Raw genomic sequence first — 57,671 nt, 5'->3', positions numbered from 1 at the left:
GCGGCGGAGTGAACACTGAGATCCTGGGGAAACGAGTGCCGTTCCTGATCCGGCACACGGCAGGCAGTGGGGAGCCCCATGGCCGCGACCGAGGAGACTGGTGCGGAGCCGGCGTCCACGGGCGTCGACCCCACGGGCGACCCGCTGCTGCGTACCCGGTTCGCCCTGCCGAAGCGGCCCGCCGGCTTCCTGCGCCGGACCCGCCTGGCCGCACACCTCGACCAGGCGCTCATGACGCCCCTGACGATGGTCAACGGGCCGGCCGGCGCGGGCAAGACCCTCTTGGTCGCCGACTGGGCCGCAGGCCTGCGGGAACCGGTCGTCTGGCTCACGGCCGACCCCGCCGACCAGGCACCCGGGATCTTCTGGGCCTATCTGCTGGAGGCACTGCGCGCCGCCGGCGTACCGGTGGCAGGCGAGGTCGGCTGCCCGGCGCAGGCGGGCCGGGTGGACCGGCGGACACTGACCTGCCTCGCCGCCGACCTGGAGAGCCGGGACCACACCACCGTCGTCGTGCTCGACGAGTTCGACCGGGTGACCTCACCCGAGATCGCGGAGCAGTTGCAGTTCGTCCTGCGCCACGCGGGGCAGGGCTTGCGTCTGGTCCTCGTCACCCGCACCGAACCCCTGCTGCCGCTGCACCGGTACCGGGCCTCGGGCGAGATGACGGAGATCCGGGACGCGGAGCTGGCGTTCACCGTCGAGGAGGCCGCGGAGCTCCTGTCGCGGCACGGTCTGCACCTGAACCACAGCGCCGTCCGGGCCCTGGTGGACCGCACCCAGGGATGGGCCGCCGGCCTCAGGCTGTGCGCCCTGGCCGCCCGGCAGGTGGCGGACCCCCACCTGTACGTCAAGCAGTTCGAGGCCGACCACAGTGCGGTGGCCGACTTCCTGCTGGCCGAGGTGCTCGACCGGCAGCCACCCGGCACACAGGACCTGCTGCTGCGCATCAGCGTCCTGGACCGCTGCTGCCCCGACCTGGTGAACGCGCTGACGCTGCGCACCGACGCGGAGCCGATCCTGGCGTCGCTGCACCGGCAGAACGCCTTCGTCCAGTACCTCGGCCACTCGTGGTACGGCCTGCACCCGCTGTTCGCGGAGATCCTCCGCGCCCACCTGCGGGAGCGCTTCCCCGGTCTGGAGCCGGAACTGCGCGCCCGGGCCGCGCGGTGGCTGCGGCGGTCCGGGTCCCTGCACGAGGCGCTGGTCCAGGGTGCCGCGGCGGACGACTGGGAGTTCACCGCCAACGCCGTGGTCGACGACCTCGCGATCGGACAGCTGTTCACCGGTCTGCACGCCGAGGACCTCTCCGCCCTGTTCGCGCGGATGAGCCCCGAGACAACGGGTCCGGCGCCCGACCTCGTCCGCGCCGCCCGCGAACTGGCCCGCCACGATCTCGATCACGGCCTGCCCCACCTGCACCGGGCCCAGGACGACCTGGCCCGGAACGGCGGCGACCGGGCCCCGGTCCGGCTCGGCCGCGCCCTGCTGGAAGCCCTGGCGGCGCGGATGACCGGCTCGCCGGACAGAGCGGAGCGAGCCGCCGAGGAGGCGCGGGCCCTCCGGCCGGACGTCCCCCCACACCTCCTGGACGACCACCCCGAAGTCACCGCCCTCCTGCTCACCCACCTCGGCTCCGCCCGCCTGTGGGCCGGACGCTTCGACGACGCCCGCGACGCCCTGTCGGCGGTCGCCGGACACCCCGGCGGAGCGGCGATGGCGCTGCCCAGGTGGGAGGCCCTCGGCCACCTCGCGCTGATCGACTACCTGAACGGCCGGCCCGGCCCGGCGGAGCACAAGGCCCTGGCGGCGGCCGGCCAGGCGGAGCGTTACAGCCTGCCCCGGCAGGCCGGGTCCGGCATCGCCCCGCTGGTTCTGGCCGCCGTCCTCATCGACCGCGACGAACTCGACGACGCCCAGGCGCTCCTCGACGCGGCGGCCGGCTCCCGCACGCTCGCCGACGACCCGGTGGTGGAGGCAGGCCGGACCCTCACCCGGGGGCGGCTGCTCCTGGCCCGAGGGGACGCCCGGGCCGCGCTGGCGGCGGCGGACGCCTCCGTTCCGGCAGCGGTGAGCTCACCCTGGGCGGAGGACCACGCCGCTCTGCTCGCGTCCGCCGCCCACCTGGCCCGAGGACATCCCGAATCGGCCCGAGCCGTCGTGGAGCGCGTCGCACACCGCCGGACGGCCTGTGCGGTCGAGGCGGCGCGTGCCCGGCTCGCGGCGGGCCATGTCGAAGGGGCGCTCGACATGATCGACAGCCTGCCGGAGGACGACCGGCCCGGACCGGCGGTGACCGTGCGCGCCACGCTGGTCCGCGCCCAGGCCGCCCACGAGACCGGCGACTGGGTCACCGCGCGCCGCCTCGTCGCCCGGGCCCTCCTGGACGGCCGGCGCGGGCACCTGCGCCGGCCCTTCCTGGAAGCCGGCCCCTGGCTCCGTCCCCTGCTGAGCACCGGCCGCCTCCGGGAACTGGCCGGCGGCTGGCTCCTCGCCCGCCCCGACGGCCACCACGACCCCCGGCCCACCACGCCGGACCGGCACCCGCCACTCGCCGTCGAGGAACTCAGCGCACGCGAGGGTGACGTGCTGCGGCTCCTGGCCGAGATGAGGTCGACGGAGGAGATCGCCGCCGACCTGCACGTGTCCGTGAACACGGTGAAGACCCACCTCAAGAGCATCTACCGCAAGCTCGCGGTCAGCCGTCGCGGCGACGCGGTGCGCCGCGCCCGCGAACGGCGGCTGCTGTGAGGTTCACCTGTACCGGGTGACGCAGCACGCCGCGCCAGGGCGGACCATCGCCAGGCAAGGGTGTGCAACGCCCGCTCCAGGCCGTCCGCGGGAGAGCAGTTCATGCGCTACGAGATCCGTGTCGACGGACACATGTCGGAGACGCTGGCCAAGGTCTTCCCGGAGCTGGAGCACGTGCTGATGTCCGGTCAGACGGTCCTGTACGGCCCCGTGGTCGACGAGGCCCACCTGTACGGGCTGCTGACCCGCTTCCAGGCGCTGGGACTCAGGGTCGTGGAGATGCGTCAGCTGCCGGAGTGAGCCGGGGTCAGAGGGTTGCCGTGGGGATCGTCGTCCCGGCCGAGCAGCGGCCGCGTACGGATCACCCGCCGCGGGTGAGGCAGCCCCGTCCTCTCCGCGGGCACGCTGGGTACGGCACGGGACGGCTGCCGGACGTGCGGCCGGGACGGAGGAGTGACATGAGTGCGCAGACCTACCTGGCGTACGACTTTCCGCTGTTGAGCGCCTTCTGGGCGATGCTGTGGTTCTTCCTCTGGATCATGTGGTTCGTGCTGCTCTTCCGGGTCGTCTTCGACATCTTCCGCGACGACTCCCTGAGCGGCGGGGCCAAGACCGGCTGGCTGGTGTTCTGCATCGTCCTGCCCTTCCTCGGCGTGTTCGTCTACGTCACCGCCCGCGGCAAGAACATGGGGCGCAGGGAAGCGGCCCAGGCCCGGGCGCAGCAGGAGGCGTTCGACAGCTACGTCCGAGAGACCGCCAAGAGCGGCGAGAACCGGGGGAGCAGCGTCGACGAGCTCGCCAGGCTGTCCGAGATCCGCGCTCGCGGCGACATCTCGGATGAGGAGTTCCGCAGGGCGAAGGAGTTGGTGCTCAGCGGCTCCGGCACGTCCGGACCCTAGAACCCCCACCCCTCCGACATCTCCACCTCCGGCCGTGGAACGCGCCGGACGCAGCAGAAACGAGGCAGCAGGATGACCACCACACACCCTACGGGCGCACGCACGGCGAAGCGCGAATGGGCCGTCGGCCTGATGGTCTTCGGGGCCGTGATGCTCATGATCGCCGGGATCCTGGACGTCCTGCGCGGCATCGCGGCGATCGCGGAGGACGACGTCTTCCTCACGACCCGCAACTACGTCTTCGAATTCGACCTCACCAGCTGGGGCTGGATCCACCTGGTCCTGGGCGTGGCCGCCGTGATCGTCAGCATGGGGCTGTTCCAGGGGGCGACATGGGCGCGCGTGGCCGGCGTGGGCATCGCCGCACTCGTCATCATCGCCAACTTCCTCTCCCTGCCGTACTACCCGGTGTGGTCGGTGGTGATGATCGCGATTTCCGGGTTCATCATCTGGGCCCTGTGCACCGTGCGGAAGGACGACGCCTGGGTGCCGTTCGAACAGCCGCCGAGCAATCCATGAGGCGCGCGGCTGCGCTCCGGGCGGGTTTCCCAACCCGCCCGGAGACACCAGTCGCGTCCTGCGCGGCGCCCCGTCAGCGTCCCCGCGCACCCGCCCCCCGGTCCGCCGGGCGGTGCCGCGCCGGCGCGAGGTGCGGCCAGTCGGCGATGTCGCGTCGCATCTGGCGGTCGTGTGTCGCCAGGACCACGGCCGCGTCCGTGCTGTGCAGCGCCTCGGTGAGCTCGTCGACCAGCGCGATGGACAGGTGGTTCGTGGGCTCGTCCAGCAGCAGTACGTGGGGGCGGGCGGCCAGTGCCAAGGCCAGGTCGAGGCGCCGCTGCTGACCCGTCGACAGCTCGGCGACCGGCTTGCCGGCGTCGCGCGAGGTGAGCAGACCCAGCGAGCCGAGCCCCACCACCTCGCCTTCCTGCAGTACGCCGGCCGCGACCAGGCGCGCGGTGTGCGTCTCGTAGAGGTCACGCGCCCGCCGGTGCGTCGCCCGCGGCGACTCCTGCCCGAGCAGGCGCAGCCGCACCCCGCGGGCCCGGTGCACCCGGCCCGTGTCCGGGGCGAGCCGACCGGCCAGGACGGACAGGAGGGTGGACTTGCCCGCCCCGTTCGGGCCGGTGACGGCCAGCCTGTCGCCGGACGTCACCGACAGGTTCGTCGCCTGGGGCAGCCGCCCTTCGACCGTCACCTCCTCCGTACGCAGCAGGACGACGCCCGGCCGGGCGGGCAGGCCGGGCATCGAGAAGCGCCGGGGCGGCACCGGCGCGGTGACCTTGTGCCGGTGCAGGTCCTCCTGGCGCCGGTGGACGGAGCGCACCAGGGCACCGGCGCGGGTGGCGCGCTGGTGCTTGCCGGTGCCCTTGTCCGGGCGCCAGCCGGTGCTCAGCCGGTTCTGCGCCTCCGACAGGGCATGCTGGAGACGGACGTGCTCGGTCTGCTGCTGCTGGTACTCCTCCTCCCAGCGCGTCAGTTCGGCCTCGCGGCCCTCCCGGTAGCCGGCGTAACCACCGCCGTACACGCCCGGTAGGCCGTCGCGCGTGGGGTCGAGGTCGAGGATCGCGGTGGCCACGTCCGCGAGCAGCGCCCGGTCGTGGCTGACCACCACGACACCGCCGGCGTGGGCGCGCAGCCTGGCGGTGAGGTACTCCAGCCCGGCCAGGTCCAGGTGGTTGGTCGGCTCGTCCAGGAGCAGGAAGTCGTACTCGGCGCCCAGCAGGCAGGCCAGCCGGATCCGGTAGCGCTGGCCGACCGACAGCGTGGCCAGGGGACGGGCACGGTCGCTGACCGCGCCCAGCCCGTCCAGGGCCACGTCCACCCGGCGGTCGGCGTCCCAGGCGTCCAGCGCCTGCGCCGCCTCCAGGGCGTCGGCATAGGCCTGTTCGGCACCGGGCCGTTGCGCCGCGAGGGCTTTTGCCGCGGCGTCCAGATCCCGCAGGGCGGCCCGGGCGCCGGCCAGGAACTCGTCGATGAAGTCGCCGACCGTGCGCTCGTCCCCGGCCGGCATCTCCTGCTCGGCCAGGGCGAGCGTGCCCACGCGGTGCACGGTCCCCTCGTCCGGGGGCAGCAGGCCGGCCAGGACGTGCAAAAGGGTCGACTTGCCGCGTCCGTTCTCGCCGACGACGCCCCAGCGCGCACCGGGGGAGACCTTCATCTCGACGTCGTGCAGCACGGTGCGGCCACCGCGGTCGACGCGGACGCCGGCGCAGGTCAGCTGGGCCCGGTCGCGGGCAGGCAGGGTAAGGGTGGTCACGTTCTCTTCCTCGTTGAGGAGGCACACCTCACCCCCGGTTCGGGCGGGGATGCGAGCGGGCCTTCGGATCCGACGGACGGCCGGCCCGGAACAGGGCGGGCCGTGGGCGACGTCGCGGCTCCCTGCGCCTCGGCCTGTGTGCGTCAGGGCATGCGAGGGGCGGAGCCAGTGGCCCGGATCAGAGGTAGAGAACGTAACTCATACACACATGCTAACAGTTGACGCCGCGTGCGCTCAGGAGCGGGCGCGGACCAGCAAGAGCGCGACGTCGTCGTCGGGCTGCGGGCTCAGCGCGCCGAGGAGGCTGTCGCTGGTCCGTTGCAGGCTGGGCCCCGCGTCCTCCAGGAGGCGGGTCAGCGTGGTGAGGCCGGTGTCGATCGGCTCCGCGCGGTTCTCGACCAGCCCGTCGGTGTAGAGGGCGAGCAGGGAGCCCGGCGCGAACTCCAGGTTCACGGTGCCGAAGTCCACGCCGCCCACCCCCAGCGGCACGCCGCCGGGCACGTCGACGAGTTTCGCGCCGCCGTCCGCACCGGCGAGCACGGGCGGCAGATGACCGGCGCTGGACAGCGAGCAGATGCCGGCCCGCAGGTCGCACACCGCGTACACGCACGTGGCGATGGCGTCGCCGAGCGAGCCGGCGATGTCGTCGAGGTGCCGCAGCAGTTCGGCGGGCGGCAGGTCCAGCCGGGCCAGGGCCCGCGTCGCCGTGCTCAGCTGCCCCATGATCGCCGCGGCCTGGACGCCCTTGCCCATGACGTCGCCCACCACGAGCCCGGTGCGTCCCGGGCCCAGCGGCAGCACGTCGTACCAGTCGCCGCCGACCTCGCTGAGCGCCGGGCGGTAGCGGGCGGCGATGTCGAGCCCCTCCTGCTCGGCGGGCGTGGCCGGGAGCAGACTGCGCTGGAGTGTCAGGGCGGTGCCCCGCTCCCGGCCGTAGAGGCGGGCGTTGTCGATGCAGATCGCGGCGCGCGCGGCGAGTTCCGAGGCGAGCACCTGGTCCCGGTCGTCGAAGGGGCGTTCGTCGACCGTGCGGTACAGGGTGAGGGTGCCGAGCACCTTGCCCCGGGCCACCAGCGGCACCGCCAGGTAGGAGTGCGCGCCGGCCTCGTGCAGGGTCCGGGCGGCCCGCGCGTCCCGGGCGATGCGCCGCATCATCTTCGGGTCCACGCGCTCGACCAGGACCGGGCGGGCCTTGCGGACGCACTGCGTGATGATCCGTGACGAGGCGTAGGTGGCCAGCTCGCCGACCGGGTCGGCGGCGTGGATGGCGTCGGTCGGGTAGCCCGCCGCGACGGCCAGCGCCCGGAACTCCGCGGGCGCGCCGCCCGACACCGGCACGATGGTGCCGCGGGCCACGACGGACTCCAGGACGTCCACGGCGGCCAGGTCCGCGAGGTGCGACACGACCACGTCGGCCAGCTCCCGGGCGGTCTGCTGAAGGTCCAGCGTGGTGCCGATCCGAACCCCGGCTTCGGCGATCACCGACAGGTGCTGGCGTGCCTGCGCGACCTCGGCCGCGGCCTGCTGCCGTTCGGTCACGTCCAGCACGGCCATCGCGAGCCCGAGGACCCGGCCGTCGGTGTCCTCGATGCGGTGGTACGACTCGGAGTAGGCGCGGTCCTGTTCGTCCGCCGCCGTACGGCCGATGGTCTGCTGGTCGAGCAGGGGCCTGCCGGTCTTGAGGACGTGCCGCATCCGGGCCTCGATGGCCTCGACGTCCAGGCCCGGCAGCACCTCGCCGAGCCGCCGGCCCAGCAAGGCCTCCTCGGGCACCCCGTTGATCCGCTCCAGCGCGGGGTTGACACCTACCCAGCGCAGGTCGTTGTCGAAGACGGCGATGCCGAGCGGGGTCTGGTTGACGAGGCTGTGCGAGAGGGCGAGGTCCCGCTCCACCTTCCTTACGGTCGTCGCGTCCGTGGCGAGTCCCAGCAGGTGGGGCCTGCCCTCGCTGTCGAGGAGCCGCATCGTGCGGAATTCCACGGCGCGTTCCGTGCCGTCGCGGTGGCGCAGCGGGAAGACGCCGGCCCAGCGGTCCCCAGCTCTGACCTGGGCGAACAGCTCCCTGCCCCGGGCGCGGTTCTCGGGCGCGATCAGGAGCGTGTCGGCGCGCTGCCGCAGGGCCTCGTCGGCCGTGTAGCCGAGCAGTTGCTCGATCTCGGGGCTCCACAGGGCGATGTGCCCGCCGCCGTCCAGGACCACGGCCGCGACCTTCAGCAGGTCCAGCAGCCCGCCGGGCGCGGCCGTGCCGGGGTCCCGGTCCGAGGTCGCATACCCGTTCATGCGAGCCGCTCCTTCCGGCGCGGCAAAAGGTACCGCCAAGATCCGTCATGCGGGCTGTCCGATGAGGTCACAGTACGGTCGAAGGAGCGGCACTGTCGCGCCGAAAAGACAAAAAACCGAGGTCGCGCACGCTTAGGAAGAGAGGGAGCCGTCTTGAGTGACTGGACGTTGCGAGAGAGCCTGGCCACCACGTCGGGGACCGTCCGCTGGGACCGGTTCGGAGATCCCGGCGGCGAGCCGGTCGTGCTGCTGCACGGGACGCCCTTCTCCTCGTACGTGTGGCACGAGATCGCTCCGGCACTGGCCGGTGCCGGACACCACGTGCACGTGTGGGACATGGCGGGCTACGGCACCTCCGACATGCACCCGGACCAGGACGTCTCGCTGGGGGCCCAGGGCCGGATCCTCACCGAGCTGCTCGCGCACTGGGGGCTTCGGGAGCCGTCCGTCGTCGCGCACGACTTCGGAGGGTGCGTGGCACTGCGCGCCCATCTGCTGCACGGGGCCCGCTACCGGCGGCTCGCGCTGGTCGACCCGGTGGCCCTGGAACCCTGGGGCTCGCCCTTCTTCCGCCTGGTCGGGCAGCACAGCCACGTCTTCGAGCAGTTGCCGGCGGCGCTGCACGAGGCGCTGGTACGCGAGTACGTCACGTCCGCGAGCCACCTCGGCCTGCGGCCCGCCACGCTGGACGCCCTGGTCGGGCCGTGGACGGGGGAGCGGGGACAGGCCGCCTTCTACCGCCAGATCGCGCAGGCCGACCAGCGCTACACGGACGACATCCAGCCGCTGTATCCCACCCTCGATCTGCCGGTGACGGTCTGCTGGGGCACCGAGGACACCTGGATCCCCTTCGCCAAGGGACAGGAGCTGGCCGCCCTGATCCCGGGCGCGCGGCTGGTGCCCGTCCCGGAGGCCGGCCATCTCGTCCCGCTGGACGCGCCCGCCCGGCTGACGAGCGAGGTGCTGACCTTCCTCCGGGCCTGAGGGCGTCAAAGCGCCGGGGGACCTCGGAGAACCACCAGGACCGCACAAAGTCCGACGGGGTCATTGCTTCGGTTGTGTTCGAGTCCTAGGGTGTGCCTGCTCAGCAGTTGCTCCGTCACCGTCAGTTGCACGAGTCCCAACAGGAACGCCCATCAGGGGAGTTGGCGACGCATCTGACGTGCCCTCAGTCCGTGCAGCACCCTGTCGAACCGAGGAAGGCCACGGTCATGCCGCACCCGCTCTCGTCCCCCGCCGACCGGCCCGTCGTCAGCCGCCGCCGTCTGCTCGAAGGCGGCGCCGCCGTGCTCGGCGCGCTCGCCCTGTCCGCGTCGCCCGCCGCCGCGCACGCGGCGGGCCGGCGCCCGGCGGCGGACGCCCCTCCGGAGTGGAACGACGGCCTGGCCGTGTACCGCGTGGGCACCGAGCCGCCGCACACCACGCTCATGCCGTACGCGGACCTCGGGCAGGCACTCGACGGCGACCGCACCCGCTCGCCGTACCGGCTGAGCCTCGACGGCAAGTGGAAGTTCGCCTACGCCGACCGCCCCGACGACCGGGACGCCGACTTCTACCGCACCGACGTCGACGACTCCGGCTGGGACACCATCCCCGTGCCCTCGGCCTGGCAGATGCACGGCTACGACTTCCCGATCTACGTCAACATCACCTACCCCTGGTGGGGCCCCAACGGCGGCGGCGAGGAGGCCCAGCCGCCGGCCGCCCCGACCCGCTACAACCCCGTCGGCCAGTACCGCCGGACGTTCACCGTCCCTCGGAACTGGTCGGGCCGGCGCACCTTCCTGCACTTCGAGGGCGTCAAGTCCGCCCACTACGTGTGGATCAACGGCGAACTGGTCGGCTACCACGAGGACTCCTACACCTCGGCCGAGTACGACATCACCCGCCACCTCAAGCCGGGCACCAACCAGATCGCCGTCGAGGTGTACCGCTACTCCGACGCGGAGTGGCTGGAGGACCAGGACATGATCCGCCTGAGCGGCATCTTCCGCTCGGTCCACCTGTACTCCACGCCCTCGGTGCACCTGCGGGACTTCAAGCTGGACACCCCGCTCGGCGACGACTACACCTCCGCCGAACTCAAGGTCACCGCGCACGTCCGTGACTACGGCGGCGAGGGCGCGGGCCGCTACACGGTCGAGACCCAGCTGTACGACGCGCGCGGCCACGCCGTCTGGCCGCGGCCCCTGAACCAGCCGGTCGACGTCCCCGACGGCGACGAGGCCACCGCCGAGGCGTCCAGACCCGTCCCCTCACCGAAGCTCTGGTCCGCCGAGCACCCGAACCTCTACACCGCCGTGCTGCGCCTGCGCGACCCGGCCGGCAAGGTGGTCGAGACCCTCTCGCACCGGGTCGGCTTCCGCGAGTTCGCGCTCAAGGACGGCCTGATGCGCATCAACGGCAAGCCGGTGTCCTTCCGCGGGACCAACCGGCACGAGATGCACCCCGTCACCGGCTCGGCGCTCACCCGCGCGCAGATGATCGAGGACATCGAGATCATCAAGCGGCTCAACATCAACAGCGTCCGCACCTCGCACTACCCCAACAACCCGCTGTGGCTGGAACTCGCCGACGAGTACGGGCTGTACCTCGTGGGCGAGACCAACCTCGAAACCCACGGCATCCGCGACAGGTACCCCGGCAGCGGTCACCCCGAGTGGACCGAGGCGTGCGTGGTCCGCGCCCAGAACATGGTCCACCGCGACAAGAACCACGCCTCGGTGGTCATCTGGTCCCTCGGCAACGAGGCCGGCGGAGGCACCACCTTCAACGCCATGCACGACTGGATCCGCTCCTACGACCCCACCCGCGTCATCCAGTACGAGGGCGACGACCGCCCCGGGATCAGCGACATCCGCTCCGAGATGTACGACAGCCCGCAGCGGGTCGAGCAGCGCGCCAAGGACACCAACGACACCCGCCCGTACGTGATGATCGAGTACTCCCACGGGATGGGGAACTCCAACGGCAACTTCAAGAAGTACTGGGACATCGTCCGCCGCTACGACGTCCTCCAGGGCGGCTGGATCTGGGACTTCGTCGACCAGGCCCTGAGCTGGCCGACCCCCACCCGCAAGCTGCTGACCGAGTCCGGGCCGGGCGCGCTGCGCGGCGAGATCATGGCGCCCTCCGGCACCTTCGACCGCACCAAGGGCGTCTGTGGCGGCACCGTCTTCCCCCGCGACTCACGCCTGGACCTCACCGGCTCCCTCACGCTGGAGGCCTGGGTCACCCCGGACGTGCCCTACGGCCACCAGCCCATCCTCGCCAAGGGCGACACCCAGTACGCGCTCAAGCAGACCGACAAGAACCTTGAGTTCTTCATTCACGGCGGCGGCCAGTGGGTCACCGCGAGCTGGGCGCTGCCCGACGGCTGGACGGGCAAGGAGCACCACATCGCCGGCGTCTTCGACGCCGACGCGGGGACGCTCACCCTGTACGTCGACGGCCAGGTGCGCGGCACCCGCACCACCACCCGGCGCCCCAGCGGCAACACGGCGTCCCTGGCGCTCGCCACGGACGTCGACAACCCGACCCGGGAGTTCAGCGGAACCATCCGGCGGGCCCGCGTGTACGCCCGCGCGCTCAGCGCCACCGAACTTGCCTCCGACAGCCGCGGCCCGGACGACGAGGGCGTGCGCTTCTGGTTCGACGCCGCCACCGTCGGCTTCGCCGAGCAGCGCCCGCGCGACAAGACGTTCTACGCCTACGGCGGCGACTGGGGCGACAACCCCAACGACGGCGCCTTCGCCGGGGACGGCATCGTCCTGCCCGACCGCGGCCTCACCGGCAAGTCCGCCGAGGTCAAGCAGATCTACCAGGCGATCAACGCCGCCCCGGCCACCGGCGGCCCCGGCGCCGTCACCCTCACCAACGAGTACCTCTTCACCAACCTCCGCGAGTTCGACGGACGTTGGTCCCTCGTCGCCGACGGCAAGGTCGTCCAGCGCGGCAGGCTGACCCGCGACCAGCTGAACGTCGCGCCGCTGACCAGCAAGGACATCAAGGTGCCGGTGCGCCTGCCGGCGAAGCCCGAACCGGGCACGGAGTACTTCCTCCAGCTCTCGTTCACCACCCAGGAGCCCACCAAGTGGGCGACGGCGGGCTTCGAGGTGGCCAAGCAGCAGCTCGCCCTCGACACGGACAGCCCGGCCGTGACGCCCCTGCCGCTGCGCAGCGTCCCCGCCCTGCGGTACACCGACCGGGACGAGGACGTCACTGTCAAGGGCAAGGGCTTCTCGGTCACCGTCGACAAGAGCACCGGCACCATCACCTCGTACGAAGCGGGCGGCACCCGGCTCATCACCTCCGGCCCCGTCCCGAACTTCTGGCGGGCGCCCACCGACAACGACCGGGGCAACGGCCACCACACCCGCAACCAGACGTGGCGCGACGCGGGAGCCAAGCGGAAGGTGGCGGACGTACGGGTCCGGCCGCTGGACGACCGGGCCGTCGAGGTCACGGTCACCGGCACGCTGCCCACCAGCGCGGAGTCCACGTACAGCACGACGTACACGGTCTTCGGCAACGGCGAGATCAAGGTCGACAACACCCTGCACCCGGGAGCGGCGAACCTGCCGTACATCCCCGAGGTCGGCACCCTGCTGTTCCTGCCCCGCCGCCTGGACCGGCTGCACTACTACGGCCGGGGCCCGGAGGAGAACATGTGGGACCGCAACAACGCCACCGACGTCGGCCTGTACTCCGGCACCGTCTCCGGACAGTGGACCTCCTACCTGCGTCCCCAGGAGAACGGCAACAAGACCGATGTCCGCTGGGCCGCGCTGACGGACGCCGGCGGACGCGGACTGCTCGTCTCCGGTGAGCCGCTGCTGGAGGTCAACGCCTCGCGCTTCACCCCCGAGGACCTGTCGGTCGGCGCCCGCCACGACTACCAGCTCGACCCCAGGGACGCGGTGGTCCTGCGGGTCAACCACCGTCAGATGGGCGTGGGCGGCGACAACAGCTGGGGCGCCCACACCCACGACGAGTTCAAGCTCTTCGCCAACCGCGACTACGCGTACACCTATCGGCTGCGTCCGCTGACGCGCGTGAGCGAGGCGATGGCGGCCTCGCGACGGCCGACGGCCACCGCGTAGGGCCGCCCGTGGGACAGCGGCGCCGTCTCACTCGGCGGCGTCGCTGATGCCCAGGCGCAGATGCTCCACGTGGTAGACGGCCTGGTCGAGCAGCTCGGCGACGTGGTGGTCGTGCAGTGCGTAGACGACCGAACGGCCCCGCCGCTCGCCGACGACCAGGCCCAGATTGCGCAGCAGCCGCAGCTGGTGCGAGCAGGCCGACTGCTCCATGCCCACCTCGGCGGCCAACTCGGTGGCCGGCAGCGGGCCTTCCCGCAGCCGCGCCAGGATCAGCAGCCGGGAGGGTGTGGACAGGGCCTGGAGCGTGGTGGCGACCTTCGCGACGTTGTCCGCGTCCAGGCGTACGCGCTCGGTGGCGTCCTGCGCGGGGATGACGGCTCCATGACCCATGACGTCATCGTACCGGTCGCACACGAACACATGAATGAATCTTCATCTATCCCGGCCGCAGCTGTCTCCGCCGGGCGCCGCCCGGGCACGTCGATGTCGGATTCTCGCCAGCCCCGTCCCGCCCGGTGCCCGATGCTGGACGCATGCAGATGGGGATGCACACCGACACCGAGCGCTGCCTGCGCGCCGTCCAGTCCAAGGACGCACGGTTCGACGGATGGTTCTTCACGGCCGTCCTGACGACCGGCATCTACTGCCGTCCCAGTTGCCCGGTCGTGCCGCCCAAGCCCGAGAACATGGTCTTCCACCCGAGCGCGGCGGCCTGCCAGCAGGCCGGGTTCCGGGCCTGCAAGCGCTGCCGGCCCGACACCAGCCCCGGCTCCCCGGAATGGAACCAGCGCGCCGACCTCGTGGCCCGCGCCATGCGGCTGATCGCCGACGGCGTCGTGGACCGCGAGGGCGTGCCCGGCCTCGCCGCCCGCCTCGGCTACAGCACCCGGCAGGTCGAGCGCCAGCTCCTCGCGGAACTGGGCGCCGGCCCCCTCGCGCTGGCCCGCGCCCAGCGCTCCCAGACGGCCCGGCTGCTCATCGAGACGACGACCCTGCCCATGGCCCGGATCGCCTTCGCCGCCGGCTTCGCCTCGATCCGCACCTTCAACGACACCGTCCGCGAGGTCTTCGCCCTCTCCCCGAGCGAGCTGCGCGCCCGCGCCCCGAGACGGCAGGGCGCCGGCACACCCGGAGCCCTGTCCCTGCGGCTGCCATTCCGGACCCCGCTCAACCCCGACAACCTCTTCGGCCACCTCGCCGCCACGGCCGTACCCGGCGTGGAGGAGTGGCGCGACGGTTCCTACCGGCGCACGCTGCGGCTGCCGTACGGCCACGGCATCGTGGCCCTCACCCCGAACCCCGACCACATCGCCTGCCGCCTCACCCTCAGCGACCTGCGCGATCTGACCGTCGCCATCAGCCGGTGCCGCCGTCTGCTCGACCTGGACGCGGACCCGGTGGCGATCGACGAGCAGCTGCGCACGGACCCGGTCCTGGCGCCGCTGGTCGACAAGGCGCCCGGCCGACGCGTCCCGCGCACGGTGGACGAGGCGGAGTTCGCCGTCCGGGCCGTGCTCGGCCAGCAGGTCTCCACCGCCGCCGCCCGCACCCACGCGGCCCGCCTGGTCACCGCCCACGGCGAACCGGTCGACGACCCCGAGGGCGGTCTCACCCACCTCTTCCCCGCCCCCGAGGCCCTCGCGGCGCTGGACCCGGAGACCCTGGCGATGCCCCGCACCCGCCGCACGACGTTCACGACCCTTGTCCGTCGGCTCGCCGACGGCGACCTCCACCTGGGGGCGGAGAGCGACTGGCCGCAGGCCCGCGCCCAGCTCCTCGACCTGCCCGGCTTCGGCCCCTGGACGGCCGACGTCATCGCCATGCGCGCCCTCGGCGACCCCGACGCCTTCCTCCCCACCGACCTCGGCATCCGCCGCGCCGCCCAGGAACTCGGCCTGCCCTCCACGCCCGCCAAGCTCACCGCCCGCGCGGCGGCCTGGCGCCCCTGGCGGGCCTACGCCGTCCAGTACCTCTGGGCGACCGACAGCCACCCGATCAACTTCCTTCCTGTCTAGGGACGTTCCATGAAGCAGCACACCGTGACCGACAGCCCCTACGGGCCCCTCACCCTCGTCGCCGACGACGGTGTCCTGTGCGGCCTCTACATGACCGGCCAGCGCCACCGCCCGCCGGAGGAGACCTTCGGCACCCGCGACGACACCCTGTTCGCGGAGACGGAGGAACAACTGAAGGCCTACTTCGCGGGAGAGCTCAAGCAGTTCACCGTCGAACTCCGTCTGACCGGCACCCCGTTCCAGCGCAGCGTCTGGGACCAGCTGCGCCGCATCCCGTACGGTGAGACGCGCACCTACGGCCGGCTCGCCGACGCCCTCGGCACCCCCACGGCATCCCGCGCGGTCGGCCTAGCCAACGGCCGCAACCCGATCGGCATCATCGTCCCCTGCCACCGCGTCATCGGCGCGAACGGCGGCCTCACCGGCTACGGCGGCGGCCTGGAACGCAAACAGCGCCTGCTGGACTTCGAGCGGGGAGCGGCACTCTTCTGACCCTCGCGCACCCCCGACCGGGCCGCGGCGCGCTCACGCGCCTGGAAAACCTGCGGGCCGCCCGTCGGCCGTGAGACCGCGCAGCAGCTCCGGCAGCGCCGTGCCGATGGGTTCGCGGACGATCTCGTCCGCACGGTCGTCGTACGGTGTCGGCTCGGCGTTGACGATGATCAGGCGGGCGCCGTGGTCGGCGGCGACACCGGCGAGGCCGGCGGCGGGCTGGACCTGGAGGCTCGTGCCGACGGCGACGAACACCTGGCTGGCCTTGCTGATGGCGACCGCCTCGCCGAGGACGACGGGGTCGAGCCGCTCGCCGAACATCACCGTCGCCGGCTTCAGGACGCCGCCGCACGCCAGGCACGGCGGGTCGTCCTCACCGGCCTCGACCCGTGCGAGCGCGTCCTCCATCGGGCCGCGGGTGTGGCAGCCGGTACAGACGAAGCTGCGTGCCGTGCCGTGCAGTTCGAGGACCTTGCGGTCGGGCATCCCGGCGAGCTGGTGCAGCCCGTCCACGTTCTGCGTGATCACCCGGACGGGTACCCCGGACCGCTCCAGTTCGGCCACCGCCCGGTGCGCGGCGTTGGGTTCCGCCTGAAGCGTCCGGTTCCTGCGCCGCATCTGCCAGGAGCGGCGGCGGATCTCCGGGTCGCCCATGTAGTACTCGTACGTGACGAGCTTCTCGGCCTCCGGATCCCGCCGCCAGAGCCCGTTCGGCCCGCGGTAGTCCGGGATCCCGGAGTCCGTGCTGATACCGGCACCGGTGAGCAGCGCGACGAGGGGCTTGGCCATGTCACCGAGCGTAGGCCGGGCCGTACGGCGACGGCGAGCGGTTATCGAACGGGACGCCGACGGGTGAACGGCCGGACCGGTCAGTACACCCGGTGCCCGTTCTCCAGCTCCGCCGTGCCCGAGCCGTCCGCCAGCACGTCCAGTCCGGCCAGGACACGGCGGCCGAGGGCGCCCGGCAGATACTCGGTCAGCTCCTCGCGCGGGACCAGCCGCCAGGACAGCAGTTCCTCCTCCTGGAGGCGGATCGCCTTGAACTCGTCCTCGCCGAGCACCCCGCCGTCGTACAGATAGGCCACCAGCGGCGGACGCCCCGGGCCGTGCACCCAGTCCACCGCCAGCAGCCGGCCGAGCTCACGGTCCAGCCCGATCTCCTCCGCCGTCTCGCGCCGCGCGCCCTGCCGCGGCGTCTCGCCGTCGTCGGACTCGATCGTGCCGCCGGGCAGCGCCCAGCCCTCCCGGTAGTTGGGCTCGACGAGCAGCACCCGGCCCTCGCCGTCCCGGAACAGCGCGGCGGCGCCGGCCAGGACGCGGGGCAGGGACGCGATGTAGGCGGCGAAGTCAGAAGAAGAGGTGGTCATTCGGGCAGGGTAACCACCCGGGGAGGGCTCAGCCGCAGGGGAAGACGTAGCTGGACTTGTAGTTGATGTAGAGGCTGCCGGAGGACGAGCCCATCTTGGCCGTCACCGGGGCGCAGGCGAAGCTGGAGACGTACACCGGGCCCGCGTACTCGCTGAAGGTGCCCGAGTCGGGGTCGCAGGCCGTGCCGTCCACCTTGCAGATCTGCACGGACATGTACTGCGCCCGGCCGACGTTGTTGTCGAGGATGGCGCAGCCCTTGCCGCCGTTCTCGTAGGCGAAGAGGGTCGCCTTGCGCAGGTCGGGGTCGACGCCCAGGGGCAGCGGGATCGCCTTGCGCAGGGTGTAGCCGCTGCCGCACACGGTGGCGGAGGCCGAGGCCGCGGACTGCTCGGCGGCGACGGCCCCGGGCGCGGTGAGCACGGCGGCGGTCAGGACGGTCGCGGTGGCGGTGGCACGAAGAGCGGTTCTGAGACGAGGCATGACAAGCAGGCGCTTTCTGTCAGGCGCGAGGACGCGAACCGGGTGACTGGAAATGATCGAACTAGCCAACGGCCAGATCACTTTACGGTCGCTTTTGATCGACATAGGTGGATCACGGACACGTGGCCGGAAATCGTCGCCTGGAAGCGCTTTCAAGCGGAACGCCCGGCTGTCGTCAGCGGCAGCGGCGGTTACTGAGCTCACAGAGGGCCCATGGCGGGAAACGGAAGAACAGGTCGGGCACCCCGCTCAGCCGGGAAATGGCCGGTTCGATCCGGTCAGGCCTGCTGCTCCGCCAGCCGCAGCGTCCGCTCCGCGAGCTCGCTGATGCGTACCCCGTCGAAGCCGAACACCGCGCTGCGGACCGTGTCCTCCAGCGGGACCGTCCACTGCTCCGGAATGGCCGCAGCCCCGCCGAACACCCCGGCCACCGACCCCGCCGTCGCGCCGTTGGAGTCCGTGTCCAGGCCGCCGCGGACGGTCAGGGTGATGGTGCGGGTGAAGTCGCCGTCGCCGTAGAGCAGGCCGGCGGCGAGGACGGCGGCGTTCGGGACGGTGTGGATCCAGCCCATCCCGGCCGTCTCGTCGGTGAGCGTGGTGAGTGTGTCCTCCCAGGACATCCGCGTGTCGTGCAGGGAGACGACCCGCCGCACCGTGCGGGCCAGGCGGCTGCTCGCCGGGATCACGGCCAGGGCCTCGTCGATGGCGTGCCGCACGGTGGGTGCCGTGAACGCCGCCGCGATCAGCGCCGCCGCCCACATCGCGCCGTAGACGCCGTTGCCGGTGTGCGACAGCACCGCGTCCCGCCGGGCCAGCGAGGCGGCCCGGCGCGGCACGCCAGGGCAGGTCCAGCCGTAGATGTCGGCCCTGATCAGCGCCCCGATCCACTCCTGGTACGGATTGTCGTACGTCGCCGTCAGCGGCGGCTTGAGCCCGCCTGCCAGGTTGCGGTACGCGGCCCGCTCGGCGGTGAACGTCTGGAGGTACGGCAGCCGCAGCAGCCACAGGTCGCCGACCTGCTCGGTGCTGAAGCCGAAGCCGTGGGTCTCCAGCAGGTCCAGACCGAGGATCGCGTAGTCGACGTCGTCGTCACGGCAACTGCCGTGGATCCGGCCGCGCACGCACTGGCGCCACTCGGGCCGCAGCTCGAAGCCGTCGTGTTCGCTGATCGGCTCGGGGAGGTAGTCGGTCAGGGGCAGCGCGGCGGCCTGCCGCAGATAGCGGTCGATGCGGTCGCGCGTCCACACCTCGCCCTGCTCGACCGGTTTGCCGAGCATGTTGCCCGCGATGCGGCCCTGCCAGCCGCCGAGGATGCGACCGGCCAGCGCTGCTTCGGTGTCGACGGGGGTCATGGTTGAGGTCTACCCATTTCGGGGTGGGGCGTTCGGCCCGTTCGGGAATGCGGGTGCGTGGTGGCCGTTCGCGCCCGCGCGGCGGCAGCCGCATGTCTGACACAGCCCCGCGCCCCTGACCGTGTCGTTCCAGAGGTTGGGCAGAAGCTGACGGCCGGGGCGTCCTCCGGTTAAGGTCGCAGCGGCGCGACTGGCCTTGACGTGCGTGAGGGCCCGGAGAGCAAGGGGAGTGCAAGTGGCGGACGCTGCAGTGAGCGATACCAAGGCACAGCGGGTGCTCGTCGCCGCGGACAAGTTCAAGGGGTCGCTGACGGCCGTGGAGGTCGCCGAGCGGGTGACGGCCGGGCTGCGCCGGGTCGTACCGGACCTCGAGGTCGAGGCGCTGCCCGTGGCCGACGGCGGCGACGGAACCGTGGCCGCGGCGGTCGCGGCCGGGTTCGAGCGCCGGGAGGTACGGGTCGCCGGTCCGCTCGGCGACGAGGTGACGGCGGCGTTCGCGCTGCGCGACGGGACCGCGGTCGTGGAGATGGCCGAGGCGAGCGGGCTCCAGCGGCTGCCCGCCGGGGTCTTCGCCCCGCTCACGGCGTCCACGTACGGCTCCGGCGAGCTGCTGCGGGCCGCGCTGGACGCGGGCGCCCGCACGATCGTCTTCGGGGTCGGCGGCAGCGCCACCACGGACGGCGGCGCCGGAATGCTGTCCGCGCTGGGCGCACGCTTCCTTGGCGCGCAGGGCGAGCCGGTCCCCCCGGGCGGCGGCGGCCTCGCCGACCTGGCCACCGCTGACCTCTCGTCCCTCGACCCGCGTCTCACCGAGATCGAACTGGTCCTCGCGAGCGACGTGGACAACCCGCTGACCGGCCCGAAGGGCGCGCCCGCGGTCTACGGCCCGCAGAAGGGCGCCTCGCCGGACGACGTGGCGGCCCTGGACGCCGCCCTCGCGCACTTCGCGAAGGTGCTGGAGGAGTCCGCCGGATCGAAGGCCGCCGAGTACGCCGCCTCGCCCGGTGCGGGCGCGGCGGGCGGCATCGGCTACGGCGCCCTGCTGCTCGGCGCCCGTTTCCGTCCCGGCATCGAGGTCATGCTCGACGTCCTGGGCTTCGCCCCGGCCCTGGAGCGCGCCGACCTGGTGATCACCGGTGAGGGCTCCCTCGACGAACAGACCCTCCACGGCAAGGCCCCGGCGGGCGTCGCCGCCGCGGCCCGGGCGGCGGACAAGGAGGTCGTCGCGGTCTGCGGCCGCCTGGCCCTGCCCCCGGAGACCCTGGGACGGGCCGGTTTCCGCCGGGTCTACCCCCTGACGGACGCGGAGCCGGACGTGGCGAAGTGCATCGCGGAGGCGGGCCCGATCCTGGAGCGGGTGGCGGAACGCATCGCCGGGGATTTCCTGACCTGAGGCGAGGCCGCGTCCCTGGGGGCTCCGTCCCCAGCAACAGCACCCCCCAACGGACCGCACAGCAAAGGGCCCCGAACCGACATCCCGGTCCGGGGCCCAAGCCGGTGCAACGCTACGGAAGCTGAGCCGCCCGCGCTTCCCGCCGGTTGTCGCGGAAGTTGTTCACCCGCCGGGCCGTCGCGAACAGGGGGATCACCGCCCCCATGACCAGCTGAAGCGCGCATCCCGTCTGCAGCAGCAGCTGCCCGCTCGGCGCGTCGAACGCCCACGCCGCCAGCAGGCCCATGCTCAGCACGATCCACGACAGCATCGCCACCGCGAGCCGCCCCCGCGGCTTCGGGTACTCGACCCGGCTCACCATGAGCCACGCCGTACCCAGGATCGCCAGCAGCGTCGCCACGAACGGCAGCTCCAGCAGCACGATCGACACGACCGTCAGCGCGCCGAACGGCGACGGCATGCCCTGGAAGGTGCCGTCCTTGACCGTGACGCACGAGAATCTCGCCAGCCGCAGCACCACCGCCAGCAGCACCACGATCGCCCCGACCGCCGCCACCCGCTGATGCGCGTCGTCCGCGACCATGCCGTACACGAGGACGAAGTACGCCGGCGCCAGACCGAAGCTGATCAGGTCGGACAGGTTGTCCAGCTCCGCGCCCATGGGGGAGGAGCGCAGCTTGCGCGCCACCAGGCCGTCGAAGAGGTCGAAGACCGCCGCGCAGAGCATGAGGATGACCGCCGTGGCCGCGCTGTGGCGGGCCATGCCGGTCTCCTGGCTGCCCGTGAGGTGCGGGATCAGGATGCCGGTGGTGGTGAAGTACACCGCCATGAAGCCGCACGTGGCGTTGCCCAGCGTCAGGGTGTCCGCTATCGAGAGGCGAAGAGAGAGGGGCATCTCCTCTTCCTCGTCGACCTCGTCGGCCTCCGGGACCCAGCCGGCCTTGGTGTCAGGATCAATCACGGTCAATGCGAGTCACCCCAGCCACGGTCTTCTGTCCCACCTCGACCGCGACCTCCACACCCTCGGGCAGGTAGAGGTCGACACGCGAGCCGAAGCGGATCAGGCCGATCCGCTCGCCCTGCTCGACCTTGGTGCCCTGGGGCACGTAGGGGACGATGCGGCGGGCGACCGCGCCGGCGATCTGGATCATCTCGATGTCGCCGAGCTCGGTGTCGAAGTGCCAGACGACACGCTCGTTGTTCTCGCTCTCCTTGTTGAAGGCGGGAACGAAGCCACCGGGCACGTGCTCGACCGAGGTCACCGTGCCGGCCAGCGGCGCGCGGTTGACGTGGACGTTGAGCGGGCTCATGAAGATCGCGACGCGGGTGCGGCCGTCCTTCCACGGCATGATGCTCTGCACCACACCGTCGGCGGGCGAGATGACCCGGCCCTGGGTGATCTCGCGCTCGGGGTCGCGGAAGAACCACAGCATCCCCGCGGCGAGCGCGGTGGCGGGAACGGCGACGGCCTTGGCGGCACCCGAGCGGCGGGCGCGGGCCAGGCTGAGGGCTGCGGTGGCGACGGTCGGAAGGAGCCACGGCGATGCTCCGCGCGCGAGGCGTACGCCGGCCCGGCTGTCGCGAGGTGCAGAGGTTTGGCTGTGGGGCATGGATGACCTTCGTAGCGGATGATGCCGCACTCTGACGGGGGACGGCGGCTTTCCGGCGATCGTAGCGGCTCGGGGCCCTAACTGGGTAAGCCAGGCAGCCGAGTCGGCGGCCGAAGAGTGCTGACGGGGTGTGATCTTCTTCTCCAAGAAAACACCCCGTATCCGGACATCTAGCCCTGGAATCGATACTCTTCGAGCAGCCGCCTGCCGATGATCATTTTCTGGATCTCGGCGGTACCTTCACCGATCAGCAGCATCGGTGCCTCACGATAGAGGCGCTCGATCTCGTACTCCTTGGAGAAGCCGTAGCCGCCGTGGATCCGGAAGGCGTCCTCCACGACCTCCTTGCAGTATTCGGAAGCGAGATACTTCGCCATACCGGCTTCAAGGTCGTTTCGTTCCCCGGAGTCCTTTTTGCGAGCTGCGTTCACCATCATCGCATGCGCGGCCTCGACCTTGGTAGCCATCTCGGCCAGCTTGAACTGGATCGCCTGGTGCTGGGCGATCGGCTTGCCGAAGGTGTGACGCTGCTGTGCGTACTGGACGCCGAGTTCGAACGCACGCTGAGCGACGCCACAGCCACGCGCCGCCACGTTGACGCGGCCGACCTCGACACCGTCCATCATCTGGTAGAAACCACGGCCCGTGACCCCACCGAGCACACGATCCGCAGGAATCCGCAGGTCATCCATGATGAGTTCGGTGGTGTCGACACCCTTGTAACCCATCTTGTCGATCTTGCCGGGGATGGTGAGGCCGGGGCGGACCTCGCCGAAGCCGGGCTCCTTCTCCACCAGGAAGGTCGTCATCGACTTGTGGGGCGCGGTGCCCTCGGGGTGACCTTCGTCACTTCGGACCAGAACGGCCACCAGAGACGACGTACCACCGTTGGTCAGCCACATCTTCTGGCCGTTCAGGACGTACCCGTCGCCGTCCTTCACCGCCTTCGAGGTGATCGCCGAGACGTCCGAGCCGAGGCCCGGCTCCGACATCGAGAAGGCGCCGCGGATGTCGCCGGCCGCCATCCTCGGCAGGAAGTGGTCCTTCTGCTCCTGCGTGCCGTGCTGCTTGAGCATGTACGCCACGATGAAGTGCGTGTTGATGATGCCGGACACCGACATCCACCCGCGGGCGATCTCCTCCACGCACAGCGCGTACGTCAGGAGCGACTCGCCCAGACCCCCGTACTCCTCGGGGATCATCAGGCCGAACAGGCCCAATTCCTTCAGCCCGTCGACGATCGCTTGCGGGTACTCGTCGCGGTGCTCCAGCTCGGTCGCGACCGGGATGATCTCCTTGTCCACGAAGTCCCGGACGGTGGACAGGATCTCCTGCTGGATGTCCGTCAGACCGGCGGTCTGGGCGAGTCGCGCCATGGCTACTTCTCCTGCTCCTCGAGCTCGGGGCGGCCGGGCTGCTCGCCGCCGCGCTCCTTGATGTACGTCTCGGTCGGCACCATGACCTTGCGGCGGAACACGCAGACCAGCGTGCCGTCCTGCTTGTAGCCCTTGGTCTCGACGTAGACGATGCCGCGGTCGTTCTTCGACTTCGACGGCCACTTGTCGAGCACGGTCGTCTGGCCGTAGATCGTGTCGCCGTGGAAGGTCGGCGCCACGTGCCTGAGCGACTCGATCTCCAGGTTGGCGATGGCCTTGCCGGAGATGTCCGGCACGGACATGCCGAGCAGGAGCGAGTAGATGTAGTTCCCCACGACGACGTTCTTGCCGAAGTCCGTCGTCTTCTCCGCATAGTTCGTGTCCATGTGGAGCGGGTGGTGGTTCATGGTGAGGAGACAGAACAGGTGGTCGTCGTACTCCGTGACCGTCTTGCCCGGCCAGTGCTTGTACGTCGCCCCGACCTCGAACTCCTCGTAGGTGCGTCCGAACTGCATGGCTGTCAGGCCTCCGGGATCTCGAACTTGCTGGTGCGCCGCATGCCCGCGGCACGTCCCTTGCCCGCGATGACCAGGGCCATCTTGCGGCTGGCCTCGTCGATCATCTCGTCGCCGAGCATCGCCGAGCCCTTCTTGCCGCCCGCCTCGGACGTGTAGTAGTCGTACGCGTCCAGGATCAGCTCGGCGTGGTCGTAGTCCTCCTGGGACGGCGAGAAGATCTCGTTGGACGCCTCGACCTGGCCCGGGTGCAGCACCCACTTGCCGTCGAAGCCGAGGGCGGCGGCGCGCTGCGCGACCTCGCGGTAGCCGTCGATGTTGCGGATCTGGAGGTAGGGGCCGTCGATGGCCTGGAGGTTGTTGGCGCGGGCGGCCATCAGGATCTTCATCAGGATGTAGTGGTAGGCGTCCGCCGGGTAGCCGGGCGGCTGCTCGCCCACGACCAGCGACTTCATGTTGATGGAGGCCATGAAGTCGGCCGGGCCGAAGATGATGGTCTCGACGCGCTGGGAGGCCTGCGCGATCTCGTTGACGTTGTTCAGGCCCTGGGCGTTCTCGATCTGCGCCTCGATGCCGATCTTGCCGACCTCGAAGCCCATGGTCTTCTCGATCTGGGTCAGCAGCAGGTCCAGCGCGACGATCTGCTGGGCGTCCTGCACCTTCGGCAGCATGATGCAGTCGAGGTTCTGGCCGGCGCCCTCGACCACCGTCACGACGTCGCGGTACGTCCACTCGGTCGTCCAGTCGTTGACCCGGACCACGCGCGTCTTGCCCGTCCAGTCGCCCTCGTTGAGGAACTTCACGATGGTGTGCCGCGCCTCGGGCTTGGCGAGCGGGGCGCACGCGTCCTCCAGGTCCAGGAAGACCTGGTCCGCCGGGAGGCCCTGGGCCTTCTCCAGGAAGCGCGGGTTCGAGCCCGGTACCGCCAGGCAGGAACGCCGGGGGCGAAGGCGGTTGACCGTGGTCATGCGGAGACCTCCAGGGGGTCGAGCTTGTTCGCTTTCCGGATCTCGTCGACGATGCGGCCGATGATTCCGGTGATGTCGAAGTCCTTCGGGGTGAAGACCGCGGCCACTCCGGCTGCCCTGAGCTGCTCGGCATCCCCGTTCGGGATGATGCCACCGGCGATCACCGGGATGTCTGTGGCACCGGCCACACGCAGCCGTTCGAGGACGTCCGGAACCAGCTGGGCGTGCGAGCCGGACAGGATGGACAGGCCGACCGCGTGCACGTCCTCGGCGAGGGCGGCGTCCACGATCTGCTCGGGCGTCAGCCGGATGCCCTGGTAGACCACCTCGAAGCCGGCGTCGCGCGCGCGCACGGCGATCTGCTCGGCACCGTTGGAATGTCCGTCCAGGCCCGGCTTGCCGACCAGGAAGCGCAGCTTGCCCACGCCCAGGTCCTTGGCCGTCAGATCCACCTTGCGGCGGACCAGGGCCAGCGTGCTGCCCTCCTCGGCGGGGACGGCCACCGGCGCCGAGGAGACGCCCGTGGGCGCCCTGAACTCGCCGAACACCTCGCGCAGGGCCCCGGCCCACTCGCCGGTCGTGACCCCGGCGCGGGCGCACTCCAGGGTGGCCTCCATGAGGTTCTCGGTGCCCCGGGCGGCCTCCTTCAGCCGCTCCAGCGCCTTGCAGGGCCTCGGGTGGTTGAAGGGCGGCTGGTAGCGGCTGTCGCGCCACCGCTGGAGCGAGGCGATGACCCGGGCCTCGACCTCCGGGTCGACCGTCTGGATCGCGGTGTCCAGGTCAGCGGTCAGCGGGTTCGGCTCGGTGCCCTCGAAGGCGTTGACACCGATGATCTTCTCCTGGCCGGACTCGATCCGGCCCCGGCGCTCGGCGTGCGAGGCGACCAGCTGCGACTTGAGGTAGCCGGACTCGACGGCCGCCATCGCGCCGCCCATCTCCTGGATGCGGTCGATCTCCGCGGACGCGGCCTCGACCAGTTCGTCCACCTTCGCCTCGATGACCTTCGAGCCCTCGAAGATGTCCTCGTACTCCAGCAGATCGCTCTCGTACGCCAGCACCTGCTGGATGCGCAGCGACCACTGCTGGTCCCAGGGGCGGGGCAGACCGAGCGCCTCGTTCCAGGCGGGGAGCTGCACCGCACGCGCGCGTGCGTCCTTGGAGAGGGTCACGGCCAGCATCTCCAGGACGATCCGCTGGACGTTGTTCTCCGGTTGCGCCTCGGTCAGGCCGAGGGAGTTGACCTGGACGCCGTAGCGGAAGCGGCGGTGCTTGGGGTTCTCGATGCCGTACCGCTCACGGGTGATCCGGTCCCAGATGCGGCCGAACGCCCGCATCTTGCACATCTCCTCGATGAAGCGGACGCCCGCGTTCACGAAGAAGGAGATCCGTCCGACGACGTCGCCCATGCGCTCCTGGGGCACCTGCCCCGAGTCGCGCACGGCGTCGAGAACGGCGATCGCGGTGGACATCGCGTACGCGATCTCCTGGACCGGCGTGGCGCCCGCCTCCTGCAAGTGGTAGCTGCAGATGTTGATCGGGTTCCACTTCGGGATGTGGGAGACCGTGTACGCGATCATGTCCGTCGTCAGACGGAGGCTCGGTCCCGGCGGGAAGACGTGCGTGCCGCGGGACAGGTACTCCTTGACGATGTCGTTCTGGGTCGTGCCCTGGAGCTTGGTGATGTCCGCGCCCTGCTCCTCGGCCACGACCTGGTAGAGCGCCAGCAGCCACATGGCCGTGGCGTTGATGGTCATCGAGGTGTTCATCTGCTCCAGGGGGATGTCCTGGAACAGCCGGCGCATGTCACCGACGTGCGCGATCGGCACGCCGACCCGGCCGACCTCGCCGCGGGCGAGGATGTGGTCGGAGTCGTAGCCGGTCTGGGTCGGCAGGTCGAACGCCACCGACAGACCCGTCTGGCCCTTGGCGAGGTTGCGCCGGTACAGCTCGTTGGACGCCTCGGCCGTGGAGTGGCCGGCGTAGGTCCGCATGAGCCACGGACGGTCCTTCTGACGCTCTGTCATCCAGCAGCCCTCAGATGTTCCGGAAGCGGTTGATGGCGTCGATGTGCTTGGCGCGCTTCTCGTGGTCGCGCACGCCCAGGCCCTCCTCGGGGGCCATGCACAGCACGCCGACCTTGCCCTGGTGGAGGTTGCGGTGCACGTCGTAGGCGGCCTGGCCGGTGTCCTGGAGGGAGTACACCTTCGACAGGGTCGGGTGGATCTTGCCCTTCGCGATGAGCCGGTTGGCCTCCCAGGCCTCGCGGTAGTTGGCGAAGTGCGAGCCGATGATCCGCTTCAGCGACATCCACAGGTAGCGGTTGTCGTACTCGTGCATGTAGCCCGAGGTGGAGGCGCAGGTGGTGATGGTGCCGCCCTTGCGGGTGACGAAGACGCTCGCGCCGAAGGTCTCGCGGCCGGGGTGCTCGAAGACGATGTCGATGTCCTCGCCGCCGGTGAGCTCGCGGATGCGCTTGCCGAAGCGCTTCCACTCCTTGGGGTCCTGTGTGTTCTCGTCCTTCCAGAACCTGTAGCCCTCGGCGTTGCGGTCGATGATCGCCTCGGCGCCCATCGAGCGGCAGATCTCGGCCTTCTGCGGCGAGGACACGACACAGATCGGGTTGGCGCCGCCGGCCAGCGCGAACTGGGTGGCGTAACTGCCGAGTCCGCCGCTCGCGCCCCAGATGAGCACGTTGTCGCCCTGCTTCATGCCGGCGCCGTTGCGGGAGACCAGCTGCCGGTAGGCGGTGGAGTTGACCAGGCCGGGGGCGGCGGCCTCCTCCCAGCTGAGGTGGTCGGGCTTGGGCATCAGCTGGTTGGACTTGACCAGGGCGATCTCGGCGAGGCCGCCGAAGTTGGTCTCGAAGCCCCAGATGCGCTGCTCGGGGTCGAGCATCGTGTCGTTGTGGCCGTCGCTGGACTCCAGCTCGACGGACAGGCAGTGCGCGACGACCTCGTCACCGGGGTGCCAGGCGTTGACGCCCGGGCCGGTGCGCAGGACGACGCCCGCGAGGTCGGAGCCGATGATGTGGTACGGCAGGTCGTGGCGCTTGGCCAGCTCGCTGGTGCGGCCGTAGCGCTCCAGGAAGCCGAAGGTGGACAGCGGCTCGAAGATCGACGTCCACACCGAGTTGTAGTTGACCGACGAGGCCATGACGGCCACCAGGGCCTCGCCCGGGCCGAGCTCGGGCAGCGGCACCTCGTCCAGGTGGATCGACTTGCGGGGGTCCTTGTCGCGCGTGGCGAGCCCGGCGAACATCTCCGTCTCGTCCTTGTGCACGGTGATCGCGCGGTACGACTCGGGGAGCGGGAGGGCGGCGAAGTCCTCCGACGTGGAGTCGGGCGACTGGATCGCGGCCAGGATGTCCTTCACGGTCACGGTGTTGCCTCCGGCGGTGAGCGCCCTGAGGGAGGGGCGCCGATGGTTACGTCGGTGCTGCTGAGGGTTGGAGGGGTGCCGTCGGTTCGGCGGTGGTGCTGTTCGGCAGCGCTGGTGGCGCGGGAGGTTGCCTGTGACGCAGGCGTCCGGGCGGGCAGGCGCTGGGCTTGCTGGGACATCGCCCGGACCTCTTCAACGTATGACACCGCGTGTCACCCCGCAAGGCACTGAGTGCCAGAACTTGGCCTCAGATGAAATCTTTACGTAACAAATGAGCGATGATCGATCGAACGGCCTCGGAGAGAGCCTGCAAAACGGCCTCTGACATGCCAAAACGGCCACCCCGAGGGGTGGCCGTCATCACACGGGCGAAGAGGGCTCAGCGCTCCTTGAGGGCCTGTTCGATCGTCCGCATGACCTCGTCCAGCGGGGCGTCGGTACGGGCGACGGTCACCAGCACCTCGCCCTGGGCCGAGGCCGTGGCCGCGGCCGGCTGCGCCTCCGTGGAGCGCCCGGCCCCGATCCCCGTGCCGAACGTCTTGCGCACGATCGCGAAGGCGTGGTCCAACTGCGCCTCCACGTCCCCCTGCCCGCCCGCCCGCAGCCAGCGCCGCAGGACGTGGTTGTGGGCGGTGACCACGGCGGACGCGGCGACCTCCGCCAGCAGCGGATCGTCGTTGGCGTCGTCGGCGTGCGCGCGCTCGTCGAAGTGGCCGAGGAGGTAGCGGGTGAACAGGCGCTCGTAGCGGGCCACCGACGCGATCTCCGCCTCGCGCAGCGTGGGCACCTCGCGTGTCAGCTTGTAGCGGGCGACCGAGATCTCCGGCCGGGCCGCGTACATCTTCATGACTTCCTTGATGCCGCGGCACACCGTGTCGAGCGGATGCTCGTGCGCGGGCGCGGCGTTGAGCACCGCCTCGGCCCGGACCAGGGTGTCGTCGTGGTCGGGGAAGATCGCCTCTTCCTTGGAACGGAAGTGGCGGAAGAAGGTGCGGCGTGCGACCCCGGCCTGGGCCGCGATCTCGTCGACGGTGGTCGCCTCGTACCCCTTGGTCGCGAACAGCTCCATCGCGGCGGCCGCCAGTTCCCGGCGCATCTTGAGCCGCTGGGCGGCGGCGCGAGAGCCTGCGGCACTTTCCGGCGCGTCGGTCGTAGCTGGTGTACGTGCGGACTTGGCGGGCTGGGACATGCCCTGAACGTACTGCATGTGCGCAGCTCGGTGCGCATGACCTGGTTCTCCGCCGCCGCCAGGGGGCGGCGGGAGCCGGTCCGGGCCGAGCAGGCCGCCCCACTCCGCGCCGGACCGGAACCAGTCGCCGGGACCCTCAGCGCTTGGCATATTCGCGGAAGCCTCGGCCGGTCTTGCGGCCGAGGCAGCCCGCGGCCACCAGGTGCTCCAGGAGCGGTGCCGGGGCGAGCCCCGGGTCGCGGAACTCGCGGTGCAGGACCTTCTCGATGGCGAGCGAGACGTCGAGCCCGACGACGTCCAGCAGCTCGAACGGGCCCATCGGGTAACCGCCGCCCAGCTTCATCGCCGCGTCGATGTCGTCGAGCGACGCGTAGTGCTCCTGCACCATCTTGATCGCGTTGTTCAGGTACGGGAAGAGCAGCGCGTTCACGATGAAGCCCGCACGGTCGCCGCAGTCGACCGGGTGCTTCCTGATCCGGCCGCAGACCTCGCGGACCGTCGCGTGGACGTCGTCGGCCGTCAGCACCGTACGGACGACCTCGACCAGCTTCATGGCCGGCGCCGGGTTGAAGAAGTGCATGCCGATCACGTCCTGCGGGCGCGAGGTGGCCCGGGCGCAGGCCACGACCGGCAGGGACGAGGTGGTGGTGGCCAGGATCGCGCCGGGCTTGCAGACCTTGTCCAGCGCGGCGAACAGGTGCCGCTTGACCTCCAGGTCCTCGGCGACCGCCTCGAGGGCCAGGTCGACGTCGGCGAAGTCGTCGTAGGTGCCCGTCGGCGTGATGAGGTCCAGGGTCCGGGCGGCGGCCTCGGCGGTCATCCGGCCCTTGTCGACCGAGCGGGACAGGGACTTGCCGATGCGGGCCTTCGCGGTCTGGGCCTTCTCCTCGCTGCGGGCGGCGAGGACCACCTCGTACCCGGCCTTGGCGAAGACCTCGGCGATGCCGGAGGCCATGGTGCCCGAGCCCGCGACACCGACCGATCGGACCTCCCGGCCCGGGGCCAGGCTGCCGCCCTCCAGCGGGGTCAGCGCGTCCCGCACGACGGTGCCGCTGCCCGGCGTCTCGTAGGTGTAGAACCCGCGTCCCGCCTTGCGGCCGGTCAGGCCCGCCTCGCTCAGCTGCTTGAGGATCGGCGCCGGGGCGTGCAGCCGGTCGCGGGACGCGGCGTACATCGCCTCCAGGACCGTGCGCGCGGTGTCGACACCGATCAGGTCGAGCAGTGCCAGCGGGCCCATCGGCAGTCCGCAGCCCAGCCGCATCGCGGCGTCGATGTCCTCGCGGGAGGCGTACTTCGCCTCGTACATCGCGGCGGCCTGGTTGAGGTAGCCGAACAGCAGGCCGTCGGCGACGAACCCGGGGCGGTCGCCGACGGCGACCGGCTCCTTGCCCAGGTCGAGGGCGAGATCGGTGACCGCCGTGACGGCGGCCGGCGCGGTCAGCACCGAGGAGACGACCTCGACCAGCCGCATCGCCGGGGCAGGGTTGAAGAAGTGCAGGCCCAGCACGCGCTCCGGACGGGCCGAGTCGGCGGCGAGCCGGGTGACCGACAGGGCGTTGGTGCCGGTCGCCAGGATGGTCTCCGGCCGCACGATCCCGTCCAGTTCCCGGAAGATCTGCTGCTTGATCTCGTACGACTCCGGCGCCACCTCGATGACCAGGTCGGCGCCGGCCGCGGCCCGCAGGTCGGTGGAGGTGCGGACGCGGTCCAGGATCTCCGCGCGGTCCTGCTCGGTCAGCCGGCCGCGCTCGACGCCACGGGCGGTGGAGGACTCCAGGGCGGCGACGCACTTCGCGGCCTGGGCCTCGCTGATGTCGATGCCGACGACCTCGCGGCCGGCCTTGGCGAGGACCTCGGCGATGCCGGTGCCCATCGTGCCGAGGCCGACGACGGCGATGGTGCGCAGCGGGGACAGGGACGGGTCGGACAGGGGAGTGGCCATCGCGGGACTCCAGGATGAGGGTGACGACGGGGAACGCCTCCCGGGTGCGCCGACTACGGCCCGGCGGGAGCCGGGCCCCGGGCGCACCGGGTGCGTGAGAAGTGCGGGTGTTGGCCGGGCTGCGAGCGCACACGCCCGGTGCCGTCGGGCCGGGCGTGCACACGCCCGGTGAACGGCGGTTCCGACCGGCCCTGTCCCGGGGCCGAGCCGTACTGCGGTACCTGAAGTACCGAACCGACTGCTCTCGCGGTGGCCGCGTCACCAGACCGCCGCGAGGAGATACGAGTGGGTAACTCGCTCGTCTGAGCTTAACTCGCGGGTAACGAGCGCGCCAGCCCTCGGGTTTGTGATGTACGTCCCGCGCAGCTCGCGGCGCCCCTAATCTCTCAGTCATGGACGAAGAGTTGCGATCACTCACGGAGCGCTTACGGCAGGAGTCGGGGGCCTCGCCCGCCTTCGAGCGGCTCGTGGCGACCGACGACCTCGACGCCTTGGCCGCGGTGCTGACCGAACCCGGGCAGCCCTTGTGGGCGCGGGAGCTGGCCGCCTTCCGGCTGGGACTCGCCGGGGACCGGCGCGCCTTCGAGTCCCTGGTGCTGTTGCTCAACCACCGCGATCCGCCGCGCTGTGCCTCCGCCGCCCACGCCCTCGCCCGCCTCGGCGACCCGCGCACCGCCCGCGCGGCCGCCGCCCTCGCCACCAACGAGCTGAGGGTCGCCTACGCCCTGCACCCCGTCCGGCTCCTGGTCGAACTGCGCGCCCCGGAGGCCGTGCCCGCCCTGATCACCACCCTCCAGCGACGGCTGCGCCCGCACGACCCGTACCGCCGTGTGGCCCTCGCCTGCGTGGACGGGCTCGGCACGCTGGGCGACGCCCGAGCCAGACCTGTACTGAACGAGGCCCTCGCGCATCCCGTGCTGGCGGAGGCGGCGGTGCGGGCGCTGGGGCGGATTCCGAAACAGAGGTGAGATCAGCGGGGGAGTGCGCGTGCGTACCGCACCTCCGGGACTTCGGTGCCGCCCACCTCGAAGGGTTCCTCGGCGCCGTCCGCGTGGAAGCCGGCCCGCTCGTAGAAGCGGCGGGCCCGGCGGTTCTCCTTGAGGACCCACAGGAGCTGACGGCCGTGGCCCGCGGCGGCGCACCGCGCGACGGACTCGGCGAGCAGGGCCTGCCCCGCGCCGTGTCCCACTTGCTCGGGGTGGACGTAGATGGCGTACAACTCGGCGTCGGAGGTGAGGAGTTCACCGTCCTGGTACGGACCGTGGCAGGCCCAGCCGACGACCTCGCCGCCGGTGTCCTCGGCGACCAGGTTCACCACGCCGGCGGCGGCCTGTGTCAGGTGCCCGCGACGGCGCTCGGCGTCCGCCGCGACACTGAGCCCGTCCAGGTACGACTGCGGCACCAGCCCCCGGTACGCGCTCTGCCAGCCACGGACGCGGATCTCCGCGACGCGGTCGCAGTCGGCGAGCGTCATCTCCCTTATCCGGACTTTCCGCATCCCGAGCGCCCTCGGCCGAGGATTCACCCCGCCACCCCGGCGAGCGCCCGGACCTCGGCGGCGGCCCCGTCGGGGGCGGGAATCCTCGTCAGCTCACTCATGGGTCCATGGTGGACCACGGGTCTGACAGCGCCGCCCCGACGGACCGGTCGGGTGCTCAGCCGCGGAAGCCGAGCAGGCGGTGCAGCATCGAGCCGCGGGCGGACATCGACGCCGCCTTCGACGTCAGCGGCTTGGGGTCCGGCAAGGCGTCGCACACCGCGTCTCGCGTGCCGACGCCGCGCGGCACGGTGCCGTCGGACAGGTAGGTCGCCAGGTACTTGTCCAGGCAGGCGTTCCCGCTCAGCGTGATGCCGTGGTTGCCGCCGCCCTGCTCGACCACCAGGCTGGAGCGCGCCAGCAGGTCGTGGACGGTGACGCCGCCCTCGTACGGAGTGGCCGCGTCGTTCGTCGCCTGGAACAGCAGTGCCGGCGGAAGCTTGCCGTTGGCGATGTCCACCGGCTGCGCCGAGTCGGTCGGCCAGAACGCGCACGGTGCGTTGTACCAGGCGTTGTTCCACGTCATGAACGGCGCCTTCTCGTACGCCGCCCAGTTGTCCTTGCGCCACTGGTGCCAGTCGCGCGGCCAGAAGGCGTCCCGGCACTGCACCGCGGCGTAGATGCTGTAGCTGTTGTCGTCGGCGGCGTCGACAGCGCCGAAGTGCTTGTACGCCTCGACCAGCGGGCCGGTGTTCTTGTGGTTCACATACGCCGCGAACGCCTCGGCCAGGTAGGGCCAGTAGCCGTTGTAATAGCTGCCCGGGACGAAGGTGTCCTCCAGTTCCGAGGCACCCACCTTGCCGCCCGCCGGATTCCTGGCGAGGGCCGCCCGCATCGCGTACCACGCGGCTTCGATCTTCTCCGGATCGGTGCCCAGCCGGTATCTGGCGTCGTGCTTGGCGACCCAGGCCATGAAGGCGCGGTGGCGGTCGTTGAAGGCGTGGTCCTGGTTGAGGTTCGCGGTGTACCACACGTCGGTGGGGTCGGCGATCGAGTCCAGGACCAGGCGCCGGACCCGCTGCGGGTACAGCTTGGCGTAGACCGCGCCCAGGTAGGTGCCGTACGAGTAGCCGAAGTAGTTGATCTTCCTCGCACCCAGGGCCTGCCGGATCGCATCGATGTCGTGCGCGGCGCTGATCGTGTTGATGTACGGCAGCAGATGCCCGTACTTCTTGGTGCAGGCGGCGGCGAATGACTTGGCGCGGGCGAGGTTGGCCCGCTCGGACTCGGGCGTGGCCGGTACGGAGTCCGGGCGCACCGGGCCGAAGTAGCCGGGCTTGCAGTCGAGGGCGGGCTTGCTCCGGCCCACTCCGCGCGGGTCGAAGCCGATGATGTCGTACTGGGCCGCGACCTCCTTGGGCAGCGAGTTCGCGACGAAACCGGCGAGCGTCAGACCGTCGCCGCCTGGGCCGCCGGGGTTGACCAGCAGCGGGCCCTGGAACTTCGCGGCGGTGTGCGGGACGCGGGACAGCGCGAGGGTGATCTGCCGGCCGTCCGGGTTCGCGTGGTCGAGCGGCACCTTGAGGGACGCGCACTGGAGCATCGGGTAGTCGGTGGTGGCGCACTTCTTCCAGCTGGGTTTCACAGCCCGAAAGGTTTGTGCGGAGTGCGGTGCGCTCGCCTCGGCGGGCACGGCCGTAAGGCTCCCGGCCAGCGCGACGGCGGCGCCGCACAGCACGGCTGCGCGTGTTCTCATGGAGTCCTTCCAGGACGGAGGGCGCGGGCCGCGGGGATCACGGTCCTCGCCGATTCGTCCCGGCAAGCGGCTCCGGAAGAACGTGTTCCGTCAAGACTTGACCCGATTGGGTCGCTGGATGCGCTCGAACGCTCCTATATGAGCGACAGTTGGGTCGGTTCGGGCGTCGGTGGCTCGTCCCGTTCGGGCGGCCGGATCCGGCGCGGCACCTGTGCGCGCGTGGGCCCGATGCCGTACTCCTCGGCCAGTTCGTGCACCTGGCGGGTGATCCGGCGCTGGTACCACTTCGGAGCGTAGGAGCCGTCCGCGTAGAGCCGCTGGTAACGGGGCACCAGGTGCGGATGGTGCTGCTCCAGCCAGGCCATGAACCACTCACGGGCGCCGGGCCGCAGATGCAGCACCAACGGCGTGACGGACGTGGCGCCGGACGCCGCGATCGCCCGCACCGTGGCCCGCAGTTGGGCCGGGTCGTCGCTCAGGAACGGGATCACCGGCGCCATCAGCACACCGCAGCCGATGCCGTGCTCGCCGAAGGTCCGCACGACCTCCAGGCGCCGCTCGGGCGCCGGCGTGCCCGGTTCGACGGTGCGCCACAGCTCCTGGTCGGTGAAGCCGACGGAGACCGATATGCCGACGTCGGTCACCTCCGCGGCCTGCCTGATCAGGTCCAGGTCACGCAGGATCAGGGTGCCCTTGGTCAGGATCGAGAAGGGGTTCGCGTGGTCGCGCAGGGCCGAGATGATGCCCGGCATCAGGCGGTACCGGCCCTCGGCGCGCTGGTAGCAGTCGACGTTCGTGCCCATCGCGATGTGCTCGCCCTGCCAGCGGCGCGAGCCGAGCTGCCTGCGCAGCAGCTCCGGCGCGTTGATCTTGACCACGATCTGGGAGTCGAAGCCGAGGCCCGTGTCGAGGTCGAGATAGCTGTGCGTCTTGCGCGCGAAGCAGTACACACACGCGTGTGAGCAGCCGCGATAAGGGTTGACCGTCCACTGGAACGACATCCGCGAGACCGCCGGCACCCGGTTGATGATCGAGCGGGCCCGGATCTCGTGGAAGGTGATCCCGCGGAACTCCGGTGTGTCGAAGGTGCGGGTCGTCACCGCGTCCGCGCCGAACAGCGCGCCGTCGGCCCGGCTGTGTTCGGAGTCCACTGTGAGGTTCTCCCAGCGCATGACGCCTCCTCGGTAGCACTGCCCCCAGAATAGAACACATGTTCCTTTGATCGTGCGAGGGTGTTTTCCGAACGCGTTCGACCGGGTTGGACGCCCCCGATTTGGGGGGCCGGGCAGCGGGGTGGTTGGCTTGCCCCGACCCCCGAGAACCCATGTCCTGGAGGAACCTGATGGCGCAGGTCGAGGCCACTACGGAGCGGATCGTCGCGGCGGACGCGGAGACGGTGTTCGACGCCCTCGCCGACTACAGCGGCACGCGCGCGAAGCTGCTGCCCGAACAGTTCAGCGAATACGAGGTCCGGGAGGGCGGTGACGGTGAGGGCACCCTCGTCCACTGGAAGCTCCAGGCCACCAGCAAGCGCGTGCGTGACTGCCTCCTGGAGGTCAGCGAGCCCACCGACGGCGAGCTGGTCGAGAAGGACCGCAACTCCTCCATGGTCACCACCTGGCGGGTCACGCCGGCCGGCGAGGGCAAGTCCCGGGTCGTCGTGACCACGACCTGGACCGGCGCCGGCGGCATCGGCGGCTTCTTCGAGAAGACCTTCGCGCCCAAGGGCCTCGGCCGCATCTACGACGCGCTGCTCGCCCGGCTCGCCGCCGAGGTCGAGAAGTAGCCTCCCCAAGGCCCGGGCCGCCAGGGGTCGTTGTGCCCCTCACCGGTTCGGGTGATCTGCCTACGGTTCGCTCCTGTGCCGTAACTCGTCGCGCTTGCTCGTAGTTGTCGCTTTTACGCGGGAATTGTGCGGCAGCGCGACGAGGGGAGCGGTAGGTGGGCGGGATCACTCTGGCGCAGGACGAACCGGCGGTGGCACCTCCCGAACCTCCCGCGCCATCACCGGCCCCGGCCGCCGAACCGAGCCCGCGCAGAGTGCGGTTGGTCTTCCTCGCACTCATGCTGGCCCTGCTCCTGGCAGCTCTGGAGCAGATGATCGTCGCCACCGCGCTCCCGAAGATCGTCGGTGAGCTGCACGGCCTGGACCGGATGTCCTGGGCGATCACCGCCTACCTGCTCACCGCGACCGTCGGACTGCCGATCTACGGCAAGCTGGGCGATCTGCTCGGCCGCAAGGGCGTCTTCCAGTTCGCGATCGTCGTCTTCGTCGCCGGCTCCGCGCTCGCGGGCCGGGCGCAGACCATGGACCAGCTGATCGCCTTCCGCGCCCTCCAGGGCGCCGGCGCGGGCGGCCTCATGATCGGTGTCCAGGCGATCATCGCGGACATCGTGCCCGCGCGGCGGCGCGGCCGCTACATGGGCCTGATCGGCGCCGCCTTCGGACTCGCCTCCGTGGCCGGGCCCCTGCTCGGCGGCTACTTCACCGACCACCTCTCCTGGCGCTGGTGCTTCTACGTCAACGTGCCCTTCGGCCTGGTCACACTGGCCGTCGTCGCCGTCGCGCTGAAGCTGCCGAAACCGGCCGGCAGGGCCCGGCTGGACATCCTCGGCGCGCTGCTGCTCACCGCCGCCTCCACCTGCCTGGTCCTGCTGACCAGCTGGGGCGGCACGGAGTACGCCTGGGACTCGCGCATGATCCTCGGCCTCGGCGCGGGAGCGGCGGTGGCGACCGTCCTCTTCCTCGTCGCCGAGCACTTCGCCGCCGAACCCCTCATCCCGCTGCGGCTGTTCAGGGACTCCGTCTTCAACGTCACCGGCCTGGTAGGTCTGGTGACCGGAGCCGGGCTGTTCGGCGCCGCCAGCTATCTGCCGACCTACCTCCAGATGGCCGACGGGGCCTCCGCCACCGAGTCGGGCCTGCTCATGCTGCCCATGATGGGCGGCATCGTCGGCGCCTCGATCATCGCCGGACAGCTCATCAGCCACACCGGCCGCTACAAGGCCTACCCGATCCTCGGCGGCGCCCTCTCCGTCGCCGGCATGTGGCTGCTGTCCCGCCTCGACGCCGACACGCCCCGGCTGCACTACAGCCTCTGGATGGCCGTCCTCGGTGCCGGCATCGGCATGGTGATGCCGGTGCTGATCCTCGCCGTGCAGAACTCGGTGCGCCCCGCCGACCTCGGCACCGCCACCAGCGCCAACAACTACTTCCGGCAGATCGGCGGCAGCGTGGGAGCCGCCGTCTTCGGCACGCTCTTCGCCGACCGGCTCGCCGACGCCCTGGCCCACCACCTGCCCACGGGCGCGGGCGACCGGCTCCCCGACCCCGAGTCCATCACCCCGCAGCTCGTGCACAGCCTGCCCCCGGAGCTGCGCGACGGCTACATCGGGGCGTACGCCGAGGCCATGCCGAGGATCTTCCTCTACCTGGTGCCGGTGCTCGCCGTCGGGCTGGTCATCGCCCTCTTCCTCAAGGAGAAACCCCTGGTGTCCCACAACCTATCCGTCACCGACCCGGACACGGAGCCGGTGAGCACCCCGATCCCGCAGGCACGCGCTCCCCACACCGCCGGGATCCCCGTCTGCGGCTCGGTGCAGCACCACGACGGGACCGTCGTGCCCCGCGCGGCGCTCACCCTCATCGACGTCACCGGCCGGCAGACCGGACGCGGCGCGAGCGGCGAGGACGGGCGCTACGCGCTGGCCACCCCGGGCCCCGGCTCCTACGTGCTGATCGCCGCCGCGGGCGGCCACCAGCCGCAGGCGGTCTCCGTGACCGTCGGCGAACGCCCCGTCGAACTGGACATCGTCCTGGGCGGCGCGGGCAACCTCGTCGGCACCGTGGTCACCGCCGACGGCACACCCGTACGGGACGCCGGCGTCACCCTCACCAATGTGCACGGCGAGGTCGTGGCCACCACCCGCAGCGGCCGCGAGGGCGGCTACGCCATCACCGATCTGGTGGCCGGCGAGTACACCCTCGCCGCCAGCGCCCCCGCGTTCCGCCCGACCGCGCTCCCCGTCACCGTCCAGGCCGCCCGCGAGACCCGCCGGGACATCGAACTGGCCGGCGGCGCCGTCCTGCGGGGCACCGTCCGGGCGGGCGGCGGCCGGCCCGTGGAGGACGCGCGCGTGACGCTGCTGGACGTGGCGGGCAACGTCGTCGACACCCTCACCACCGGCGCCGACGGCACGTTCCGGTTCGTCGACCTGTCCTCCGGCGAGTACACCGTCATCGCCGCCGGTTACCCGCCCGTCGCCACCGTGCTCCAGGTGGCCGGAGGGGGCCGCACCGAACGTGACCTCCAGCTGGGACACGACGACTGAACCCGCACCGGCGCGCGGGGTCGCACGCCGGTGCGAACCCCGCGCGTGGAATTCCCGCATTGCCGCACACGGCAACCGGCGGTCGCCGTACGGTGGTGACGCTGGCACAGATCTTGCGGATCCGTGGGGAGAGAGGGCCTGGGCCATGGACCGTGGCACCGAGAGGGACACACCCGCCGGCCCCGACGCCGGGCTCGGCTCGGCGACGGAAGCCACCGAGCCCGGCCGTGTCCCCCTGGCCGTGGTCGTCGTGGACCGCGAAGGCCTCGTGTCGCACTGGAGCCGGGGCGCACGGCGCCTGTTCGGCGTCCCCAAGGACGAGGCCATCGGCCGCCCGGCCCTCGACCTGCTCCCCGTCTCCGGCGCACTCCCCGAGGACCGGGACACCACCCCGTACGGGGCCTACGACGGACTCGGCCCCGGCCTCGGACCGTCCCTCGACGGCGGGCTCTCCTACCCGGCGGCGGGCCGCGCCCGGCTCACCGCACCCGGCAGCGACCGCGTCGACGTCCTGTGGTGGGCCTATCCCCTGGTCGGTCCCGGACCCGAGCGGCTGCTCGTGCTGGCCGCCGACGCGGACGGGCTGAGCACCGGCGACACCGACGGGGCGTTCGAGCGGATCGCGCCCGGCTTCGCGCTGCACACCGACTTCCCCGGGGCGGAGGACCTCGCCCGCCGGCTGCCCGAGATCCTGCCCAGCATGAGCGTCGGCGAGAGCGCCCGCATCGTCTCCCAGGTCCTCGAACTCGGCTATCCGGTGCTGGAGTTCAGCCAGAACGACCGGGTGCCCGTCACGCCCGACTGGGGCGTCGCCCGGCGCGCCGAGCGCAAGGCGCGCCGGGAACGGGCCGCCCGGGCCCTGGCCGCCGGCGAGCCCGTCCCGGAGGAACTGCGCGACGAGGGCGAGGACCTCGAGTACGCCGCCGTCCGCGAGCGCCTGGAGTTCCTCAACGAGGTCAGTGGCCGCATCGGCACCTCCCTCGACCTGTCCCGCACGATCCTCGAGGTCAGCAGGGCCGTCGTGCCCCGCTTCACCGACGTCGCCGGGACCTACCTGCGCGAACAGGTCGTCGCCGGCGAGGGGTTCCCCGAGGGCGTGCCCGACACGACGACCCTGTGGCACCGGGTCGCCGTCGAGCACACCGACGAGCCCGGCCGCTGGGACGACGTCGTACCGGTCGGCGAGGCCATGCCGTTCCCGGCGCACACGCCGTTCTTCCAGTGCATGACGACCGGCGAGCCCGTGCTCGTGCCGCGCATCAGCGAGGAGATGGGCCACGCCATCGCCGCGCAGTTCGAGAAGCGCGACATCCGGCCGCTCATCACGGGCCGCTCCATGCTGATCGTGCCGCTGAAGGCCCGCCACGTCGTGCTGGGCTTCATGATCCTGCTGCGGCATCCGGAGCGGCCCGTCTTCAACGACATGGACCGTGTCACCGGCGCCGAACTCGCCGCCCGCGCGGGCCTCGTGCTCGACAACGCGCGCATGTACACGTACCAGGAGAACGTCGCCGAGACGCTCCAGGACAGCATGCTGCCGCACATCCCGCCCCGCATGGCCGGCTGTGACATCGCCACCCGCTATCTGCCGGGCACGCTGCTCGGCCGGGTCGGCGGCGACTGGTTCGACGCGGTGAAACTGCCCGGCGGCCGCACCGCGTTCGTCGTCGGCGACGTCATGGGCCACGGACTGAACTCGGCCGCCATGATGGGCCAGTTGCGGACGGCCGTGCAGACCATGGCCGGGCTCGACCTGCCGCCCGCCCAGTTGCTGCGCAACCTCGACGACCTCGCCCAGCGGCTCGGCGACACCTACCTCGCGACCTGCCTGTACGCCGTCTACGACCCGATCGCGAGCGAACTGCGCCTCGCCAACGCCGGTCACATCCCGCCCGTCCTGGTCCGCGCCGACGACGGGCGCAGCGAACTGCTCGACCTGCCCACCGGAGCGCCCATCGGCGTGGGCGGCGTGCCCTTCGAGGCGGTACGGGTGCGCGTCCGGCCCGGCGACCGGCTGGTGATGTGCACCGACGGGCTGGTCGAGGTGCGCGGCGAGGACATCGGCGTGGGTCTCGCGACCCTCTGCGCGTCGGCCGCCCACCCGGCCGCCTCCATGGACGACGCCTGCGACACGATCATCCGGTCCCTCAACACGTGTGGCGGCCGCAAGGACGACGTGGCGCTGCTGATGGCCCGCCTGAACGGCATCGAACCGGACGACGTGGCCGAGTGGCGGATCGCCCTCGACCCGGCCGAGGTCGGCCGGGCCCGCGCGGTGGTCCGCGAGCAACTGCACGACTGGGGTCTGGCGAAGCTGGCCGCGCCCGCCGAGCTCATGGTCAGCGAACTCGTCACCAACGCCGTACGGCACGCACACGCCCGCCCCGTCGAACTGCGCCTGGTCCGCGGCGACACCCTGCTGTGCGAGGTGGACGACGACGACCACGAGCTGCCGACGCTGCTCGGCACGGGCCCGCTCGACGACGTCGGACGCGGTCTGCGGGTCGTCAGCACGCTGTCCCGCGAGTGGGGCACCAGCCGGACCAAGGCCGGCAAGACGGTCTGGTTCGAGCTGACCCTGCCGCGCCGTTGAAGACCATCGCGTCGACACCCTGGGGAGTTGGGCATGAGCGTGACGAGCCGGTACCGGGAGGCCTGGGAGGGGTTCTGGCGTGAGGCGTCCGCCGAACCGGGGGCGGTGTTCTGGGACGCCGAGCCGGCCGTGACCGTCGGCCCGCATCTCGCCCTGTTCGAACCGCACTTGGCCGATCCCGCGCTGCCGCTGGTGGATCTCGGCTGCGGCAACGGCACCCAGACCCGCTTCCTCGCCGACCGCTTCCCCCGGGTCGTGGGCGCCGATCTGTCCGCCGCGGCCCTCGACCACGCCCGGCGGGCCGACCCGGCGGGGCAGGCCGCCTACCGGCAACTGGACGCCGCCGAGAAGAGCGCGGCGCAGGCCCTGCACGCGGAGCTGGGCGACACCAACCTCTACATGCGGGGCGTACTGCACCAGTGCGAGCCGGACGACCGGCAGGCGCTGGTGGACGGGATCGCCACGCTGGTCGGGGACCGGGGCCGGGCCTTCCTCGTGGAGCTCTCGGGGGCGGCCAAGGCCGTGCTGACGGGGCTGGCGAGCGGTCCGGCCGGTCCGCCGCCCAAGCTCGCGCCCGTCTTCCGGCACGGCCTCGCACCCGGCGAGGTCTCCGACGACGCCGTACCCGCATATCTGCGCTCGGCCGGTCTCACCGTCCTGGCCGGTGGCGAACTGCCCCTGACGACCACGGAGTTCCGCTCCGACGGCACGCGCATCGAACTGCCGTCGAGGTGGTTGGTGGCGGGGCGTACGGCCTGAGACGGACGGTCAGTGGTCCGGGCCGGGTCCCCACCGCGCGCCCGTCCGTGACCAGGGGCAGGGTGATCACGGGCCGGACACCGCGCAGTGACTGGGCCTGTGAGGCGTTGTGCGTGGCGGGGCGGCGGTCGTCGTCGCCGGCATGCTCGCCCTCGCGAGCCGGCACCACCTGGGCCGCTGGTTCGACGATCCGGACGATCTGGTCGGCCCGATCCGGGATCCCTGGGTGGGCGGGCGGCCGTTCCTCCCCGACGGACTCCCCGTGATCGACCGCGTCCCCGGGCACGGCAACGCCTTCGCGGCCACCGGCCACGGCATGCTCGGGGTCACCCTGGGCCCGGCCACCGGGCACCGGCTCGCCGAGTACGTCGTCACCGGGCGGCGGCCCGAGGCCCTCGGGCCCTTCCGCTTCGACCGGCTGCGGAGCTGCGCGCGACGCGCTCTGGTGGGCGAGGTTTTTGTCGGTGTACGGTCATACATGCCCGGTCCGTGCACCTGCCTCGTCCCCCGGAGGACAGTCATGCCGTTGCCCTGGTTACGGATGCTCGTCGCGTCGACGGCGGCGATGGTGCTGGCCGGCCCGGCCGCGGTCGCCACCGCCGCCGCGCCGGACCAGGACGGAGTGCGCGCGAGCGTGCACACCGCCGGGCGGGTCGAGGATGCCGGAGACGTGCTCCGGTACAGCTGGCCCGGCGTGTACTTCGAGGGCCGGTTCCGCGGCACGGGCGTGGGCATCGTGCTCGACGACCCGGCCGCCGACTACGACGTCCAGATCGACGGAGCCACCGTCGCGACCCTCGTCACGCCGGGCAGGACCACCCACCGGGTCGACGGCCTGCGAGGCGGCGTGCACACCGTACGGCTCGTCAAACGCAACGACACCCCCTGGAGCACCAGCTCGTTCGGCGGCTTCGTCGCCGCGCCCGGCGGCGCCGTCCTCGCCAGGCCGGCCGCGCGCAGCCGCCAGATCGAATTCGTCGGCGACTCCCTCACGGCGGGCTACGGCAACCTCTCGACCTCCCGGGACTGCACCGGTGAGCAGCTCAAGCGCACCACGAACGCCGACGTGAGCTACGGCGCCCTCACCGCCCGTCGGCTGCGCGCCGACTACCAGATCAACGCCTATTCGGGCCTGGGGATGGTACGCAACTACAACGGTGGGTCGCCGGAGGTGAACTACCGCACCTTCTACGACCGTGCGCTGCTGAACGTGCCCGGCGACGTCTGGCAGAACCCGGGCACCTGGCGGCCGCAGCTCGTGGTCGTCCACCTCGGCACCAACGACTTCTCGACCCCCGTCAACCCGGGCGAGCCATGGACCGACGAGAGCCTCGCCGCCGCCTACCGGAGCGCCTACAGCGGCTTCCTCCAGAAACTGCGGGCGCGCTACGGGCCGGGGACGACCATCCTGGCCGTCGGCACCGGCCCGTTCGCCGGGCACGTCGAGCAGGTGGTCCAGGAGCGCACGGCCGCGGGTGACCGCCGGGTCCGCTCCTGGCGCCTCGACGACACGGGCCTGGACTACACGGGCTGCCACTGGCACTACTCGGCCCGTGACAACCGCCTGCTCGCCGACCGGCTCACCTCGTTCATCAGCGACCTGCCGATACGGTGGTGACATGTCGTAGCCGGTTCCGCCCGTAGCGCGTAACGTGACGAACCATGAAGATCTCCACCCGGGGGGACGGCTCGTCATGAGAATCCTCATCAGCGCCGACATGGAGGGCGCCACCGGCGTCACCTGGCCCGACGACGTGCTGCCGGGCGCCTCGCAGTGGGAACGCTGCCGCTCGCTCTTCACCTCCGACGTCAACGCCGCCGTGCTCGGTTTCCACGACGGCGGCGCCGACGAGGTGATCATCAACGAGGCGCACTGGACCATGCGCAACCTGCTGCTGGAGCAACTGGACGAACGCGCCCAGCTGCTCACCGGGCGGCACAAGGCGCTGTCCATGGTGGAGGGGGTGCAGCACGGCGACGTGGACGGCATCGCGTTCGTCGGCTACCACGCGGGCGCCGGCATGGAGGGCGTCCTCGCGCACACCTACCTCGCGAACCAGATCACCGGCGTGTGGCTGAACGACGTACCGGCGAGCGAGGGGCTGCTCAACGCCCGGGTCGTCGCCGAGTACGGCGTGCCGGTCGTGCTGGTCACCGGGGACGACGTCGCGTGCGAGGACGCGCTCGGGTACGCGCCCGAGGCCCTGAAGGTCGCCGTGAAGGACCACGTCTCGCGGTACGCGGCCGTGTGCCGTACGCCCGCCAGGACCGCGGCCGACATCCGGGCGGCGGCCAAGGAGGCGGCTTCACTGGCCGTGCGTCACGAACCCGTGCGTGGCGGGCCGTTCACCGTCGCCGTGGAGTTCGACGCCGAGCACCTGGCCATGGCCGCCACCGTCGTGCCGGGTGTGGAGCGGATCGGGCAGCGGAAGGTGGCCTACACGAGCGAGACCATGTACGAGGGCATCCGCGCCTTCAAGGCGGTCACCACGATCGTCTCGGCCGCGGTGGAGGAGAAGTATGGCTGAGCAGCCGGACGGGCAGGCGCTGGACGAGGTCGTGACGTTCACGTCCGACCTGATCCGGATCGACACCACCAACCGGGGCGGGGGCGACTGCCGGGAGCGGCCCGCCGCCGAGTACGCCGCCGCGCGGCTCGCCGAGGCCGGTATCGAGCCGACGCTCCTGGAGCGCACCAAGGGCCGCACCAACGTCGTCGCCCGCGTCGAGGGCACCGACCCTTCGGCCGGCGCGCTGCTGCTCCACGGCCATCTGGACGTCGTACCCGCCGCGGCCGCCGACTGGACCGTGCACCCGTTCTCCGGGGAGATCCGCGACGGAGTCGTCTGGGGACGCGGCGCCGTCGACATGAAGAACATGGACGCGATGATCCTCGCCGTGCTCCGCGCCTGGGCGCGCCAGGGCGTCCGGCCCCGGCGGGACATCGTCATCGCGTTCACCGCGGACGAGGAGGCCAGTGCCGAGGACGGCTCCGGGTTCCTCGCCGACGAACACGCCGCGCTGTTCGAGGGCTGCACCGAAGGCGTCAGCGAGTCGGGCGCCTTCACCTTCCACGACGGCGCCGGACGGCAGATCTACCCCCTCTCGGCCGGTGAGCGGGGCACCGCCTGGCTGAAGCTCACCGCGCGCGGCCGGGCCGGGCACGGCTCCAAGGTGAACAAGGACAACGCGGTCACCCGGCTCGCCGCCGCGATCACCCGGATCGGCGAGCACGAGTGGCCGCTGCGGCTGACCCCGACCGTGCGCGCCGCGCTCACCGAACTCGCCGAGCTGTACGGCATCGAGCCCGACCTGACCGACGTGGACCGGCTGCTCGACAAGCTCGGACCGACCGCCGGGCTCGTCGAGTCGACCCTGCGCAACAGCGCCAACCCGACCATGCTGGACGCCGGTTACAAGATCAACGTGATTCCCGGGGAGGCCGTGGCGCACGTGGACGGCCGGTATCTGCCCGGCGGGGAGGACGAGTTCCGCGACACCCTCGACCGGCTCACCGGGCCGGACGTGGACTGGGAGTTCCACCACCACGAGGTGGCCCTCCAGGCGCCGGTGGACTCGGCGACGTTCGCCCGGATGCGGGCCGCCGTCGAGGAGTTCGCCCCGGAGGGGCACGTCGTGCCGTACTGCATGTCCGGCGGCACGGACGCCAAGCAGTTCTCCCGGCTCGGCATCACCGGCTACGGCTTCACACCGCTGAAGCTGCCGGAGGGCTACGACTACGGCGCCATGTTCCACGGCGTGGACGAGCGGGTTCCCGTCGAGGCACTGCACTTCGGCGTCCGCGTGCTCGACCGGTTCCTGCGGACGGCTTAGGGTCTGTTGCCTGGAGCAGGCGACCGACGACAATGCGGCAGATGCGCGTGCCAGACCCCGCGTCTGCGGCATGATCCAAGCGACAGGCCCATGGAGAGTGGGGGAGACGGTGCGGACGCTGGCGTACGGGGCGTGGCCCTCGCCCATCGACGCGGCGCTGGCCGCCGCGCACGACGGCCACCCGGAATTCGTGGGGTTCGTCGGCGACGAGGTGTGGTGGACCGAGCCGCGCCCCGCCGAGGGCGGCCGGCGCACCCTGGTGCGGCGGCAGGCCGAGGGCACGGAGGAGTCGCTGCTGCCCGCCCCGTGGAACGTGCGCAGCCGGGTCATCGAGTACGGCGGACATCCCTGGTCCGCCCTCCCGCAGGAGAACGGTCCGCTGGTGGTGTTCGTGAACTTCGACGACCAGCGGCTGTACCGGTACGAGCCGGGCGGCGAGCCGCGTCCGCTCACGCCCCTGTCCGACGTGGGTGCGGGCCTGCGCTGGGCGGAGCCGCGACTGCGGCCGGAGCGGGGTGAGGTGTGGTGCGTGCTGGAGGAGTTCACCGGCCCCGGGCCCGCCGACGTGCGCCGCGTCCTGGCCGCCGTACCACTGGACGGCTCCGCCGCCCGGGACCGGGACGCGGTACGCGAACTCACCGACGACCGGCACCGGTTCGTGACCGGACCGCGGCTGTCGCCCGACGGACGGCGGGCGGCCTGGCTCGCCTGGGACCATCCGCGCATGCCGTGGGACGGCACCGAACTGCTCCTCGCCGACGTCGCCCCCGACGGCACCCTGCACGGCGCCCGGACCGTGGCGGGCGGGCCCGCCGAGTCCATCGCGCAGGCCGACTGGGCCCCCGACGGACGCCTGCTGTACGCGAGCGACCGCAGCGGCTGGTGGAACCTCTACCTCGACGGGGAGCCCCTGTGCCCGCGCGAGGAGGAGTTCGGCGGGGCGCTGTGGAAACTGGGCATGCGATGGTTCGCGCCGCTCGACAGCGGTCTGATCGCCGTCGTGCACGGCCGGGGCGCCACCGCCCTCGGAATCCTGGACCCGGAGACCGGCGAGGTCGTCGACGCGGCCGGGCCGTGGACCGAGTTCGCGCCCACCCTCACGGCCCACGGTGAGCGGGTCGTCGCCGTCGGGGCCAGCCCGCGCAGCGCCTACGAGGTCGTGGAGCTGGACGCCCGCACCGGCCGGGCCCGCGTCATCGGCGCCGAGCACGACGACGCAGTCGACCCCGCGTACTACCCCGAGCCGCAGATCCGCACCTTCACCGGCCCCGACGGGTGCGACATCCACGCCCACATCTACCCGCCGCACCACCCCGGCTGCGTCGCGCCCGGCGACGCGCTGCCGCCGTACGTCGTCTGGGCGCACGGCGGACCCACCAGCCGGGCGCCGCTCGTGCTCGACCTGGAGATCGCCTACTTCACCTCGCGCGGCATCGGCGTCGCCGAGGTCGACTACGGCGGCTCCACCGGATACGGCCGCGCGTACCGCGAACGGCTGCGTGAACAGTGGGGCGTGGTGGACGTCGAGGACTGCGCCGCCGTCGCCCTGGCCCTCGCCGACGAGGGCACCGCCGACCGTGACCGGCTCGCCGTCCGGGGCGGCAGCGCGGGCGGCTGGACCGCGGCCGCCTCGCTCACCACGACCGACGTGTACGCCTGCGGCACGATCAAGTACCCCATCCTCGACCTCACCAGCTGGGGCACGGGCGAGACCCACGACTTCGAGTCGCGGTACCTGGAGAGCCTGATCGGGCCGCTCGCCGACGTGCCCGCGCGCTACACGGAGCGCTCGCCCTCCACCCACGCCGACCGCCTCAGCGTGCCGTTCCTGCTGCTCCAGGGCCTGGACGACGTGATCTGCCCGCCCGCCCAGTGCGAGCGGTTCCTGGCCCTGCTGGGGGACCGGCCCGTGCCGCACGCCTACCTCGCCTTCGAGGGGGAGGGGCACGGATTCCGGCGGGCGGAGACCATGGTGCGCGCCCTGGAGGCCGAACTCTCCCTGTACGCCCAGGTGTTCGGACTGAACCCGCCCGGCGTCCCGACCCTGGAGCTGGTCAGATGACGCAATTGCTGAGACCACCCCGACTCGCCCCCGGCGCCCGCGTGGCCGTCGTCGCGCCCAGCGGGCCCGTGCCCGAGGAGCGGCTGCAGGCCGGGCTCGACGTCCTGCGCGGCTGGGACCTCGACCCCGTGGTGGCGCCCCATGTGCTCGGCCGCCACCGGGAGTTCGACTACCTGGCCGGCACGGACGCCCAGCGGGCCGCCGACCTCCAGAACGCCTGGTGCGACCCGGCCGTCGCCGCCGTGCTGTGCGCCCGGGGCGGATACGGGGCGCAGCGCATGGTGGACCTGCTCGACTGGGACGCGATGCGGGCGGCGGGTCCGAAGGTGTTCACCGGATTCAGCGACATCACCGTGCTGCACCAGGCGTTCGCCACCCGCCTGGGACTGGTCACCCTGTACGGCCCGGCGGCGGCCGGCGTCGACTTCATCAAGAACGCCCGCGCGCAGGACCATCTGCGGGCCACGCTCTTCGACCCCGAGTCCGTGCGGACCGTCACCGCCGTGCCCCCCGGCGGCACCGCGCTGGTGCCCGGACGGGCCCGGGGCGTCACGCTGGGCGGCTGCCTCAGCCTGCTCGCGAGCGACCTCGGCACCCCGCACGCCCGGGCCGGCGCCCGGGGCGGGCTGCTGCTGATCGAGGACGTGGGCGAGAGGCCGTACCGCATCGACCGGTATCTGACCCAACTCCTGCGCGCCGGCTGGCTGGACGGGGTCGCGGGGATCGTGCTCGGCTCCTGGGCGGCGTGCGGCCCGTACGAGGAGCTGCGTGCGGTGCTCGCCGACCGGCTCGGCGGCCTCGGCGTCCCGGTCGTGGAGGAGTTCGGGTTCGGGCACGGCGAGGGCGCGCTGACGATACCGCTCGGCGTCCCGGCCGAACTGGACGCCGACAGGGGCACGTTGACGTTCGACGTGCCGGCGCTGAGATGAGACGCGGCTACTGAAATCCTGTCACGAAACCCTCGTTTCGGTGATTGACGCCCCCTGACACGTGTCACACCATGGCTACCGGCCACAGTACCTACTGGTCGGTATCCGGGTTGGCAGGTTGCCGCCGTTGTCGTCGTCCCTCACCGTGGAGGTCCGTGTGTCCCGACGCGTGCCCAGATCCCGCGCACTGCTCGCTCTCGCTCTGGGCGCCGCGCTGGCCGCCCCCCTCGTCCTCACCCCGCCCGCCTCCGCGGCCGACCCCTACACCGTCACCCCCTGAAGTTCACCGTCCAGGCCGGCGGCCGCTCCTGCACGGTCGACGCCGACCTGTACCGTCCCGCGGGCGTGGACCGGGACCACCCGGCACCCGCCGTGCTCGGCACGAACGGCTTCGGCGGCAGCAAGTCGGACGGTTCGACGGCCACCATCGGCAAGGCCTTCGCCCAGCGCGGCTACGTCTCCCTCGTCTACTCCGGGCTCGGCTTCGGCCGTAGCGGCTGCCTCATCTCCCTCGACGACCCGGACATCGACGGCGCCGCCGCCGCACAGCTCGTCGACTTCCTGGGCGGCAAACGCGCCGCCGACGACGGCAGCACCGCCGACTTCGTCACCCTCGACGCCCCCGGCGACCCGCGCGTCGGCATGATCGGCGGCTCCTACGGCGGCGCCGTCCAGCTCGCGACGGCCGCCGTCGACCACCGCCTCGACGCGCTCGTCCCCATGATCACCTGGCACGACCTGTCCTACTCGCTCGCCCCCGGCAACGCCGTCGGCAGCACCGGCGTCCCCGGCGTCTTCAAGTGGCAGTGGACCAACGGCTTCTACCTCATCGGCGAAGGACAGCCGCTGCTCCAGCCCAGCCTCGACCCCTCCCGCATCAACTCCCTGACCTGCCTGCACTTCGTCACCCAGGCCTGCCGGACCATCCACACCCTCAACTCCGGCAGCTTCCCCGCCGACCGCACCGCCGAGCTGCTCGCCTTCGCCCGCCGCGTCTCCCCGGTGTCGTACCTGCACCGCGTCAGGACGCCCACCCTGCTGGTCCAGGGACAGGCCGACACCCTCTTCAACCTCAACGAGGCCACCGCGACGTACCGGACGCTCCGGGCCCAGGGCACCCCCGTGAAGATGATCTGGCAGTCCTGGGGCCACAGTGGCGGCGCCACCGGCCCGGCCACCGGCGAACTCGACCTGTCCAAGGGCAACCTGGAGACCAGCTACGTCGGCCGGCGCGTCCTCGCCTGGTTCGACCGCCACCTGCGCAAGCGGACGCACGCCGATACCGGGCCGGCCTTCGCCTACCACCGCGACTGGGTGGCCGACCCGGACCGTGCCTACGCCACCGCCGACCGCCTCCCCGTCCTCAGCCGCACGCTGTACCTCTCCGGGGACGGCAGACTCGTCGACAGCCGCGCCGAGGTGGCCCGCGGCACTCGCGGTTACACCAACCGGGTGACGCCCACGAGCCATTCGGAGAGCTCGCTGGCCGGACTCATCGGGCTGCAGGACCCACCGCCACACGACACGAAGGGCACCTACCTCGACTGGACCAGCAAGCCGCTGGAACGCCCCCTCGACGTCGTCGGCGCGCCCCGGGCCACGCTCAAGGTGCACTCCCCGAAGGCCGAGCGCACGCAGCACTCCGGCGACGCGGCCGACAAGCTCGTCCTCTTCGCCAAGATCTACGACGTCGCCCCCGACGGCACCCGCACCCTGGTGCGCCGCCTGGTCGCGCCGGTCCGGGTACGGGACGTGACGAAGAGCTTCACCGTCACCCTGCCCGGTGTCGTGCACCGGTACGAGACCGGGCACCGGCTGCGGTTCGTGATCGCGGCGAGCGACGACGCCTACTTCGGCAACCGGGGGGTCAAGCCGGTGACCGTGGTCAGCGGACCGGGCGAGCCCGGGGTGCTCCGGCTGCCGGTCGCCGGGTCCTGAGAAGACACGCCGGCGCGGTTACTGTGGCGGGGTGCCGCACAACGCATCCCGCTACCTCGCCGAAGGCCCCCGGGTGGGCATACGCCACTTCACCTACGGGGACGGTGCCGAGTTCACCGCCCGCGCCCGGGAGAGCAAGGACCTGCACCAGCCGTGGCTCTTCCCGCCCGACAGCGCACCGGCGTACACCGCGTACGCGGCCCGGCTGATCGAGGACCCGTCCAAGGCCGGCTTCCTGGTCTGCGAGAAGGGCGACGGGTCCATCGCCGGGTTCATCAACATCAACAACATCGTCGAGGGCGGCTTCCAGTCCGGGACGCTGGGCTACGGCGCCTTCGCGCACGCCGCCGGGCGGGGGCTGATGCGCGAAGGGCTGGACCTCGTGGTGCGGTACGCGTTCGGCCCGATGCGGCTGCACCGGCTGGAGATCAACGTCCAGCCCGGGAACGCCGCGTCGATCGCCCTGGCCCGCGGCGGCGGATTCCGCCTGGAGGGCTTCTCGCCGAACATGCTCTTCGTCGACGGGGCCTGGCGCGACCACGAGCGCTGGGCGATCACCGCCGAGATGATCACGCAGCCGGGGCGGCGCTGAGCCGGGCCCCGGCCCGGATCACGCCTGACGGTCCACGTACTCGTAGACCGACCCGTCCGGATGCAGGGCGATCAGGTTGCGGCCCGCCGGCGAGGCGATGGGCCCCGCGATGATGTGGGCGCCCAGCTCGGTCAGCACCTTGTGCGTCTCCTCGACGTCCGTCACGGCGATCGTCGCGGCCACCTTGCGCAGCAGCTCCAGTTCGGCCGGGGGACCGCTCATCAGCAGGAAGCAGCCGATCGCCGCCACCTGGACACCGCCCCGTTCGAAGCGCTGGGCTCTGCCGCCCGCCAGCCGCTCGTAGAAGGGAATCGCGGTCTCGAGGTCGTCGACGCAGACGCGCAGTGTGGCACCCAGAATCTCCATGACGCCGAGCCTAGTTACGCACCAGGGGGCGAGGGTACCCGGCCAGGCATGAAGCCGCTGGATCACCTGGAGCATCTGGACAAGCAACTGGTCGACGAGCTGGCACAGGTGGCGCGCGAGACCGTCCGGGACGAACTGCGGGAGCAGACGCGCAGGCAGCGCCGCAAGGCGATGCTGTACGCCGCGTCCGGCGCCCTCGCCCTGTACGCGGGCGCGGCCCTCGCGCTCGCCGTGGGACTGGCCCTCGCCCTCGGCCTGCCCGACTGGGCCGCCGCGCTGATCACCGCCGCGATCCTGGGCGCCCTCGCGTACGTGCTGCGCGGCGTGGCCCGCCCGTCCGCTTCCCGCCCGGGCCCGGCGCACGCGGTCGGCATGACGCCGGGGCACGAGAGCACCGGCCGGGGAACCGGGGTGCCCGGCGGTGTGCCGCCCGTGCCGCCGGCCCCGCCCGCCGCCGGACCCGTGGCCGGCGCCGCCGGCGGGCCGGCCCCCGGTGTGGTGCCCCCGCGGCCGGCGGACGACCCCGACGTGCCCCGTGGGGCGTGATAAAGCATGCGCACGACAGATACACCGCACGGCCGCGTCGTCGTGGTGACCGGAGCCAGCGGCGGCGTGGGACGGGCCACGGCCCGGGCCTTCGCCGCCGGGGGCGACCGGGTCGCCCTGGTGGCCCGGGGAACCGAAGGGCTCGCCGCCGCGGCCGACGACGTGCGGCGCGCCGGGGGCGAGGCCCTCGTGATCAGCGCGGACGTCTCCGACGCCAAGGCCGTCGACGACGCCGCCCAGCAGGTCGTCGACACCTTCGGCCCCATCGACGTCTGGGTCAACAACGCCTTCACCGGGGTCTTCGCGCCGTTCACGGAGATCGGCCCCGACGAGTTCCGCCGCGTCACCGAAGTGACCTATCTGGGCTATGTGTTCGGCACCCGGGCGGCCCTGCGGCACATGCTGCCGCGCGACCGCGGCACGATCGTGCAGGTCGGCTCCGCGCTCGCCTACCGGGGCATCCCGCTCCAGTCGGCGTACTGCGGGGCCAAGCACGCGATCCAGGGGTTCAACGAGTCCCTGCGCTGCGAACTGCTCCACACGCGCAGTGCGGTGCGCACGACGATGGTGCAGTTGCCCGGCCTCAACACCCCGCAGTTCGACTGGGTGCTGAACCGCATGCGGGGCCGGGCCCGGCCGGTCGCTCCGGTGTACCAGCCGGAGGTCGCGGCCCGGGCGATCGTGTATGCGGCGTCGCACGCGCGGCGCCGGGAGTACTGGGTGGGCGCATCGACGGCCGCCACGCTCCTCGCCAACGCCGTCGTCCCCGGGCTGCTGGACCGCTATCTGGCGCGCACGGGCTTCGGGTCACAGCAGGAGGGGGACCGGCACGACGGGCCGGCCAACCTGTGGGCCCCGGCGGACGGGCGGCAGGGCCACGACTTCGGCGCGCACGGGCGGTTCGACGACGAGGCCGTGCACCACAGCCCGCAGCAGTGGGTCTCACGGAACCGGCGGCGGGTCGGCGCGGCCCTGACCGTGGGGGCGGCGGGCGCCCTGGCCGCACGCAAACTGGCCGGGCAGGCCCGCCGGTAGGTCTCCTCGACTCACCGGTAGGTCTAGGAGACCCGGTACTCCGCCACCTCCTGCGTCCGCAGGGTGAGCCCGTGGCCCACGCCCTGGACCGGGCGGACCGTGCCGCCCGTGGGGTCCAGGGCGCCGTCGAAGAACATGTCCTCGATGCGGACATGGTCGTGGAACCACTCGAGGTGCCGGACATTGGGGAGCGAGGCGGCCGCCGCCGCGTGGGCGTGCGGGGCACAGTGCGCGGAGACCTCCAGGCCGTGGGCATGGGCCAGGGCGGCCGCGCGCAGGAACTCGGTCAGGCCGCCGCAGCGGGTCGCGTCGACCTGGAGGCAGTCGACCGCCCCCGCCGCGATCATCCGCGCGAAGTAGGGCAGGTCGAAGCCGTACTCCCCGGCCGTCACGTCGCACACCACCGCGTCCCGGACCAGCCGGAGGCCCGTCAGGTCGTCCGAGGACACCGGCTCCTCGAACCAGCCCACGCCGTGCTCGGCGAGGGCGTGGCCGACGCGCACCGCCTGCTTGCGGGTGTAGGCGCCGTTGGCGTCGACGTACAACTCCGCGTCCGGGCCGATGACCTGGCGCGCGGCCCGCACGCGGTGCAGGTCGCGGGCCACCTCCCGGCCCCACCCCTCGCCGACCTTGATCTTCACGCGCGGGATGTGCTGCCCGTGCACCCAGCCGTTCAGCTGCGCTGCCAGATGCGTGTCGTGGTACGTCGTGAAGCCCCCGCTGCCGTACACCGGCACCCGCTCGCGCCGGACCCCCAGCAGCCGGGCCAGGGGGAGTTCCAGCAGCCGGGCCTTGAGGTCCCACAGGGCGATGTCCAGGGCGGAGATCGCGCAGGACGCGATGCCCGGGCGGCCCGCGTTGCGCACCGACCGGCACATCGCGTCGTGCGCCGCCGGGATGTCCAGGGCGCTCATGCCCTCGACCAGCGGGGCGAGTTCGGCGGTGAGGAAGTCGCCGACGGCCGCCGGGCCGTACGTCCAGCCCGTGCCGGTCGCGTCACCCGCCGACACCTCGCAGATCACCACGGTCGTGGAGTCCCAGGCCAGCGTGCCGTCCGCCTCGGGAGCGTCCGTCGGCACCGTGTACACGGACACGACGGGACGGTGGAGTTCCATCGGGTCGCCCCGCCTTCCCTCAGGCGGCCTGCTGGAGCTGCGGCAGCACCTTCGTGCGGTAGAAGTCGAAGAAACCGCGCAGGTCCGGGCCGATCTGGTTGACGTAGACCCGGTCGAAACCCGCGTCCGCGAACTGCTTCAGCTCGGCCACGTGCTCGTCCACGTCGTCGCCGCACACCCGGTTCGCACGCACCATGTCCTCGGTGACCAGCTGCTGCGCCTGCTCGAAGTGTTTCGGGGAGGGCAGCACCTGGCCCAACTCGCCGGGCAGCTGCTCGTTCGCCCAGAGCCGGTGGACGGTCGTCACGGCCTCGTCCTTGTCGGTGTCGTAGCAGACCTTCGTGCCACCGCTGACGAGTTTTCCGCCGCCTCCGCCCTTGCGGTACTGCTCCACCATCGCCTCGTCCGGCTCGATGGTGATGTAGCCGTCGCCGACGCGGGAGGCGAGCTGCGTGGCCGCCGGGCCGAAGCCGGAGATGTCGATCGGGATCGGCTCGTCCGGGACCGTGTAGAGGCGGGCGTTCTCCACCGTGTAGTGCGGGCCGTGGTGATTGACCTCCTCGCCGGTGAACAGCCGGCGCATCACCTGGATGGCCTCCTCCAGCATGTCCAGACGGACGTGGGCCGGCGGCCAGTGGTCGCCCAGGATGTGCTCGTTGAGAGCCTCGCCGGAGCCGACACCCAGCCGGAAGCGGTTGTCCGTCATCACGGCGCTGGTCGCCGCGGCCTGCGCCACCACCGCCGGGTGCATCCGCACGGTCGGGCAGGTCACCGCCGTCTCGATCGGCAGGGACACCGCCTCGGAGAGCGCGCCGATCACCGACCACACGAACGGGCTCTGGCCCTGCTCGTCGTTCCACGGGTGGTAGTGGTCCGAGATCCACAGCGCCTGGAATCCGGCCTGCTCGGCCATCCGGGCCTGCTCGATCAGCTCGGCGGGTCCGTACTGCTCGCACGAGAGGAAATAACCGTACTCGGGCATGGGGGAGTGCCTCCGCGACGTCGGCGGTCCGTATCCCGCACCGGGTACCCGGGCGCCGTTCCGGAAACCGGCGGCGTTCGGGCGAGAGGAGCCCGGCGGACGTTTGGGTGCCCTGGCCAGGGGGACGCGGAAGGCTCCCCAGCTACGCGACAGCGCCGGAAGCGAGTGAACCGTGAGTCGACCCCGCATCGTGATCGTCGGTGCCGGTTTCGCCGGGTACCGCGCGGCCCGCACCCTGGCCCGGACGACCCGGGGGCGGGCGCACATCACCCTGCTGAACCCGACCGACTACTTCCTGTATCTGCCCCTGCTGCCCCAGGTCGCCGCCGGTGTCCTGGAGCCGCGCCGGGTCACGGTCTCCCTCTCGGACACGCTGCCGGACGTACGGCTGGTGCTGGGCGAGGCCGACCGGGTCGACCTCGACGGACGGACCCTGCACTACACCGGGCCCGAGGGGGACGGCGGCACGCTCGCCTACGACCGGCTGGTGCTCGCCGCGGGCAGCGTCAACAAGCTGCTGCCGATCCCGGGGGTCGCCGAGTACGCGCACGGCTTCCGCGGGCTGCCGGAGGCGCTGTACCTGCGCGATCACGTGACGCGGCAGGTGGAGCTGGCAGCCGCGGCCGACGACCCCAAGACCTGCGCCGCCCGGTGCACCTTCGTCGTGGTCGGCGCCGGATACACCGGTACGGAGGTCGCCGCGCACGGGCAGATGTTCACCGACGCGCAGGTCCGCAAGCACCCGCTGCGGCAGGGCATGCGGCCGCGCTGGATGCTGCTGGACGTGGCGCCCCGCGTGCTGCCCGAGATGGACGAGAAGCTGTCCGCCACCGCCGACCGGGTGCTGCGGCAGCGGGGCGTGGACGTGCGGATGGGAACCTCCGTGAAGGAGGCCACGCCCGACGGGGTCGTGCTGACCGACGGCGAGTTCGTCGAGACCCGGACCCTGGTGTGGTGCGTGGGCGTACGGCCCGACCCGCTGGTCGAGTCCCTCGGGCTGCCTTTGGAGAAGGGACGGCTGCTCGTCGACCCGCACCTCCAAGTGCCGGGCCGGCCCGAGCTGTTCGCCTGCGGTGACGTGGCCGCGGTGCCGGATCTGGAGAAGCCGGGCAGCTACACGCCGATGACCGCGCAGCACGCCTGGCGGCACGGCAAGGTCGCGGCGGAGAACGTCGCGGCCTCGCTCGGCCTGGGCGGCGCGCGCAAGCCCTACCGCCATCGCGACCTGGGCTTCGTCGTCGACCTGGGCGGTGCGAAGGCCGCCGCCAACCCGCTCGGCGTGCCCCTGTCCGGGGTGCCGGCGGGTGCGGTGGCGCGGGGCTACCACCTCGCCGCGATGCCGGGAAACCGGGTCCGGGTCGCCGCCGACTGGCTGCTGGACGCGGTACTGCCGCGCCAGGCCGTGCAGTTGGGGCTCGTCCGGTCCTGGTCCGTGCCGCTGGACACGTCGTCACCGGAGCTGGCCCGGGTGCCGGGCGGGCCGGAGCAGCGGCAGGAGGCGAGCGCCCGCTCGGGGCCGGGGGCGGCGGTCGCGGCCGACACGCACGAAGGGGGGACCGGCGCGGGGTCCTTGCAGGGCCGGGCCGGAGACGAACCCGCGAAGGGGCAGCCCGGATCCGGCGCGATGCAGAACCGGCCCGGATCCGGGACCGCGCAGCGCCGCTCGGAGGAGGAACTGGCCAAGGGCCGCCCCGGTGCTGAACCGACCAGTACCTGGCCGACCGACGAGCCGGCCAAGGGACCGCTCGGGGGCGGATCCGCCAAGGGCCGGCTGAGCGGCGAGCCGACGAAGGGACGGCCCGGCGGCGAGCCCGCCAGGAGCCAGGTCGGTGGCGAGCCGACTCGGGGCCAGGCTGCGGCTGAGCCCGCGAAGGGGCAGTCGGGTGGTGAGCCGTCCAGGACCTGGCCGGCCGACGAGCCGGCCAAGGGACCGCCCGGTGGTGAGCCCGCGAAGGGGCAGCCTGGCGGTGAGCCCGCGAAGGGGCAGC

Annotated in this window: 45 protein-coding genes and 2 pseudogenes; 25 read left to right on the top strand and 22 right to left on the bottom strand. The window is 71.9% G+C overall.

Going from position 1 to position 57,671, the window contains the following annotated elements:
* Positions 1–78 precede the first annotated feature (78 nt).
* The 4 genes from GTY47_RS04015 to GTY47_RS04000 all read left to right on the top strand — a co-directional run bounded on the left by GTY47_RS04015 (position 79) and on the right by GTY47_RS04000 (position 4,169).
* The gene (locus GTY47_RS04015; RefSeq protein WP_010038821.1) at positions 79–2,751 is read left to right on the top strand and encodes a LuxR C-terminal-related transcriptional regulator; all 2,673 of its coding nucleotides are present in this window, start codon (positions 79–81) and stop codon (positions 2,749–2,751) included.
* 102 nt (positions 2,752–2,853) lie between these two features.
* Positions 2,854–3,051, top strand: a complete 198-nt coding sequence (locus GTY47_RS04010; RefSeq protein WP_010038819.1) for a hypothetical protein — start codon at positions 2,854–2,856, stop codon at positions 3,049–3,051.
* Between the two features lie 158 nt (positions 3,052–3,209).
* Positions 3,210–3,650, top strand: coding sequence for an SHOCT domain-containing protein (locus GTY47_RS04005; protein WP_010038817.1), 441 nt, complete (start codon positions 3,210–3,212; stop codon positions 3,648–3,650).
* Between the two features lie 72 nt (positions 3,651–3,722).
* Positions 3,723–4,169: a hypothetical protein gene (locus GTY47_RS04000; RefSeq protein ID WP_010038815.1), complete on the top strand. Its 447-nt coding sequence runs from the start codon at positions 3,723–3,725 to the stop codon at positions 4,167–4,169.
* Positions 4,170–4,242: 73 nt separating this feature from the next.
* On the opposite strand, the gene GTY47_RS03995 is transcribed toward GTY47_RS04000, so the two are convergent.
* Together GTY47_RS03995 and GTY47_RS03990 are read right to left on the bottom strand one after the other, a co-directional pair.
* Positions 4,243–5,907 carry an ATP-binding cassette domain-containing protein gene (locus tag GTY47_RS03995; protein ID WP_040903061.1) on the bottom strand — a complete coding sequence of 555 codons (1,665 nt, stop codon included), beginning with the start codon at positions 5,905–5,907 and terminating at the stop codon, positions 4,243–4,245.
* Between the two features lie 234 nt (positions 5,908–6,141).
* Positions 6,142–8,187, bottom strand: a complete 2,046-nt coding sequence (locus GTY47_RS03990; RefSeq protein ID WP_010038810.1) for a SpoIIE family protein phosphatase — start codon at positions 8,185–8,187, stop codon at positions 6,142–6,144.
* Between the two features lie 153 nt (positions 8,188–8,340).
* Between GTY47_RS03990 and GTY47_RS03985 the strand changes: the two genes are divergently transcribed.
* Positions 8,341–9,171 carry an alpha/beta hydrolase gene (locus tag GTY47_RS03985; RefSeq protein ID WP_029181102.1) on the top strand — a complete coding sequence of 277 codons (831 nt, stop codon included), beginning with the start codon at positions 8,341–8,343 and terminating at the stop codon, positions 9,169–9,171.
* Positions 9,172–9,398: 227 nt separating this feature from the next.
* Positions 9,399–13,289: a glycoside hydrolase family 2 TIM barrel-domain containing protein gene (locus GTY47_RS03980; protein ID WP_010038807.1), complete on the top strand. Its 3,891-nt coding sequence runs from the start codon at positions 9,399–9,401 to the stop codon at positions 13,287–13,289.
* 27 nt (positions 13,290–13,316) lie between these two features.
* Here the strand turns inward: GTY47_RS03980 and GTY47_RS03975 are convergent, their stop codons facing one another.
* The gene (locus tag GTY47_RS03975) at positions 13,317–13,679 is read right to left on the bottom strand and encodes a metalloregulator ArsR/SmtB family transcription factor (RefSeq protein ID WP_010038804.1); all 363 of its coding nucleotides are present in this window, start codon (positions 13,677–13,679) and stop codon (positions 13,317–13,319) included.
* Positions 13,680–13,834: 155 nt separating this feature from the next.
* Here GTY47_RS03975 and GTY47_RS03970 point away from each other — a divergent pair, with 155 nt between their 5' ends.
* Positions 13,835–15,304: an AlkA N-terminal domain-containing protein gene (locus GTY47_RS03970; RefSeq protein WP_010038801.1), complete on the top strand. Its 1,470-nt coding sequence runs from the start codon at positions 13,835–13,837 to the stop codon at positions 15,302–15,304.
* A 9-nt stretch (positions 15,305–15,313) separates the two neighbouring features.
* Positions 15,314–15,796: a methylated-DNA--[protein]-cysteine S-methyltransferase gene (locus tag GTY47_RS03965; protein WP_010038800.1), complete on the top strand. Its 483-nt coding sequence runs from the start codon at positions 15,314–15,316 to the stop codon at positions 15,794–15,796.
* A 33-nt stretch (positions 15,797–15,829) separates the two neighbouring features.
* Here GTY47_RS03965 and GTY47_RS03960 read toward each other — a convergent pair whose 3' ends face one another.
* From GTY47_RS03960 to GTY47_RS03945, 4 genes are all read right to left on the bottom strand, one after another.
* A complete protein-coding gene (locus GTY47_RS03960; protein WP_010038799.1) occupies positions 15,830–16,585 on the bottom strand; it encodes a Sir2 family NAD-dependent protein deacetylase in 756 nt (251 codons plus the stop codon).
* A gap of 80 nt (positions 16,586–16,665) precedes the next feature.
* Entirely contained in the window at positions 16,666–17,163 is a 498-nt protein-coding gene (locus tag GTY47_RS03955; RefSeq protein WP_010038798.1) for an NUDIX hydrolase, read from the bottom strand.
* A gap of 28 nt (positions 17,164–17,191) precedes the next feature.
* Complete coding sequence (locus GTY47_RS03950; RefSeq protein WP_010038796.1) at positions 17,192–17,644, bottom strand: hypothetical protein; 453 nt, start codon at positions 17,642–17,644, stop codon at positions 17,192–17,194.
* Positions 17,645–17,922: 278 nt separating this feature from the next.
* Complete coding sequence (locus GTY47_RS03945; protein WP_010038794.1) at positions 17,923–18,996, bottom strand: ADP-ribosylglycohydrolase family protein; 1,074 nt, start codon at positions 18,994–18,996, stop codon at positions 17,923–17,925.
* A 274-nt stretch (positions 18,997–19,270) separates the two neighbouring features.
* Here GTY47_RS03945 and GTY47_RS03940 point away from each other — a divergent pair, with 274 nt between their 5' ends.
* Entirely contained in the window at positions 19,271–20,389 is a 1,119-nt protein-coding gene (locus GTY47_RS03940; protein WP_010038791.1) for a glycerate kinase, read from the top strand.
* Positions 20,390–20,501: 112 nt separating this feature from the next.
* Here the strand turns inward: GTY47_RS03940 and pssA are convergent, their stop codons facing one another.
* The 9 genes from pssA to GTY47_RS03895 form a co-directional block, all read right to left on the bottom strand.
* Complete coding sequence (pssA, locus tag GTY47_RS03935; RefSeq protein WP_050810223.1) at positions 20,502–21,284, bottom strand: CDP-diacylglycerol--serine O-phosphatidyltransferase; 783 nt, start codon at positions 21,282–21,284, stop codon at positions 20,502–20,504.
* A 58-nt stretch (positions 21,285–21,342) separates the two neighbouring features.
* Positions 21,343–21,999, bottom strand: a complete 657-nt coding sequence (locus tag GTY47_RS03930; RefSeq protein ID WP_010038789.1) for a phosphatidylserine decarboxylase — start codon at positions 21,997–21,999, stop codon at positions 21,343–21,345.
* 170 nt (positions 22,000–22,169) lie between these two features.
* Complete coding sequence (locus GTY47_RS03925; RefSeq protein ID WP_010038788.1) at positions 22,170–23,375, bottom strand: acyl-CoA dehydrogenase family protein; 1,206 nt, start codon at positions 23,373–23,375, stop codon at positions 22,170–22,172.
* A 2-nt stretch (positions 23,376–23,377) separates the two neighbouring features.
* Positions 23,378–23,890 carry a MaoC family dehydratase gene (locus GTY47_RS03920; protein ID WP_010038785.1) on the bottom strand — a complete coding sequence of 171 codons (513 nt, stop codon included), beginning with the start codon at positions 23,888–23,890 and terminating at the stop codon, positions 23,378–23,380.
* Positions 23,891–23,895: 5 nt separating this feature from the next.
* On the bottom strand, positions 23,896–24,858 hold the full coding sequence (locus GTY47_RS03915) for a CoA ester lyase (RefSeq protein ID WP_010038783.1): 963 nt from the start codon (positions 24,856–24,858) through the stop codon (positions 23,896–23,898).
* On the bottom strand, positions 24,855–26,882 hold the full coding sequence (locus GTY47_RS03910; RefSeq protein WP_010038780.1) for a protein meaA: 2,028 nt from the start codon (positions 26,880–26,882) through the stop codon (positions 24,855–24,857). Before GTY47_RS03910 ends, GTY47_RS03915 begins: the two co-directional genes overlap by 4 nt.
* A 10-nt stretch (positions 26,883–26,892) precedes the next feature.
* Positions 26,893–28,230 (bottom strand): crotonyl-CoA carboxylase/reductase, encoded by a 1,338-nt coding sequence (gene ccrA, locus GTY47_RS03905; RefSeq protein WP_010038778.1) that lies wholly within the window; start codon positions 28,228–28,230, stop codon positions 26,893–26,895.
* Positions 28,231–28,615: 385 nt separating this feature from the next.
* Positions 28,616–29,425, bottom strand: coding sequence for a TetR family transcriptional regulator (locus GTY47_RS03900; protein WP_197709809.1), 810 nt, complete (start codon positions 29,423–29,425; stop codon positions 28,616–28,618).
* A 136-nt stretch (positions 29,426–29,561) separates the two neighbouring features.
* The gene (locus tag GTY47_RS03895; RefSeq protein ID WP_010038774.1) at positions 29,562–31,367 is read right to left on the bottom strand and encodes a 3-hydroxyacyl-CoA dehydrogenase family protein; all 1,806 of its coding nucleotides are present in this window, start codon (positions 31,365–31,367) and stop codon (positions 29,562–29,564) included.
* Positions 31,368–31,759: 392 nt separating this feature from the next.
* Here GTY47_RS03895 and GTY47_RS03890 point away from each other — a divergent pair, with 392 nt between their 5' ends.
* Positions 31,760–32,335: an adenylosuccinate lyase gene (locus GTY47_RS03890; protein WP_010038773.1), complete on the top strand. Its 576-nt coding sequence runs from the start codon at positions 31,760–31,762 to the stop codon at positions 32,333–32,335.
* Between the two features lie 2 nt (positions 32,336–32,337).
* On the opposite strand, the gene GTY47_RS03885 is transcribed toward GTY47_RS03890, so the two are convergent.
* From GTY47_RS03885 to GTY47_RS03875, 3 genes are all read right to left on the bottom strand, one after another.
* Positions 32,338–32,841, bottom strand: a complete 504-nt coding sequence (locus GTY47_RS03885) for a GNAT family N-acetyltransferase (RefSeq protein WP_010038772.1) — start codon at positions 32,839–32,841, stop codon at positions 32,338–32,340.
* 181 nt (positions 32,842–33,022) lie between these two features.
* Positions 33,023–34,600, bottom strand: coding sequence for an alpha/beta hydrolase (locus GTY47_RS03880; RefSeq protein ID WP_029181099.1), 1,578 nt, complete (start codon positions 34,598–34,600; stop codon positions 33,023–33,025).
* 134 nt (positions 34,601–34,734) lie between these two features.
* Positions 34,735–35,772, bottom strand: coding sequence for an Rv2578c family radical SAM protein (locus GTY47_RS03875; protein ID WP_010038768.1), 1,038 nt, complete (start codon positions 35,770–35,772; stop codon positions 34,735–34,737).
* Between the two features lie 170 nt (positions 35,773–35,942).
* Between GTY47_RS03875 and GTY47_RS03870 the strand changes: the two genes are divergently transcribed.
* The 12 genes and pseudogenes from GTY47_RS03870 (at position 35,943) to GTY47_RS03815 (ending at position 51,639) form a co-directional block, all read left to right on the top strand.
* Positions 35,943–36,386 carry an SRPBCC family protein gene (locus GTY47_RS03870; protein WP_010038765.1) on the top strand — a complete coding sequence of 148 codons (444 nt, stop codon included), beginning with the start codon at positions 35,943–35,945 and terminating at the stop codon, positions 36,384–36,386.
* A 155-nt stretch (positions 36,387–36,541) separates the two neighbouring features.
* Complete coding sequence (locus GTY47_RS03865; RefSeq protein WP_029181098.1) at positions 36,542–38,932, top strand: MFS transporter; 2,391 nt, start codon at positions 36,542–36,544, stop codon at positions 38,930–38,932.
* Between the two features lie 145 nt (positions 38,933–39,077).
* On the top strand, positions 39,078–41,525 hold the full coding sequence (locus GTY47_RS03860; RefSeq protein ID WP_010038757.1) for a SpoIIE family protein phosphatase: 2,448 nt from the start codon (positions 39,078–39,080) through the stop codon (positions 41,523–41,525).
* Between the two features lie 33 nt (positions 41,526–41,558).
* Complete coding sequence (locus GTY47_RS03855; RefSeq protein ID WP_010038753.1) at positions 41,559–42,284, top strand: class I SAM-dependent methyltransferase; 726 nt, start codon at positions 41,559–41,561, stop codon at positions 42,282–42,284.
* A 142-nt stretch (positions 42,285–42,426) separates the two neighbouring features.
* Positions 42,427–42,588, top strand: a pseudogene (locus GTY47_RS40635) (cellulose-binding protein); the annotation flags it as partial.
* A gap of 237 nt (positions 42,589–42,825) precedes the next feature.
* On the top strand, positions 42,826–43,902 hold the full coding sequence (locus GTY47_RS03845; RefSeq protein WP_040903057.1) for an SGNH/GDSL hydrolase family protein: 1,077 nt from the start codon (positions 42,826–42,828) through the stop codon (positions 43,900–43,902).
* A 76-nt stretch (positions 43,903–43,978) separates the two neighbouring features.
* Positions 43,979–44,812: a M55 family metallopeptidase gene (locus GTY47_RS03840; RefSeq protein WP_010038746.1), complete on the top strand. Its 834-nt coding sequence runs from the start codon at positions 43,979–43,981 to the stop codon at positions 44,810–44,812.
* Positions 44,805–46,118: a M20/M25/M40 family metallo-hydrolase gene (locus GTY47_RS03835; RefSeq protein ID WP_010038744.1), complete on the top strand. Its 1,314-nt coding sequence runs from the start codon at positions 44,805–44,807 to the stop codon at positions 46,116–46,118. The genes GTY47_RS03840 and GTY47_RS03835 overlap by 8 nt, the downstream gene beginning before the upstream one ends.
* A gap of 97 nt (positions 46,119–46,215) precedes the next feature.
* Positions 46,216–48,180 (top strand): prolyl oligopeptidase family serine peptidase, encoded by a 1,965-nt coding sequence (locus GTY47_RS03830; protein WP_010038739.1) that lies wholly within the window; start codon positions 46,216–46,218, stop codon positions 48,178–48,180.
* Positions 48,177–49,109: an LD-carboxypeptidase gene (locus GTY47_RS03825; RefSeq protein ID WP_029181097.1), complete on the top strand. Its 933-nt coding sequence runs from the start codon at positions 48,177–48,179 to the stop codon at positions 49,107–49,109. Before GTY47_RS03830 ends, GTY47_RS03825 begins: the two co-directional genes overlap by 4 nt.
* 157 nt (positions 49,110–49,266) lie before the next feature.
* Positions 49,267–51,047, top strand: a pseudogene (locus tag GTY47_RS03820) (CocE/NonD family hydrolase).
* 31 nt (positions 51,048–51,078) lie between these two features.
* Positions 51,079–51,639: a GNAT family protein gene (locus GTY47_RS03815; protein WP_029181096.1), complete on the top strand. Its 561-nt coding sequence runs from the start codon at positions 51,079–51,081 to the stop codon at positions 51,637–51,639.
* Between the two features lie 18 nt (positions 51,640–51,657).
* Here the strand turns inward: GTY47_RS03815 and GTY47_RS03810 are convergent, their stop codons facing one another.
* Positions 51,658–52,005 (bottom strand): glyoxalase/bleomycin resistance/dioxygenase family protein, encoded by a 348-nt coding sequence (locus tag GTY47_RS03810; protein WP_010038732.1) that lies wholly within the window; start codon positions 52,003–52,005, stop codon positions 51,658–51,660.
* 48 nt (positions 52,006–52,053) lie between these two features.
* On the opposite strand from GTY47_RS03810, the gene GTY47_RS03805 reads away from it, so the two are divergent.
* Together GTY47_RS03805 and GTY47_RS03800 are read left to right on the top strand one after the other, a co-directional pair.
* Positions 52,054–52,551, top strand: coding sequence for a phage holin family protein (locus tag GTY47_RS03805; protein WP_010038730.1), 498 nt, complete (start codon positions 52,054–52,056; stop codon positions 52,549–52,551).
* Between the two features lie 6 nt (positions 52,552–52,557).
* Positions 52,558–53,586, top strand: coding sequence for an SDR family oxidoreductase (locus GTY47_RS03800; protein WP_040903022.1), 1,029 nt, complete (start codon positions 52,558–52,560; stop codon positions 53,584–53,586).
* A 23-nt stretch (positions 53,587–53,609) separates the two neighbouring features.
* On the opposite strand, the gene GTY47_RS03795 is transcribed toward GTY47_RS03800, so the two are convergent.
* Together GTY47_RS03795 and GTY47_RS03790 are read right to left on the bottom strand one after the other, a co-directional pair.
* Entirely contained in the window at positions 53,610–54,701 is a 1,092-nt protein-coding gene (locus GTY47_RS03795; RefSeq protein ID WP_010038726.1) for an enolase C-terminal domain-like protein, read from the bottom strand.
* 19 nt (positions 54,702–54,720) lie between these two features.
* Entirely contained in the window at positions 54,721–55,683 is a 963-nt protein-coding gene (locus GTY47_RS03790) for an LLM class F420-dependent oxidoreductase (protein WP_010038724.1), read from the bottom strand.
* Between the two features lie 172 nt (positions 55,684–55,855).
* Here GTY47_RS03790 and GTY47_RS03785 point away from each other — a divergent pair.
* Positions 55,856–57,671: FAD-dependent oxidoreductase (locus GTY47_RS03785; protein WP_063738901.1), on the top strand; the 1,816-nt coding region annotated here is incomplete at its 3' end.

This window comes from Streptomyces sp. SID5464, from assembly GCF_009862985.1.
In the GTDB taxonomy this organism is placed as follows: Bacteria; Actinomycetota; Actinomycetes; order Streptomycetales; family Streptomycetaceae; genus Streptomyces; species Streptomyces chartreusis_D.
The sequence above is the reverse complement of the archived record's forward strand: the minus strand, read 5'-3'. Positions and strand labels throughout refer to the sequence as shown.

Coding starts and splice junctions, on each gene's coding strand:
- GTY47_RS04015 (WP_010038821.1), top strand. CDS start 79: ATGGCCGCGACCGAGGAGACTGGTGCGGAGCCGGCGTCCACGGGCGTC.
- GTY47_RS04010 (WP_010038819.1), top strand. CDS start 2,854: ATGCGCTACGAGATCCGTGTCGACGGACACATGTCGGAGACGCTGGCC.
- GTY47_RS04005 (WP_010038817.1), top strand. CDS start 3,210: ATGAGTGCGCAGACCTACCTGGCGTACGACTTTCCGCTGTTGAGCGCC.
- GTY47_RS04000 (WP_010038815.1), top strand. CDS start 3,723: ATGACCACCACACACCCTACGGGCGCACGCACGGCGAAGCGCGAATGG.
- GTY47_RS03990 (WP_010038810.1), bottom strand. CDS start 8,187: ATGAACGGGTATGCGACCTCGGACCGGGACCCCGGCACGGCCGCGCCC.
- GTY47_RS03980 (WP_010038807.1), top strand. CDS start 9,399: ATGCCGCACCCGCTCTCGTCCCCCGCCGACCGGCCCGTCGTCAGCCGC.
- GTY47_RS03975 (WP_010038804.1), bottom strand. CDS start 13,679: ATGGGTCATGGAGCCGTCATCCCCGCGCAGGACGCCACCGAGCGCGTA.
- GTY47_RS03970 (WP_010038801.1), top strand. CDS start 13,835: ATGCACACCGACACCGAGCGCTGCCTGCGCGCCGTCCAGTCCAAGGAC.
- GTY47_RS03965 (WP_010038800.1), top strand. CDS start 15,314: ATGAAGCAGCACACCGTGACCGACAGCCCCTACGGGCCCCTCACCCTC.
- GTY47_RS03960 (WP_010038799.1), bottom strand. CDS start 16,585: ATGGCCAAGCCCCTCGTCGCGCTGCTCACCGGTGCCGGTATCAGCACG.
- GTY47_RS03955 (WP_010038798.1), bottom strand. CDS start 17,163: ATGACCACCTCTTCTTCTGACTTCGCCGCCTACATCGCGTCCCTGCCC.
- GTY47_RS03950 (WP_010038796.1), bottom strand. CDS start 17,644: ATGCCTCGTCTCAGAACCGCTCTTCGTGCCACCGCCACCGCGACCGTC.
- GTY47_RS03945 (WP_010038794.1), bottom strand. CDS start 18,996: ATGACCCCCGTCGACACCGAAGCAGCGCTGGCCGGTCGCATCCTCGGC.
- pssA (WP_050810223.1), bottom strand. CDS start 21,284: ATGCCCCTCTCTCTTCGCCTCTCGATAGCGGACACCCTGACGCTGGGC.
- GTY47_RS03930 (WP_010038789.1), bottom strand. CDS start 21,999: ATGCCCCACAGCCAAACCTCTGCACCTCGCGACAGCCGGGCCGGCGTA.
- GTY47_RS03925 (WP_010038788.1), bottom strand. CDS start 23,375: ATGGCGCGACTCGCCCAGACCGCCGGTCTGACGGACATCCAGCAGGAG.
- GTY47_RS03920 (WP_010038785.1), bottom strand. CDS start 23,890: ATGCAGTTCGGACGCACCTACGAGGAGTTCGAGGTCGGGGCGACGTAC.
- GTY47_RS03915 (WP_010038783.1), bottom strand. CDS start 24,858: ATGACCACGGTCAACCGCCTTCGCCCCCGGCGTTCCTGCCTGGCGGTA.
- GTY47_RS03910 (WP_010038780.1), bottom strand. CDS start 26,882: ATGACAGAGCGTCAGAAGGACCGTCCGTGGCTCATGCGGACCTACGCC.
- GTY47_RS03900 (WP_197709809.1), bottom strand. CDS start 29,425: ATGTCCCAGCCCGCCAAGTCCGCACGTACACCAGCTACGACCGACGCG.
- GTY47_RS03895 (WP_010038774.1), bottom strand. CDS start 31,367: ATGGCCACTCCCCTGTCCGACCCGTCCCTGTCCCCGCTGCGCACCATC.
- GTY47_RS03890 (WP_010038773.1), top strand. CDS start 31,760: ATGGACGAAGAGTTGCGATCACTCACGGAGCGCTTACGGCAGGAGTCG.
- GTY47_RS03885 (WP_010038772.1), bottom strand. CDS start 32,841: ATGACGCTCGCCGACTGCGACCGCGTCGCGGAGATCCGCGTCCGTGGC.
- GTY47_RS03880 (WP_029181099.1), bottom strand. CDS start 34,600: ATGAGAACACGCGCAGCCGTGCTGTGCGGCGCCGCCGTCGCGCTGGCC.
- GTY47_RS03875 (WP_010038768.1), bottom strand. CDS start 35,772: ATGCGCTGGGAGAACCTCACAGTGGACTCCGAACACAGCCGGGCCGAC.
- GTY47_RS03870 (WP_010038765.1), top strand. CDS start 35,943: ATGGCGCAGGTCGAGGCCACTACGGAGCGGATCGTCGCGGCGGACGCG.
- GTY47_RS03860 (WP_010038757.1), top strand. CDS start 39,078: ATGGACCGTGGCACCGAGAGGGACACACCCGCCGGCCCCGACGCCGGG.
- GTY47_RS03855 (WP_010038753.1), top strand. CDS start 41,559: ATGAGCGTGACGAGCCGGTACCGGGAGGCCTGGGAGGGGTTCTGGCGT.
- GTY47_RS03845 (WP_040903057.1), top strand. CDS start 42,826: ATGCTCGTCGCGTCGACGGCGGCGATGGTGCTGGCCGGCCCGGCCGCG.
- GTY47_RS03840 (WP_010038746.1), top strand. CDS start 43,979: ATGAGAATCCTCATCAGCGCCGACATGGAGGGCGCCACCGGCGTCACC.
- GTY47_RS03835 (WP_010038744.1), top strand. CDS start 44,805: ATGGCTGAGCAGCCGGACGGGCAGGCGCTGGACGAGGTCGTGACGTTC.
- GTY47_RS03825 (WP_029181097.1), top strand. CDS start 48,177: ATGACGCAATTGCTGAGACCACCCCGACTCGCCCCCGGCGCCCGCGTG.
- GTY47_RS03810 (WP_010038732.1), bottom strand. CDS start 52,005: ATGGAGATTCTGGGTGCCACACTGCGCGTCTGCGTCGACGACCTCGAG.
- GTY47_RS03805 (WP_010038730.1), top strand. CDS start 52,054: ATGAAGCCGCTGGATCACCTGGAGCATCTGGACAAGCAACTGGTCGAC.
- GTY47_RS03800 (WP_040903022.1), top strand. CDS start 52,558: ATGCGCACGACAGATACACCGCACGGCCGCGTCGTCGTGGTGACCGGA.
- GTY47_RS03795 (WP_010038726.1), bottom strand. CDS start 54,701: ATGGAACTCCACCGTCCCGTCGTGTCCGTGTACACGGTGCCGACGGAC.
- GTY47_RS03790 (WP_010038724.1), bottom strand. CDS start 55,683: ATGCCCGAGTACGGTTATTTCCTCTCGTGCGAGCAGTACGGACCCGCC.